This is a genomic window from Salinibacter sp. (genome assembly GCF_042218895.1).
In the GTDB taxonomy this organism is placed as follows: domain Bacteria; phylum Bacteroidota; class Rhodothermia; order Rhodothermales; family Salinibacteraceae; genus Salinibacter.
This window is the reverse complement of record NZ_JBDGQQ010000001.1, coordinates 1-46602: the sequence shown is the minus strand read 5'-3', so window position 1 is coordinate 46602 and position 46602 is coordinate 1. Positions and strand designations below refer to the sequence as shown.

Below are 46602 nucleotides of genomic sequence, written 5' to 3'. Positions count from 1 at the left end.
GCCCGACCAGCCCTCCCTCCGGCGGCACCTGCTTCGTCGTCGAAAAGCCGCCCGGCCGCAGGGTCAGCCCCACAGACGTGATCAAGGCCAGGACGGCAAATCCGATCAGCCCCGTGCCGACGGTCCCGAACCAGCGACACGTCTCCGGTTCGAAGGAGAAGAGCTTGCCCAAGACCAGTCCCAAGATGCCCGCCGGCACCACGAGGAAAAGGGGGACGACGAGCACCTCCAGGACCGAAAAGACTCCGTCGAGTGCCAGCCCCGCAAGCAGAAGAGGTACGCCTACGATGAACGGGCCCAAAAAGAGGCACCCGCACCCGTACTTCGCACATCCTTCTCCCATGCTGTCCAAGGCTATACCTGCCGTAGCATTCGATTGCGAGGAGGCGAGAGGAGCACATCCTCCCGTTCAGCGTCCCTGCTCGGAAGCGTTCCCTGGGCTGCACGCGTCACTTTCCACCCCGAGGACCGCCCCCGCGCCCTCCAGTGCCCCGGACCGTACGGGACGGATAGTAGCCACTGGGTCCCCCCATGTATATGAACGACGGACCGCTGGTGTACCCGTCGTGGCCGAGGTATCCGTACCCTCGGAAGCTACAGGAGAAGAGGAAAAGGTACACCAGGACGAGAGCACCTCCCACGAGAATGACACTCCGGTATTCCTGCCACATGACGCGTCTAGGCGTTGATTATGATATAGCATGCTGTGCGCGGCGAGCCATCGCTTTTCGTCTCTTCCCAAGTTGTCCTCCGCCCCGAACTCGACGGTCTACTTCTATACTTCCTCGGTCGACCGAGCCTTCCCCCTCACCCAGAGAAACGCCCCGAGGATGAGTCCCAGAATGCCCGCAACGTAGTGGGGAAGCGAACTGCCCAAGTCTCCCGCCATCTCAACCTTGATCTGCGAAAGCTCACTCGGCTGCACGTCCGACTCCTGTTTGAACCGGAAATAGTAGGTGCCGGCGTCCGGAAGGGTCATCTTCGCGTTGAAGGAATGCTTGCTCTCGCGCCAGTACTCGCTATTGTATCCAGCCTCGTGCCAGAGCTCGCCCCCGAACCCCGTCAGGTACTGCTTCTCCTTGTTGAGAACCTCCGTAGTGATAAAGCTCCACCGTTTGAAGGTACTGCCCCCCTGATCGATGGTCTGCCGGATGGTGAAGTGCAGTACCGTGTTGGGCTCTTCCACCTGCACGGGGCCGATGGTTCCCCCCGTGGCCGGCAGCGTTTCATTAACCTCCAGCCCGGTGTTCATGTCCATCACGCAGGACGTCAGGTAGCAGACCACCCCGAAGAGCATCAGCACCTTGCCCACGCTTACCAAGGTACTGCGGGTCGACTCTTTCATGGCACCAATCGGACGCGTTCGAAGAACAGGGATCCGCTGGGAAGAACGGCCTCCGGATTACAGCACGAAGAACAGCACCCCCGAGAAGCCCACGGACACGGCGAACTCGAGGAGACCGGCCCCTACGTTCCGGTCCCGCACGATCTCCACGTTCAGGTCGGATTCCGGGATCATCATCTTGTCGAAGAAGAACCGGACGCCGACGAGGTATACGAAGATGACGAGCAGGTTGAGCCCGAGGATGCGCAGGTTCCCCACCCACCCGATGAAGTCGCCCGAGACGGCGCGCATGATGATGAGGCCGATGGCCACGAGCGCCCCGCTAAACCCGATGCCCGCCGCGAAGTTGTCCTGCTCAATTTGGTCCTGCAGCGAGTAGGGCGTCATGAAATCGTACAGCCACAAGAACAGGAGGAGGGCCACCTGGCCGAGGGCGTAGAACGCCAGGGCGGTGTGCGGCCCCCCGCCTTCTCCGTGCACGGCCCCGGCCACGATGAGCGCCGAGGCGACGTAGCTCCCGAAGCGCACCACCCCGGTCCCTGGATTTCGATCTTCCAGGATCTCCTTGTCGGCCGAAAAGCCGGTCAGGATGAGCTTGTCGTTGAGGTAGCGCGAGAGGAGGAGCAAGAGGATGCCGCCCAGCGCGTAGCCCCCCACGAGCAGCAGGTCGGTCTGCAGGCCGTGCGACGGTCCCAGCAGGGCCCCCACGTAGATGATCACGATCCCCAGGTAGTAGCCGGCGAGGCTGACGGCCAGGGCGGGATTGTCCTCCTCGGTGAGCACCTCCTCAATGTCGTAGGACGTGATCATGCGGTTGGCCCACCGCCCAATCATGAAGACAACGGCGAACAGGATCACAAAGCAGGTGCCGGAGACGAGGGCCTGCACAGTCGCTTCGCTGACGGTGGGCAGATTCATGGCGATGACCGGCGGTTGAGAGAAAAGCGCTGAGGGTCTGTCCGGCAGGCTAGAGCCTGGTCCCGGCCGATCTGTCAGCAGCGGCCGCCCCCCCCCGATGCGACGATCTGCCGTTACAGTATAGAAAGGGACGGCAGGGACTTCAAGAGAGATTCAGGGCCTGATTTTCGATGTAGAGCTGTCGATCAGGTCCAAGGCCCGGCTGTGGTGGATTGGTTTCGTTACCCTCGGCAAGCGAGAATGGCAACGTGGTGTCCGACATGGACTTCCTCCCCAGGGTGACGTGGATGAGGACGGCTCACACCCTCACGCTACGGCACTTCGGGGGGGTCTCTACCTCCTCGGACTCCGGGCTGGAGCACCGACCCGGCAGCCCAGTGCTCTTTCTGTCTCCTCACACTCGCCGCTACCTATCAGAGCGTGGAGCCGGCAGGAAACGACCGAGGACCATTCCGCCGAGGCCCGCACGGTCGCCGCTCAGACCGCGTCCGCCACGTCGTGTTTCTTTAACAATGACTCCACCGCCGGGCGGGCCGTGTCGACCATTTCCTCCGCCGTGAGGTCGGGATCGGCGTGCTCAACCAGTGTCTCGGCCGCCTCGTTGAGGGCCCCCCGCAGGCCATGCTTCACGATGGAGAAGCTCGTGCAGCGCCACCGGTCCTCGCCGGGCCAGTGGGCGGTAATGTAGGGCCGCTTCGCGTCGGTGGCCCGGCTGTAGGTCGTCATCGTGAACCCGATCCCTTTCACGCCGGTGCGGGTGACGGCCTCCCAGCGGCGCTCGTGCACCTCATCGGTGTGAAGCGGGCCCTCATCGGGCAGATCGGGAAGCTCCTCGAGCATCTCGTTGCGGTGCGCCAACGCCTTCTCGTAGGCCGACTCCTTGCCGCCGTACTTTTTGTCCGAGAAGAGTTTGGTGTGCCGCTCGCCGTTGCGGATGATGCGAACCTGCCAGCCGTGCGTGCGGCCGGTATCAATGCGGAAAAGGTTCTTCTTTTTCTCCATGGCGGACAGGAGGAAGTCCTGGCGGGAGATGCAGATCCGGGGTCTGGGGTCCTCAGCAAAGGTGTTTGTACGGGCCGGATCTCCGGCACGGTGCCCGGTGACGGTGGGGAGATCAGGGGAGAGAGATGAGGCCCCTGGAGGACCGGCTACGACCGACGGGTTCCCACCTTGCCCATCGCTACGCGCAGACGATTGCGGGCTCGCTCGCGGGCCGCTTCGTGCTTTTCGCGCTCTTCTCCCTTCACCCCCTCTTCGAGACGACGAAGGGCTCGCTCTTCAGCGTTCTCGGCCCGTTCCACGTCAATCTCCGACGCTGGCTCTACGGTTTCCGCCAGCACCGTCACGTTGTTGTTTAAGATCTCCAGAAAGCCCCCGCTCGTGGCAAAGACGATGCGGTCATCGTGCATGTCGGCGTACTCGTGGGCGGCCGTCGTCTTCACAATCAGGGGGCCGATGCCGAAGGCGGCGACCATGGGGGCGTGATCCTTGCGCACCTCGAAGGCCCCCTCTGTGCCCGGTGCGCGCACACCAGTGGCCGGGCCCTGGAAGGTGTGCTTATCCGGAGTCACGATGTCAACATTCAACTCATCGGGCATGGATCAACGTCGGGTTGCGGGTTGCGAGTACCAAATGGGAGAGGGGCAGCGCCGTGCAGAGCCAAGCGACGAACGAACCGGTTCACGTTCCACACTGACGTTATTCCTCCTCACGCATCTTCTCTCCCTCCTCAATGACTTCGTCGATCGTGCCCTTCAGCAGGAAGGCCCGCTCGGGCAGATGATCGAGCTCACCGTCGAGGATCATGCGGAAGCCCCGGATGGTCTCCTCAATGGGGACGTACTTGCCGGGCTGGCCGGTGAACTGCTCGGCCACGAAGAACGGCTGGCTGAGGAAGCGCTGGACACGACGGGCACGGTTTACGGCCTGCTTGTCCTCGTCGCTCAACTCATCCATTCCGAGGATGGCGATGATGTCCTGCAGCTCCTCGTACCGCTGCAGGATCTCCTTCACCGCCTGGGCGGTCTCGTAATGCTCCGTGCTGAGGGCCCGCTCGTTGAGCATCTGGCTCGTGGAGTCGAGCGGGTCGATGGCCGGATAGATGCCCTGCGTGGCCAACTGGCGCGAGAGCACCGTCGTGCAGTCGAGGTGGGCAAAGGTGGTGGCCGGGGCCGGGTCCGTCAGGTCGTCGGCCGGCACGTAAACGGCCTGGAAGGAGGTAATGGAGCCCTCCTGCGTGGAGGTAATACGTTCCTGCAGGTCGCCCATCTCGCTACTGAGGGTCGGCTGGTACCCCACAGCGCTCGGCATGCGGCCCATGAGCGCCGACATCTCCTGCCCCGCCTGCACAAAGCGGAAAATATTGTCGAGGAAGAAGAGCACGTCGCGCCCGCCGAGGTCGCGGAAGTACTCCGCAATGGTGAGGCCCGTCAGGCCCACGCGAGCCCGAGCGCCCGGCGGCTCATTCATCTGGCCGAAGACGAGTGAGATATTACTCTCCTCCTGCATCACGTCGAAGTCGACCTTGTCGAGGTCCCAGCCCCCTGCCTCCATCGACTCTCGGAACTCCTCCCCGTACGTCATCACGCCGGCCTCAATCATCTCGCGGAGCAGGTCGTTGCCCTCGCGGGTGCGCTCACCGACGCCCGAGAAGACCGAGAGGCCCTCGTGCGCCTTGGCAATGTTGTTAATGAGCTCCATGATGAGCACCGTTTTTCCGACCCCAGCCCCGCCGAAGAGCCCAACCTTCCCGCCTTTCGGGACCGGTTGAATCAGGTCCATCACCTTGATCCCCGTCTCCAGAACCTCCTGCGAGCCGGCGAGTTCGTCGAACTCGGGCGGATCCTGATGAATGGGGCGGTACTCGTCAACGTCCGGTTCGGGCAGGCCGTCAATCGGCTCCCCGACTACGTTGAAGAGACGCCCGCGGATTTCCTCACCGATCGGTACAGCGATCGGCTGACCCGTGGCGATAATTTCCTGGTCGCGCTGCAGGCCACCGGTTGAGTCCATGGCGATGGCACGGACGCGCCGCTCCCCAAGGTGCTGCTGCACCTCCAGGGTCAGCGTGTCTCCGTCCTCGCGCTCAACGCGAAGAGCATCTAGAATGTCGGGAACGCCATCGGCGGGAAACTCGGCGTCGACGACCGGACCGACGACCTCGACAATTTCGCCCTTGACTTCATTGGCTCCTACTTCCATGGAGAGCGGTCGGTTGTTCGATGAGGATAGAGGAATCGGGTGTGGCTCCCCCCGCAGGCCGGTGTAGCTGGCAAGAGGATGCGCAACACCTCAACGTACCAAGCACTGGAGGCAAATGCGCACGCAGCGGGTGAGAATTCCACAGTCGCACCGCAAAGAATCCGGGAATTCTAAACCGCGGGGAACGCTCGCTTTTTTGGTACAGGATTTCGTAAATTCAGCTATCGCGTGCGTTCCCGCACGACGTTCGAATCTGCTGTTTGGAAGAAGTCCCCTTCCCGTTATGATGTGTCCCCACGTTCGGACCGGCCTCCTCATCGTGCTGCTTGCACTTGGTCTCGCCGGAGGAGCGCGGGCCCAATCTCAGGATGCGGAAGCGGACCCGCTGCCCAGCATCGCCGAGAAGACCGAGGGGATGAAGAAGATTGACGGCTACTTCCCGGTCTACTGGGACTCGAAGACCGGCAAACTGTGGCTGGAGATCCCTCGGCTCGACACGGAGGTTCTCTACCTTACGTCCCTGCCCACCGGGCTCGGCTCGAACCCCGTGGGCCTCGACCGCGGCCAGCTCGGTACGCAGCGGGTCGTCCGCTTCGAACGGACCGGCCCGAAGGTGCTCCTCGTCGAGCCGAACCTCGACTACCGCGCCTCTACGGACAATCCGGAGGAGCGCGAAGCCGTGCGGGAGGCCTTCGCGCCGGGCGTCGTGTGGGGCTTCGAGGTTGCGGCGGAGGGAGAGAACGGGCACGTGCTGGTTGACGCCACGGACTTTGTCGTGCGCGATGCCCACGGGGTGGCTCGCCGCCTCAAGGAAACCGACCAGGGCTCGTATTCGCTTGAAAAGAGTCGTAGCGCACCGTACCTCAAAAACGTGAAGGCCTTTCCGAAGAACACCGAGCTGGAGGCGCGACTCACCTTCACGACGGACGGCGATCCGGGCGAGTACGTGGAGCAGACGGCCGCCGACCCCCGTTCGGTGACGCTCCACGTGCGCCACTCGCTCATCGAGTTGCCCGACACGTCGGGCTACTCGCCGCGCCCCTTTGATCCGCGATCGGGGCTTTTCTACAACAAGTACAAGGATTACGCGACGCCCATCGGGGAATCGATGGCCCAGCGCGTCATACATCGGCACCGGCTCCACTGCGCGGCGCCTCCCGCGGACGACGGCCTTTGTCCGCCGGAGGAGCCGATCGTCTACTACCTCGATCCCGGCACGCCCGAGCCGGTCCGCAGTGCCCTGCTCGACGGGGCGCGGTGGTGGGCCGAGGCGTTCCGGGCGGCCGGCTACGAGGACGCCTTCCGCGTCAAGATGCTCCCGGACACCGCCGACGCGATGGACGTGCGCTACAACGTGATCCAGTGGGTCCACCGGCGCACGCGGGGCTGGAGCTACGGGGACTCCGTCACGGACCCCCGGACCGGCGAGATCCTGAAGGGGCACGTCACCCTTGGCTCACAGCGTGTGCGACAGGACTATCTGCTGGCCGAGGGCATGCTGGCTCCGTATCAGGGCGCCCACGCCGACGGGTTCCCGAACCAGGAGGACCCGATGCTGAAGATGGCCCTAGCCCGGATCCGTCAGCTGTCGGCGCACGAGGTCGGCCACACGCTCGGCCTCGCACACAACTTCGCGGCGTCGGTCAACAATCGGGCTTCTGTGATGGACTATCCGGCGCCCCTCGCCCGCGTGGAGGGGGACTCGATCTCGCTCGATCAAGCCTACGACACCGGCGTGGAGCGGTGGGACAAGATGGCGATCCGCTACGCCTACGCCCGGCCGGGGCCCAATCAGACCGAGGCCGAGCTGCTCGACAGCATCATCCGGGACGCCGAACGCAAGGGCCTTCGCTACATCACCGACGCGGACGCACGGCCGGCCGGTGCCGCCCATCCGAAGTCGAATTTGTGGGACAACGGGAGCAACATGGTGCAGGCGCTCGACCGGGAGATGAACGTGCGCGACGTGGCGCTCGACCGTTTCGGAGAGACCGTCGTGAAGAGCAGCGAGCCCCTCGCGCGCATGGAGGAGGTGCTTGTGCCGCTTTACCTGCGGCACCGCTACCAGGTCGAGGCGACCGCGAAGCTCGTGGGCGGTGAGACGTACGAGTATGCCGTACGGGGGGAGAAGGACCCGGCGTTGTCAAGGCCTGTGCCGGCGGATCGGCAAACAGCGGCGCTCGACGCCCTCCTCTCGACGATCACCCCCTCGGCCCTGGCCCTGCCGGAGGCCGCCCGGGAGCACATTCCGCCGCGGCCCCCCGGTCATCCGTCCAACCGGGAGCTCTTCGAGGGGCGCACCGGCCCGACGTTTGACCCCTACGCCCCCGCGGAGGTAGCAGCTACGATGGTGCTCGACGCCCTCACGGTGCCGGAGCGGGCCATGCGACTCGTCGAGCAGCACGACGCCAACGCCGAGCTCCCGGGGCTTCGAGCCACGCTCACCCGGATCACGGACGCCGTGTGGAAGGCGGAGACGCCGGACGACGCCTATCGCGCTGAACTGCAGCGGACGGTGCAACAGGCGTGGGCCGACGTCCTGCTCGACCGGGCCGACACCGCCGAGATCGCCCCGGCCGTGCGTGCCCGGATGACACAGCACCTGCGTGCCCTGCGGGACTGGCTCAACGCCCATCCGGGATCGACGTCGGAAGCACAGGCGCACCGAACGTCGGTTCGAATGGCCATCGAGCGGTTCCTGAACCGCTCCCGCGACACGACAACGCGCCCCGCGGCCCTCGACGCCCCACCGGGCTCCCCAATCGGACACGCGCCAGGCTATCATCAGCGCCACGTTCAGCGACAGGTCTGGCTCGACCGTTGGGGGCCCAGCCCAGACGCCTGTTCCCAGCAGCGTCCGTGACGAGCCCGAGGCTCGCAGTGGGGACCCGCCTCCATTAGAATGGCGCCCAAAATATCAGGCCGAAGGACGGGCCTGATCCATTTCTTGCATGCTTCTTGCGTGTAGAGAGCAGGGGAAACAATAAGATACGATACGGAGTCTGGCTCCTACTGTCTGAACCCTAGGCGTAGGATTTTGAGCCAAGTCTGGCGTGAGACGTTTTGCGACTCGGATTCCGTATAACTTGGCGTCCCCTCGACTCCCAGCCGACAGATGGAATCCTTCATGGCCACGCCTCCCGTTGATCGCAACGCACTCGTCGAGCTTCTGGACGGAGATCCCGACCTCGTCGTGACGATTATCAACTCGTTCCTCGACGACTGTCCGAGCTACATGGGGGCCATCCGGGAGGCGGTGGAGGACGAGGACGCGGAGACGTTAAAACGGGAGGCACACGGGCTGAAGGGCGCCACCGGAAGCCTCCGGGCCCAGCCCGCATGCGAGGCAGCGACCGTGCTGGAGGAGATGGGGCGCTCGGCCGATTTTACGGAGGCAGAGTCTGCCCTGGAGACGCTCGATCACGAGATCGAACGCCTCAAGGAGGAGCTCAACGCACTCAAAGCGGAGTGCCAGGAGGCGTCCGGCTCGTAGGAGCGTCCGCTCGACGACCGAACTACTGCTGAGGAGGCGAGTCGTCGAAGTGCTCGAAGCCGTCCGGCTGTAGCGGGACATTCTCACCGTGGGCTCGCTGGAGGAGAACAGGATCGTCCGGATCGTCGGGCGTTACGACTTCCCCCACCACGTTGTAGGTTTGCGGGTCGAGAGCATCGAGATCGTCCTCCGGCATCGTGAAGACGAGTTCGTAGTCCTCCCCCCCAAAGAGGGCGTAGACGCTCACGTCTTCGCCGAAGTCGGTAGCCACATTTCGGGTTTCCGGGTCGATGGGCAGGGCGGGCTCGTAGAGCTGGGCCCCCACGCCACTGGCCTCACAGATGTGGTGAACCTCAGCGGCAAGCCCGTCCGAAATGTCGATGAGCGCGTGTGGCTGGGCCCCAGCGTCGGCCCACTCGCGGATTGCTTTAAGCTGGGCGGGCGGAGCAAGGTGGCGACGGATGACGTACGAGTACGAATCGAGCTTGGGGTCAAAATCCTCTCCCTCCTCCTCGAGGCGCTCGCGGTTGCGCAGGAGCACCTTCAGGCCCGCGAAGGAGGCCCCGATGTCTCCCGTGACGCACACCTTGTCGCCCACCTGAGCCCCCTCGCGGTAAATGACATCGCTCTCCGCCGCCGCCCCGACGACCGACACGGAGAGCGTCAGTCCGTGGGCCGCAACTGTATCGCCCCCCACGATGGTCACGTCGTAGGCGCCGCAGGCCTGATCGAGGCCTTCGTAGATCGTCTCTACCATCTCGACGGACGTGTTCTGCGGAATGCCGACCGACACCGTGGCGTAGCGCGGGGCTGCGTTCATCGCCACGATGTCGCTTACGTTCACCGACAGGGCCTTGAACCCGAGGTGCTCCAACGGCATAAATGCGCGGTCGAAGTGGATGCCCTCCACGAGCATGTCCGTGGTGAGGAGATGCACCTGCCCGTCATCGACGCGGTACACGGCCGCGTCGTCGGCGACGCCCGAGACGACCGAGTCGGCCTCCGGCTCACCGAGCGTGTCGCGCATGTGGGCGATGAGGCCGAACTCGCCAATCTCGGAGATGGCGGTTTGCTGCGGATGCTCGTGGGCTTCCATGGGAAGAAGGCGTTGAGTCGAGAGGAGGAAGAGGCGCCAAAGTACGCATATCCCAGGCGCGAAGGCGTGTTTGCGGAACGACGCGGGGAGGAAGGTCCTTTCGTCGGCTTTTTGATTGGGACGCCGGGCCGCCGCGGAAAGAAAGCGGCAAGGCGGCCTGCAACTCCCTGCCTCCCCCGAGGTGTTGGACGGGGGCAGCCGACGAAGAGTCGGCGTGGGCTCACGGCCCCGGCACGCTGATCGACCCCAGAAGCGTGCGTCTCGACGCGCCGGTCACCGACGGCAGATTGGTGGGCACGCCGTTGACGGTTTCATGAGCGAGGACGGCGAAGCAGAGGGCCTCCTTCGCGTCGGCGTCCACCCCGTAGTCGGCGGCAGTGCGAACGGGGATTGGCGCAAAGGCGTCGCGTAGCATCCGCATGAGCGCATCGTTGTGTGTGCCCCCACCGCTGGCGATGAGGACATCGATGGACTGGTCGGGGCGCACGTACTGCGCGTAGGCCTGATAGACGGAGGCGGCGGTGAGGAGGGTGGCCGTGGCCATCGTGTCCTCGGCGCTCAGGCCCCGGGACTGCGCAGCACCGAGCAGGTGGTCCACGTAGTCCGCCCCAAAGTCAGCACGGCCGGTAGATTTGGGCGGCTCCCGCCGGTAGAAATCGCCCTCCAGCAGGTCGGCCAGGAAGTCATGGTCGGGCGTACCGGCGTCGGCGTGCTGGCCGTCGGGATCGTAGGGAGCGTCGAAAAGGCGCTCGGCGAGGGCGTCGATCACCATGTTGGCCGGGCCGGTGTCGAAGGCGCGCACGTCATCCGGCGTTCCTCCAGCGGGCAGCACCGTGAGGTTGGCGATGCCGCCGAGATTGAGCAGCCCGCGGTCTTCCTCCGGATCGGTGAAGGTGACGTGGTCGAAGTACGGGACGAGCGGGGCACCCTGCCCCCCGAGCGCCATGTCGGACGGACGAAAGTTGCCCACCACGGGCACGCCCAGCTCGGTGGCCAGGGTCGACGGCTCGCCGATCTGCAGGGTCGCGCGGACCTCCTCGCCTGCACAGTTGGCAGGATCGGGGAGGTGCTGCACGGTCTGGCCGTGGGAGCCCACGAGGTCGAGCGCCTCGCGACTGCGCCCGGCGTCCGCCAACACGCTGTCCACAGCCTCGGCGTACACGCCGGCTAGACGAACGTCGAGCCGCGCAAGGTCGCGGACGGACGAGGACTCCGGTGCCGCATTGCGGCGCAGGAGGGTTCGCAGCGCTTTCGGATAGGGCACATGGACGAATCCGTCGGAGTCGACAGTGAGGTCCGTGCCGCTGCCGGAGAGGCGGGCGAGCGCGGCGTCGACCCCATCGAGCGAGGTGCCGGACATGAGCCCGACGACTACACGGGGCGACCGGCGGCGGAGTTGGAGGAGGGCGTCCATCGAGAAGGCATCATCCAGAACGGGAACACACGGCGGCAGAAATTACTCCCCCTCGTCGGTCGTGTCGGCCAGCTCACGCATCTCGGCGGCCTTCTGCCGGAACTCGTCGGCCCGGTCCGGTTCCTGCGACGCGAGCTCGCCGTAGATGCGGGCCGCTTCCTGGTAGTTCGCCTGGCTTTCGTGGATTTGCGCCAGGGTCTCCGAGACCATGTCCTGCGTGTCGTCCTCGGGCTCAGGCGGAGGAGCGTCCCCGGCGTCCGGGTCCGGGTCAACCCGCGCCGACTCAAGGTCCTCGATGAGACCTTCTAGATCCGCGTCCGAGCTCTCCTCTTCGAACTTTTCGATCTGCTCTTCAGGCGTGGAGGGCGGCTCATCGGACGACGAAGGTCCGCTCGGGGACGGCTTGTCGGGGAGGTCCGGGCGGGCCCCTCCCTGCCGGGCTTCCTTTTCGGCCCACCGACGCAACTGGGCGAGGTCGTCACTCTCCCCTGTCGTCGCTGAGCCCTCCTCGGAGGTCGCCTCCGTGTCGGGGTCCTCGTCCTGCTCCAGGGAAGACTCGCCTGATGCGAGCCGGGCCTCCAGTCCGGCGACAATTGCCGAGCGGTCCGAGCTTTCCTCCGCGTCGTCCATGCGCCGGAGCACACGCTTCTTGCCCTGCTCCACGATCGGACTGTTCGGCAGCAGCACGTACGCGTTCCCCCACGACCGCAGGGCCTGATCCCACCGCTCCTGAGCCTCGTAGGCACGGGCGAGCAGCACGTGGGCCGTAAGGTGGGCGGGGAGCCTGCGCACCTTCTGCTCAAGGACCTCGATCGCGGCGTCGATCTCCTTCTGCTCAAGCAGCTTGAGTGGCTCCTCAAGGGCAGGCAGGGACATGGGGAGAGGCCACTGGGAAGGAGAGAAGGCGAAGAGGGAAGCCCCGCAGTACACGGGCGGCGCCGAGCAGGGCGCGGGGGCTCAGAAGCACCCCGAGAGCATCTGTGTAACGGAATGACGGGGCGGATCGGTTTCAAGACACAGGCGAGGAGGCAGGAGCCGAGACTGTGCGATCCTGTCGCACCGCGAACACCTGTCGCAGGCTCGACACGGTGATCAGAATAAACCCCGCGGCGAACAGGGCCTGGAACGGCACCGCCGCCCACTCGCCGAGGGCGACCGTGACGACGAGCCCAGCCGTCGAGTACACGGCGAGGCCCAGCTCCCCCCACACCACGCGGGGCAGCTCAGCAATGGCGTACCGACTCTGCCACCAGCTGTCGTCGGCCCCGACCCCGTACTTGGGCGTGCGAATGAAGGCCGTGTCCGTTCCGCGGAGGGCCTGCCAGAAGGCGTTCGTGTTGCTGAGGGACAGGCCCATCGTGCCGGCCATGAAGACCGGAAAGAGCTGCAGGCGGGACTGCCAGTCGGGATGGAGCGCCCGCTGGGCAAAGAGCTGTGCCAGGAAAAACCCGACGAAGCCGAACAGTCCAAAGCCCATGAGGGCGAAATAGATCTCCCCCGGACCGTGGCCCAGCCCCTTCAGAAGCAGAAGAGGCGCGTGGGTAAGGGCGGCGAGCAGGATGAAGGGGAAGGCGAAGTGGGCCGTGAGGTGGAACGTGCCCTCCAGCTTCACCCGCCACGGCTGGGCCGACCGCCAGAGGCGCCCCACCAGCTTCAGGGCCGTCTCCACGCCTCCCTTCGCCCAGCGAAATTGCTGGGAGCGGAGGGCGTTCATGTCGGGGGGCAACTCGGCCGGGGCCTCCACGGCCGGTACGTACTCGAAGCGCCATCCCTGGAGCTGCGCGCGGTAGCTGAGGTCGAGGTCTTCCGTGAGCGTGTCGTGCTCCCAGCCCCCCGCCTCCTCGATACAGGCGCGGCGCCAGACGCCCGCGGTCCCGTTGAAGTTCATGAAGCAGTCGGATTGCTCCCGCACGCGCTGCTCGATGGCAAAGTGGGCATCGAGGCCGAACGCCTGCACCTTCGTCAGCAGCGAGTCGTCCCGGTTGAGGTGTCCCCAGCGAGCCTGCACCATGCCGAGGTCGTCGTCCCCAAAAAAACGTGGGATCATGCGGCGCAAGAAGTCGGGGTGGGGCACAAAGTCGGCGTCGAAAATTGCGACGAGCTCGCCGCGAGCGAGGCGCAGTCCGTTGGCGAGGGCCCCGGCCTTGTATCCGGTCCGGTCGTCGCGGTGCACGTGGGTGATGTCGACCCCCTGGTCCTGCCAGTGCGCGACCCGCCGCGCCACTCGTTCCACCGTTTCGTCGGTTGAGTCGTCGAGCACCTGAATTTCGAGCTTGCTGCGCGGATAGTCGAGGTTCACGCAGGCGTCGATGAGACGGTGGGCCACCTCGGCTTCGTTGTAGAGAGGCAGCTGCACCGTTACCGTGGGCCAGGACTCGTCGGGAGTGGGGAGGGCGTCCGGATCCGGTACGGGGCCTTCGCGGAGCGTTTCATTGTTCGCGTGAAAGAGGGACAGCCACAGGAGATTGCCTCCGTAGGCGGTGAGCACTACGATGGCAATCGCGTAGAGCACCGGGACGGCCACCTCAAGAACAGCGAGTATCAAGGTTGAAGGTGGAAAAGTTGAAGATTAGAGGCCGAAAAGCGGGAAGGTCGATAGGCGGGAAGGTTGGCAAATTGAAGATTGGAAAATTAAGGGGCGTTGACTTTCGCCCCCTCATACATCCGGACTCCCACACGCAGTCACGCTCATACGCAGTCACCGGTTGCGCCCATACGTCTCGTGGCTAGAGACCCAGTCGGACGACGAGATGGCCGCCCCGAGGGAGAGCTCTCCGGCAAGCGTCGCCGCGGCCACGATTTCGGCAAACCGATGCACCTTCCCCTGCCCGTAGCAGTCCATCACCTTGAGGCATTCGCGCTGGGTTGGGAGCCCGGTGCCGCCGCCGTACGTGGCCACGATGAGCGACGGAATGGTCAGCGAAATGTGCAGGTCCCCGTCGCCGGTCAGGTCTGTGTACAAGACGCCGGCCGACGACTCGGAGACGTTGGCCACGTCCTGTCCCGTGGCGATGAAGAGGGCCGTGATGGCGTTGGGGGAATGTCCCCCGTTGTTGTTAGCGCCGGACAGAAAGGCCCCCACGGTCGACACGTTCCAGTGATGATGGAGGCTCTCGGGCTCCACGCGCATGTGCTGAACCAGGGCTTCCCGGTCGATCGTCGCTTCGGCCGTCACGCGCTTGCCGCGGGTCTGCATCACGTTCACCTGCGAGGCCTTCTTGTCCGTCGCAAAGTTCGATTCTAGATAGAAGTTTTCGACCGAGCCCGGATACTGATCCACAATCCAGCCGCAGGCGGCAAAGGTGGCGCGGCCCACCATGTTCTGCCCCGCCGCGTCGCCGGTGCGGTAGTTGAAGCGCAGGTACGCGAAGTGGTTGGACAGATAGTAGTTGATGTGGAGCAGCTCGGCTACGCTGGACGTCGACTCCGCTTCCTCGCGCACGTCATCCATGTGGTCGTCCACCCAGTGGGTAAAGTCCCGGGCCTCGCGGGCGGTGTCGAAGACAAAAACCGGCGCCCGCTGCATGCAATCGCCGGACACGGTGGCCTCCACGCCGCCGCTCAGGTTGCACACCTTCATGCCCCGGTTGTAGGAGGCCACGAGCGTGCCCTCCGAGGTGGCCAGGGGAATCAGAAAATCGTCCTGCGCATGCTCGCCCTGCACCGTGAGTGGCCCGGCAAAGCCGATGGGGATCTGGGCGACACCGGTGAAGTTCTCGACATTGCCGTCCGCATCGTGCGGATCGAACGAGTAGTGGGGGATGTGCTCGAGCGACGTGTCGCTGTAGTCCTCGATGAACTGCTGCCGCTCGTCGATGATCTTCTGACTGTAGTTGTCGTCCTCGTCCCGAGGAATGCGCTTGACAGCCCCGTCCTGCTCCGAAACCGAGTCTTCAACCGTGAAGCTGAGCCTACCGAACGGCTGGGCCTGAAAGACGAGCTCAATCTCGTGCTTGCCGGTGTCCAGGAACAGCCCGTTGGCCCGCATGTGGAGGGTCCGGCGCAGCGGAAAGTCGATCGCACTGTCGTCCGAGATTTCGTCGGCCGAGTAGGTTTCCCCCTCTCCCATGAAGAGATGCACCTTGTCGAGTGGAATTGAATCCCCGTTGATCTTGACGTCGTGGAGCCCCGTCAGCGTTGCGTCCTTTAGACGGTTCTTGAGGGCAAACTCGACGCCGCGATCCGTATTTTCGAGACTGCCGAAGGTGTAGAGCCGCTTCAGAAGTGCGCCGGGAACGAACATGAGCGAAGGAGGGCTCAGTCGGGCGAGGTGACGAGATTAACACAGTTAGCTTCCCAACGAGAAAGACCCCGGCGGGTTCATCGCATTTCCGCTCCCGGTCACTCCTGCTGCTGGGCGTCTGGCTCGAAGCGAACGCGCAGCCGGTCGTCCTCCAGGGAGGCTGCCGTCAACGCGTAGTAGCGGAGGAAGTTAGGCAGGATGTGGTTGGACCGCTGGTTGCCCACCTGCACGACCAGCTGATCGCCGAGCTGGCGCACGTCGACTTCCTCCTCCTCGACAAACGGGAGGGGAAACACGAGAACGTACGCGTCGCCCTCCGCCTCGACCTCGAGGGTGCCCCCCTCATGAAGCACGGCCATCGGGGACCGGTCCGTGTACAAGGCCCCGCCGATTCGGGCCAGACGACCGGGCCCGAACACCTCTTCGCCAAGATGGGGCACGGTGAGGATGGGGAGGGGACGGAAGCTCTGCTCGATTTCCTCCAAATACTCCTCCTGGGAGGTCAAGTATCCCTCGAAGAATGAGTTGTCCGGCACCTTGTCCGCCGGGAGCACGCGGTTGACGATGACGCTGTCCACGCCGTAGCCGTAGAGTTGCAGATACGTATACGCCCGCCGGGCCTCCTCGATCACCATCTTCTCAGGGTTCGTGACGAGGCGGATGGACGTCGTCGAGGGGGTCACGAGCACCTTCTGCACGCGCTCCAGCTTCTCGAAGATGACCTCCAGTTCCTCGTAGCCCTTGTCCAGCGGGATCCCGGTGGTCTTGCGGACGCCAAAGCCCAGCGACTTGACCGCGGTCTTTTGGAACGGAAAGGCCTTCGCGAGCCACCACTGCGTGACCTGCGGAAGCGTAAGAAGGGTGAGCGTCTCGCCGGTGGGCGCGCTGTCTACGACGATGAGGTCGTAGTCTTTCTCGCGGAGTGCCTCCTCGAGCCACAGCAGCACCGACCCCTCGTTCATGCCCGGGAGGGCGGCAAGCTCCTCGGCGGCAATCTGATCGACCCCCTGCCACCGGAACACCGTGAGCATCAGCTCGCGCATGTTGCCCCAGTGCTTTTTCATTGAGTAGTAGAGGTCCACCTCCTGCGCAAACAGGTTGTCGGCCACCTCCCGGGCCTCCGGGCCAAGCTCCTGGTCGAGCGCGTCGGCGAGGCTGTGGGCGGGGTCCGAGGAGAGGACGAGCGTCTTCTGTCCCTGCCGGGCGGCGCGCAAGGCCGTGGCGGCCGCGCAGGTGGTCTTGCCCGTGCCTCCTTTGCCCGTGAAGAGCAGGACGCGGGGCGTGTCGTCAAAGGGGGACGTGTCGTCGCCAGACGAAAAAAGCATTGCGGCGTGCGGCAAGAGGTCGGTCGTGTACTACTCTGTTCCCGGATGGGAACGACGCGCAGGGAAAGTCGATCGCCGTTCCGGGCCCGTGGGGGGTCCTCAGATGTTTAAATTCTGGGAATGCGGATTAGAGGCAGAACTGATCACGGCGTTGGCGATGACGGGGTTCCCCGAAATAGTGCGGCCCTTCCTCGACGCACCGGAGGCCGGAGCGGACGGGCTCCATCGGGAAAGGCTTGAGGCCCCAAGCTCGACTAGGAGCATGTCTCCTCCGTCGCCCCAAGGGACTTCTGCATGCACGTGGCGCTGGCCGGGCAGAGCCGGGCGGCCTCCTCGGTCTGCTGGATCGCCGTGGGCAGGGCGCTCCGCTCCATCGTCGCGTAACCGTGGCGGCGGAAAAAGGACGCCGCAGAGGTCGTCAAGAGGTACAGCGTCTCTACGTCCCCGTGCTGTGCCTGCGTCTCCATTGCCCCGAGGAGACGCGTTCCGACTCCCTCGCCCTGATGCGTCGGACGCACGGCCAGCGAGCGCAGCAGCGCTCCGTCGCCGGTGGGCTCTATTCCCACAGCGCCAACGAGTCTCTGTCCGTCGCGCCCGACGAGGAAGTGGGCCAGGTGCTCGGGCGTGAGATCCTCGGCCGGCAGGTCGACTGCCCGGAGCAGATCCTGAATATCGCGGAGGTCTTCAGGGGGGGCGGACTGGATGTCCATCGGTCGGGCGTGATTGATTGCAGAACCGTCGCTCGGCGCCTCCTCCTGCAACACGGCGAATCCGACGCTGTGGTTCAATGGCGACGGCGGGCGCGGTCGTCCCTACGGTTCTGCGTCGGTCCTGTCCACGGGGAGCGACGACCAGACCCACGGCCGATCGAGCCCCGCACACAGTGGCTCCTCGCTAAGGACTGTGAGGACACGGGCGACGTGCACCAGGGGGCTCTGCCGCTTGGTCCCAACGTACAACTCCGAGCCGACCGGCGGTGGGGGGTCGTCGAGGCTGCATTTAGGAGCCGAAGAGACCGTTCCGTCACACCCTTTTCGTTTGCGATTTGCGGGTGCAATTCCTCCCTTCTCAACTAAATTGTGAAAAAGCAAACCATGCCGCGCTTCCGTGTGGCATTCTCTGGTAAGCTCGTAAATTCGAGGTCGACGATCTATTCTCATGCCGGCTGTACAACGCCTCCTCGCGGTTCTGTTCGCACTTCTGACGGTGGTCGGGGGGCGACCGGTACTCGGCCAGACCATCGACCTCAGCGGGCGGGCCTTCGGGGACTATTTCTACGCGGCGTCGGCTCCGGATTCCGTACGGGGCGTGCTTCCGTATCCCCTCTCCGTTCCGGACTCGGCCCGGGAGGGGCTCCACGGCTTGACATACCGGCGCCTGTACCTGACCCTCGACTTTCAATTGTCGCGTCGTCTCAAGGGACGTGCGCGCCTGGAGGCGAATGACGGGACCACGGGCCCTAGTGGTCCGATTCCCTTCGTGAAGGACCTGTGGGTGGAATGGCAGTACTGGGGCGGCCATAGCGCCACGGTGGGAGTGACCGAGCCACCGGCCTTCGAAATTTCGAGCAACGTGTGGGGCTACCGGAGCCTGGAAAGAACGATTCTGAACCGGCGTGGCGTCGTCGATTCTCGGGATTTTGGCCTTCGGCTCGACGGCCCCCTGCTCGCCGACGGCACCGTCCGGTACGCATTTATGTACGGCAACAATAGTGCCGCCCGACCGGAGCAGAACCAGAACAAGCGCGTCTACGGCCGCCTCTCGGCGAGCCCTTCTGGGCGAATTGTGCTCGCGGCCGGGGGCGATTACGCGACACACGGCGACCACCGGGACCGCAGCCTGCGCCTCTCGGCCTTCGCGGGCTACGAGGGAGAAGACGTTCGAGTGGGGCTGAAGGGCTACCGAGCGGCTACTACACGGACCGACACGACGTCGGTTCGGGAGTATGGGGCCAGTCTCTTCGGACACCTCCACGTGACGCAGAACTGGGGCGTGGTGGCCCGGGCCGACTGGACCCTCCGGTTGCCTCCCGCGACGGATCCGCTCGACGTCGATCCCGTCGAGTCGCTCCTCCTGGCCGGCGTCACGTACCGGCCTCACCCCAGCGTCGAGGTGGTGCCGAACGTCTGGATCCGCAACTCGAATCGACACAACCGGTCCGACGTGCTTCTCCGACTCACGCTCGACCTCACGTTTTGACGGCTATCCCAGGTCGTGAAGCTCGTCTGGGAGGGCCTCCACCAGCTTGTGCGAGCCAATGAGGAGCAGGACGTCCTCGGGGGCGGCCGTGCGCCGGAAGGCGTCGAGGGCGTCGGCGAGCGGTTGCGGTTCGTGGACGGTGACGCCCTGCGCCCGCAGCCGCTCAGCGATCTCGCCGGGCGGGATGGCGCGGTCGGTGTGGATGGGGATGGGGATGACGTGGGCGTCGTGGTCGGCCAGTAGGCGGGCGGTCTCGTCGAGACCCTTCCCCCGCACCGCGTTGAGACACACATGCAACGTGCCGCCGCGGTCGGTCACCGCAGGGGCGATGGTGTCGAGGCTCGCGGCAATGGCGGGGGGATTGTGTCCCACGTCGACCACGACGGAGGGCTGCTGCTGAATCACATCGAGACGCCCCCGAAAGCCTGTGTATTCCCGCACGTCGCCGAGGCCGTCCCGCGCTGCTGCGTCCGCCGTGTCGTCGTTGGTGTCCGCCAGGAATGTTAACTCGGCGGCTCGCATGGCCAGCGCGGCGTTTCGCTGTTGGTGGCGGCCCGGAAGCGATAGCGAGAGGCGGTCGTAGTGGCGGGCGGGCGTGTCGAGGCTGACGATGCTGCCAGTGAGGTCGGCTCGGTGGGACTGCCAGGTCGCCTCGTCGTCGAGCCGGTGGAGCGGCGCGTTCTTCTGGGCGGCGACCTCCGTGATGGCGGCCTGTGCCTCCGGCTGCGTCACGGCGCTGAGGGCGGGCGTCCCGGGCTTGATGATGCCCGCCTTCTCGCGGGCGATGGCGTCGAGCGTGTCGCCCAGCATCTCGGTGTGGTCGAGATCGACGTGGGTGATGACCGAGAGGGCCGGGTGGAGCACGTTCGTCGAATCGAGCCGTCCACCCAACCCCACCTCGACCACCGCGAGGTCCACTGCCTGCTCGGCGAAGTAGCGGAAGGTGAGGGCAACGGTGAGCTCGAAGAAGCTGGGCTGGAGTCGCTCGACGAGGGCGCGGTACTCGTCGAGCGTGTGGGTGAGCCAGTCGGTAGGGGCGGGCGTGCCGTTCACCCGCATCCGCTGGGTGACGTGTGTGAGGTGGGGAGAGGTGTGGAGGCCCGTCTTCAGGCCCGCTGCGGTGGCGATGGCCGCGGTCATGGCGGCTACTGAGCCCTTCCCGTTCGTGCCGGCCACGTGCACGGCCCGCAGCGATTCGTGGGGGTTCCCCAGCGCGTCGACCAGCGCGTCCATCCGGTCCAATCCTGGCGCGTACGCGTCATCGGCGACGTTTGCGTACTGGGGAAGATCCAGGAGAAGGTCGAGGGCGTCGGACATCTGCGTCGAGGGTTGAGCGGTTTGCGGTGACGATTGGGCGTTCGGCGGTCATCGCCGGGGGAGCATCCGCGCCGAGGAGGCGTTTCGCCGGAGCGCCTTTTCGCTGAGGGACGGCCGCCCACGGTTACGAGTCGTCGCGGATGGAGGCCTCCGGGGCGCTGGGCGTGATTCGTCGTTTCGACGGAGCGACGTGGTGAAACTGAAGGGGGACCGTATCGGGCGGAAGCAGACCGGAGACCCGGTCCGCCCACTCGATGCACGTGAGCCCGTCGCCGCGCACGTACTCCCCGAAGCCCAACTCCACGAACTCGTCGGGGTTCTGCACACGATAGGCGTCGAAGTGGTAGAGCGGCCGCTCCCCCGCTTCGTAGACCGAGAGGATCGTGAAGGTCGGACTCCGCACCCGGGTGGGCGGGATGCCAAGCCCCTGAGCAACGCCCTTCACGAAATGGGTCTTCCCCGTCCCAAGGTCCCCGTAGAGGGCAAGGACGGCCCCGGAGTCGAGCGCCGCCGCGACGTGGGCTCCCAGGTCCAGCGTCTCGTCGACCGACGCCGTGGTGCAGGGCAACAGATCCTTAATCGTGTCGATCTCCGTGGGGGACATGCTGAAGAGTGAATACGTGAGGTGTGATGCGTGAGGAGTAAACCGCCTCGTTTGCCCGTCCCGGTTCACGCATCACGCATCATTGGGCATGCAGTCCGTCGCGGGCAGAGCGAATCTCTTCAGCGCTACGCCTTCGGCCGAAGGGTGGCCACCGGCAGAATCATTTCCTCCATCGACGCTCCCCCGTGCTGCAGCGTATCCCGGTAGAGATTCTCGTAGTGGTGGAAGTCGGTGGGATACACGAAGTAGTAATCCTCCTTCGCGATGAGGTAGTTCGTGTTGATCCCGTAGCTGGGGAGTCCGAACCTCTCCGGCTCCCGCACGAGGATGGCGTCATCCTCGTCGCACTTTAGGTTGCTTCCGTACTTGTAGCGCAGCGCCGTAGAGGTCTCCCGATCGCCAATCACCTTCGTCGACTGCAGGCTACGAACGGCGCCGTGATCGGTAGTGATGACGACCGTACACTCCGTGTCGGCGAGGGTGCGGAGCATGTCGTACAGCCACGAGTGCTCGAACCAGGTGCGCGTGAGGGCCCGGTACGCCTCCTCATCGGGGGCCAGCTCCTTGAGCACGTCCGATTCGGACCGGCTGTGGGCCAGAATGTCGATGAAGTTGACGACGACGGCACTGAGATCGTGCTGGGTGAGGTTGGTCGCGTCCTGCGTGAGCGTCTGGCCGTCTTCGCTCGTAATGAGCTTGTCATAGCGGACGCTCAGGTCGCCATGGTGGTGCTGGTCGAGCTGGTGGTGGAGGAGGGCCTCTTCGTACTGGTTGCGGCTGTGTTCATTCTCTTCGTTCGTCTGCCACGCCTTCGGGAACCGATCCACGAGGTCAACGGGCAGCATGCCGCTAAAGATGGCGTTCCGGGAGTACGGGGTGGCCGTGGGCAGAATGCCCATGTAAAAGTCCGTGTCGACGTTGTAGTGGGGACGCAGTAGCTCGGCCAGCTCAAGCCACTGGTCGTACCGCAGGCAATCGATCACGAAGAACACGACGGGCGCATCACCCACCTCCGGGAGCACAAACTCAGGCACCACCTCGTGGGAGAGCACCGGACGGTTCTGGCCCGGGGGGGCGTCGATCTGGTCGATCCACGCTGGATAGCGGGACTCCACGAACGTCCCGAATGTGCGGTCGGCTTCCTCGTACTGATCCTGGAAGATCTGGCGGGCACCCTCGTCGTCCGTCAGTTCAAGATCGTACTGCACGAGCCGCTGGTAGAGGTCGATCCACTCGTCGGGCGAGAGCGATTCCTGAAGCGCCGCTGAGATTTCGTTGAAGGACTGCAGGTAGCGCTGGGAGAGCGTCTCTCGCCGCAGCTTGGACTGCTCGAGCAGCCGCTTGCAGGTGAGCAGAACCTGGCTCGGATTGACTGGCTTGGTCAAGTAGTCGCTGATCTGACTGCCGAGGGCGGCCTCCATGAGGTCCTCCTCCTCACTCTTCGTCACCAGCACCACCGGCATCTCGGGCCGCTCCTCCTTGATGGCATCGAGCACCTCCAGCCCCTGCATGCCGGGCATCTGCTCGTCGAGGAGCACGACATCGAAGGGATCCTCGCGCACCATGTCGACCGCGTCGGCCCCGTTCGCGACGGTCGACACGTCGTAATCCCGGTCCTCCAGAAACATGACGTGGGAACGAAGCAGGTCGATTTCGTCGTCGACCCACAGAACATCAGGGTTGCTCATCAGCGGGAGGAGTGTGTGGACAATCAGTGTGCGAGGGTGTCGTGTGCCCGGAGCTGGAGACAACGGGTCGGTCCCACTGATTCGTATCGGGCACCAACCTCACGCCCGGGCTCCGGATGATCTCCGCCGCCTGGGCTCCCAGGCCCGCAGCGGCAGATTTGCAAGTCTCTCTCGTCTGTCCCGCTTCGCGAGGGAAAGCTCCGCGGGGCCCGGCAAGGAAGTGCAGCGTGATAACAGAAAGGACTACATCCTGTACCCGCCGTCCTGTGAATCGTTCGGGGGCGGCGCGAGAACGCGCTTGTCGCCGACGCCCAGCGCTGCGGTGACGGAGGCAGACCCCCGGCGGAGGGACACACCGTTGCGTCCTCCCCGTATGCCCGCCCACCGGCGCTCACAAGAGCACCAGTCCCACGATCCTATGTCCAACAAGTCTATCGGCCTCTCGGACGAGCTACACGACTACCTCCTGTCCGTGTCGCTGCGGGAGCCGGAGATCATGCGACGCCTCCGAGAGGAAACCGCCGAGCATCCGAAGTCCAAAATGCAAATCGCCCCGGAGCAGGGCCAATTCCTCCAGTTTCTGGTACGCCTGATTGGGGCCCGGCGCACGCTTGAGATCGGGGTATTTACGGGCTACAGCGCACTTGCCGTCGCCAACGTGCTCCCGTCTACCGGCACACTGGTGGCCTGCGACATCAGTGAGGAGTACACCCGGACGGCTCGCCGCTACTGGCGGGAAGCAGGCGTGGACGACCGAATTGACCTCCGCCTCGCACCCGCCGACGAGACCCTCGACGCCCTCCTCGACGATGGGCAGGCCGGAACGTTCGACTTCTCCTTCATCGACGCGGACAAGGAGCGCTACGACACCTACTACGAACAGTCGCTGCAGCTCCTTCGGCCCGGAGGCGTCATCGCACTGGACAACGTCTTCCGCGGGGGACGGGTGACCGACCCCGACATCGACGACGAGAGCGTACGGGCCGTCCAGCGGCTCAACGAGAAGATCCGTGACGACGACCGGGTGGCCCTGAGCATGCTCCCGCTGGCCGACGGCGTGACCCTGGCGATGAAACGATAGCGGCGCTGACGCGCGGCAGCGGGCCAACGAGTTCCGCTAGGAGCCGTCCTGTGGAACGTCCGGGAGGTGGTCCGAAAGCCGGTCGGAGAGGCCGATCAGGTTGAAGGCATGCATGTAGCGGAGAATTGCCGACTTTATCCGCCACTGTACGTAGGCCTCGGCGTCGCGGTACGGAGCCACATTTTCGTACAGCTGGGCGCGTGCCCTCTTCACGTCGGCGCGTGACCACACGTAGCGGCTCCCTGTGTTGACGAGCCACTGCTTGCGATCGTCGGGAAGGGCCTCGAACGGCTCACCCCGCTCCGTTGAGTGCAACCACTTCTTCCAGCGCCCGCTCTCCACGACAGCCGTACGCAGGACCTCGACGGCGTCAGAGGCTCCTCCCAGCGCCTCCTCCAGCGCCGCGAGGTTCCGTACCGCGCGGGCCTCGACGGCCGAGAGGCCGGGCCCGACGTTGGCGCCCCCCATGCCGCTCAGGGGATAGTCGGAGGGAGTCGCTACGTCATCGGTGTAGTGCCCCTTCACGAGCGCCCCCATCTCGGCATCCGCGGCGTCCGCGAACCGCTCGGCCCGTTCTGCGTCAAAGCGATCAGCGTCGAGCGTGGTGCCGACGTCCCCGACCACGAAGGACGGACGGGGAAGGTCGTGGTGCTCGAGCGCGTCTCGAAGGCGCCGAAGAAAAGTGCGCATTCGGTCTTCGGTCTGCAGTCCCCCCCGCGTTTCGTCGGTCCCCACCTCGTAGGCAATCGGCCCACGGCCGCGGGCCTGCCGCACAGACTCCGCGTGGCGCATAAGTTCCACGGTCCGGTCGACGAGCGTGTCGACCGGCAGGGGCGGATCTGCGTCCGGGGGACCCGCCGCAGGATCGAGGTGGAGGAGGTCGTACCCTGCACTCACACACGCCTTGAGGGAGCGCTTCGTCTCGGCCATCGCCGTGGCGCAGTCAAGCCCCTGAGTGACATGGTCGTCTTTCCCCCACGGGCCGCCGTGGTCGAGGCCGAGAAAGATGGGAACGTCGAGGTCCCGGCGGTCCGCTTCCTCCGCTACGAAGGACGCGAAGGCGGCGGGCGTCCATCCAGTGTAGCCTCCATCGCGGTCCACCTGGTTCAGGGTGGCGGCGTAGAGGAGCGGCGTCCGGGCCTCCTGGGCGGCATGAAGGGCCGCCCGGATTACAGCTTTCGAGTTGGGGCACACTGCCAGTAGGGTATGCCGAGGCCCGAGGTGGTCGGGGAGGGCCAGGGGACCGAGTAAGAGCCGAGTTAGAACCCCTACGGGCGCCGTATTGGCAGCCCGGGCAGCGGTGCGAATCTGGGCAGCCGAGGGGGAAGGAGCGACCATGGAGACTACGGGGCGGGTCGGCAAGAGAGAACAGTCGACCGGAAAACCCGGACGCAAGGGCTTTCGTTTTCCAGTTTCACTCTTTCAGGATAGGACCGGTCCCACACTCTACGGCAATCGCGTGTTCAGTTCAGTCTGGAGCGAAGAAGGGGCCACCCCAGGCTCGTGGCGTAGGCCTGCGGAGAGAGGGCATACGTGGGCACCCTGGAAGCTTTCCTTCGCGCCGCGCAGAGGGCGTGAGAGCCCAATGGCCGCTCAGCGCCTCGGCAGCAGGCGCTGAGTGGAGGGACGACCGCTCTGAGGAGGAAGTCCCCCATAGAAACGGAGTGAGCGAGGAGAGGGGGAACAGAAACAGGGGCCGGAACGCGGGCCCCGCCAGTGCAGTAGCAGCCGGTCCCGCCTCGTGTTGGTCCTCTTGTTGTTCCTCCAGCCTTCACCTCGTGTCGTTCCTAAATCCCGCCGCCCTGTTGGCCCTGGCGGCCGTCTCCATTCCGCTCTTTCTGCACTTGTTCAACCTGCGCCAACCGAAGACGGTCGACTTCAGCTCGCTGGCCTTCGTGAAGGAGCTCCAGAAGTCGGCCGTCCAGCGTGTGCGCATCAAGAAGTGGCTGCTCCTGGCCCTTCGGATGCTGGCCATCGCCTGCCTCGTCCTGGCCTTCGCCCAGCCTACGCTCACTGGAGGCCTTGCAGGCATGGGGGCGTCCGTGCCCACGACGCACGCCATCGTTGTTGACAATTCGCTCTCGATGGCGGCAGACGGCGAGGGAGGATCGTACTTCGAGCAGGCGGTCCAGGACAGTCGGCAAGTGCTGAACACCGTGGAGGAGGGCGACGAGGTGCTCCTCTGGCCGACCGCTCAGGCCGGCCCGAAGCGCCCAGATCCCGTCTCCAACGTAGGCGTAGCCCGGCAGGCGCTCGCAGACCTCGAGCCGCGGGCGGGGGCCACCTCGCTTGCGAAGGCCGTCGTCCGGGCGGCCGACGCGGCCGCGCAATCGGGGACGCCCCGGACGACCGTATATGTGGCAAGCGACCTGCAGGCGAGCACCCTGGGCGACTCGGTTGCTACGAAGGTGCCAGAGGGCGTTCGGGTGCAACTGTTGCCCGTTGAGACGCGGGAGCAGTCCAACGTGGGCATCTCGGACGTGACGGTGACCAGCCGCATCGCGGAGGTCGGCCAGCCGGTCCAACTGGAGGCGACGCTCGAAAACCATGGCTCCGAGACGCTTACCAACTACGTGGCTAGCGTCTACCTGGATGGAGAGCGCGTGGCGCAGACCACGGAAACGCTTAAGCCCGACCTGGAGACCACGGTCTCCTTCACCGTGACGCCCCAGTCGCGAGGATGGCTGGCGGGCGCGGTTGTGACGGGGGGGGATGATTTTCCGGCCGACGACCGACACCACTTCACGCTACACGTGCCCGAGGAACGTCGCATCCTTCTCGTTCAGGGGGAGGGGCAGCGCACCAAGTACGTGGACCTCGCGCTCTCGGCGAAGATGATTAAGGATCGAATCGCGTTTCGCACGACTACGATCCAGGAAACAGCGCTGCCCTCCGCCGAGCTCGGGCAGTACGACACGGTTCTCCTCGTGGGGCCCCAATCGCTGTCGAGTGGAGAGGTGGAGGCACTGGCGCGCTACACGGACCGGGGCGGCGGCCTCTTTCTCTTTCCGAATGCCCAGGCCCGGGCCGAAGACTACAATGCACTATTCGAGGCCCTCGACGCCGGCTCGTTCCGGGGCTTCAGCGGTTCGCTGTCAGGGGACCGAACCGTGACCTCGTTCGAGCGGGTCGACCTGAAGCATCCGCTCTTCGAGGGAATCTTCAGCCAGAGCCGCCAGCGTGAAGAGGCCTCCGTAGAACAGCCGGAGATCTACCACATCATGAACTTCCGGCCGTCGGGACAGGCCGGACAGACGCTCATCGAACTTTCCAATGGCTTTCCGTTCCTGCACGAAGTGCGACACGGAGGCGGCGCGTTGCTCCTGATGGCCGTGGCCCCGACCCAAGCGTGGAGCGATCTGCCGGTTCGGGGCCTCTTCATCCCTCTCCTCTACCGCTCGGTGTACTACCTTTCCGCCAGCACTTCTGTGGCGGGCGAACAAGTAGTCGTGGGGGAGGCGAATGAGGTGCGCGTGACCGGTGTTGCCCCCGACGCATCGCTTCGCCTCCGCGGGCCAGACGGGGCCGAGATCACGCCTGATCAGCGGACCCTCTTCGGAGCGACGCTTCTGCAGGTAGGTCCTGCCCTAACTCAGCCTGGGATCTACGACGTGCAGGCCGGTTCCACCCGCGTTCAGCGCATCGCCGCCAACACAGATCCGGCGGAATCTGACCTTGAGTCGTCCCCCCCTGACGAAGCGGCGAAGTCCTTACAGGACGCCGTGGAGACCCCTGTTCGGGCCGTGGCTACGGCGGGGAGCGATACCCTTACGGAGACACTCCGCACCCGACGGGCCGGGACCGAAATCTGGAACGTCTTCTTGCTCCTGGCGTTAGGGTTCCTCGTCGCAGAGATGGTAGTCGCTAGCCAATGGACGCCCGAAACGGTATCCTCGTAGCGGCGGGCGTTCAGCGTTCGGGCCTGCTGTTTGCACGCCTCGACCAAACAATCTCCCTGCCGGTGTGATACCGCCTGTCAGCGACCTCATCCCGACCCTGCATCGAATCGCCCTGTTCGCCTTCGTCGGGGTGACCTCCATCTCTATGCTCGTGGCCATCGTTGGTCGTCTCCGCCTGCGCCGACCGTTGCTCGTGTGGCGGCGGTCAGGGCCTCTCACCCGCACGCCGCTGGGGCCGTCCCTGTTTCTTCTGCTCGTTGCCGCAGGGATGGGACATGCCTGGCTCGTGGGCCGCCCGGTTCCGCTTCCTGTGCTCATTGGATATCCCGCCGGGGGCATCTTCTGGTTCGTTGCGACTTGGCTGATTCGGTCCGTCGTCATCACTGAGTACGGGATCGTGTACGATGTGAATCGTATCCACCGGGCCGTGGTATGGAGCCAGATCGTCGACTACTTCAGCACCACCCGTGGAGGACAGCCTCACTTTGTGTTTTTCTACCGGGACTCCGACGGGAAACGCCGCCGCCTCGACCTCTCTGTGCCCGAGACGCACGCTGCCCCCCTCCGCGAGATCGTTGAGCGGAAGCTCCAGGCCCGCTTCTCGGTGCCCGGTGAGGACGTCTACGACGAAGAAACACTGGGCCACCTGGATGATCGGATCGACCTCTCGTAGCTGCACGCCCGTCGTCCGCCGGAGAGGAGACCCTGGTCGGGACGATCGCTCAGCACGGGAATGCTCATGCAACAACCCTCCTCTGGACTCGGTAAAACTGTGTGCAGTTTGATTGAACCAGCCGCCGGCCAATCCGGCGTCCCCCCTTCGCGTTCTTCCCGAAAAATGTGCTTCCGTCGCGTTGTTCACATCCGAAAACAAAACTGAAGGCGCAGAATCTGCCATCATCGTCGGGGTTCTCACCCCGCAACGGTCGCGCTGGGAGGTGCGAGAGCACCTCGAGGAACTCGAGCATTTGGCCCGTACGGCCGGAGCCAGCGTCACCGACCGCGTCACCCAATCGCTCAACAGCCCCGATCCCGCCACGTTTGTTGGGTCCGGAAAGGTGGCGGAGATCAAGCGGCTCGTCAAAGAGCGAGGCACCGACCTCGTCATCTTTGACGACGAGCTGGCCCCTGTGCAGGTACGCAACATCGAGAAAGAGATCGACTGCAAGCTGCTCGACCGCACCGGTCTCATTCTCGACATCTTCGCCAGCCGAGCCCAGACCCGAGCCGCAAAAACGCAGGTTGAGCTTGCCCAGCTCGACTACCTGAGCTCCCGCCTCACGCGGCGTTGGACGCACCTCTCGCGTCAGGAAGGCGGGATTGGTACGAAGGGGCCTGGCGAAAAGCAGATTGAGACAGACCGCCGTCTCATCGACAAGCGGATGGCGAAGCTGCGGGAGAAGTTGGACAAGATCGACCAGCAACGCACTACCCAGCGCAAGAGTCGCGAGGCGCGTACCACCGTTTCGCTCGTCGGCTACACGAACGCAGGCAAGTCCACCCTCCTGAACGCACTTGCCGACGAGGACCTCCTCGCGGAGGATCGCCTCTTTGCAACGCTCGACGCGACCACTCGCACCGTTGAGCTCGCCCCGAACAAAGAGGTGCTGATGTCCGACACCGTCGGGTTCATCCGGAAGCTTCCGCACCGGCTCATCGAAAGCTTCAGGAGTACGCTCGACGAGGTGCGGGAGGCCGATGCGCTCGTGCACGTCGTGGATGTGACGCATCCGAACTACGAGGAGCAGATGCGCGTGGTGGCGGAGACCCTCGGGGAACTGGACTCTCGGGACAAGTCCACCCTCGTGGTTTTCAACAAGGTCGATGCTCTAGAAGACCGAACTCTGCTTCGACGGCTCCGGCGCGAGCATCCGGACGCGGTCTTCGCCTCAGCCCTCCGCGGCATCGGCCTCGAGACCCTTAAGGAAGACCTGCTAGACCTCATCGAGCAGGATTACGTGGAGCGTCTGGCGTACATCCCGGTCACCGAGCCGGAGGCGATTGCGGAGGTCCACCGCCTTACCGATGTGATCAGTGAGGAGTACGTGTACGCTGAGAACGGGCACGCCGAAAACGGGGAAGTGACCGATGCGCAGGCAGTGGCCCGCATGCGCTTCCGGGCGGCTCCCCGCAACGATGCCCGACTTCGTGACACCCTGGAGCCGTTTGGAGAGCTCCGGCCAGTCTCAGACAACGGCGTTCCCGCCCAAGAATCCTGAGCGTTCGGCCAAAGTAGGGCATTCCCGTTATTTCAGGCCGATCGCCGCCCGAAAACGTGGCGGGCGCTGTGTCCGGCACGACCCTTGCGCGGTCAGAGTGTCCCGCGGAAGCCATACACTCGCTGCGTGTCTCAACGCTAAGCCTCCGACGCCATGAAGGTACGAGACGCCATCCACCCCACCACTCCGGCCCTACAGACCACCGACACTGTGGAGGACGCACTTGGGCTGCTCATGGAGCACCACGTGCGACACCTTCCAGCCGTCGAGGAAGACGGGCGTCTGGCAGGGGTAATTTCCGAGGATCGCCTGATGGACGCTGAAGGCCCAAAGTCCCCGATCGACTCCCTCCTCATTGGTCGGCCTGTGAGCGTTCCTCCGGAGGTGCACATTTTCGATGCGGCGCGCACCATGGTCAAGCACGACCTCAGTACTGTGCCGGTGGCCGACAGCGACGGCCAGTACCTTGGCCTCCTCCGGCGGCACGATGTCTTCGACAAGTTTGCGCAAATGCTGTCGACCCGGCAGAGTGGTGCCATTCTGGCCCTTGAGGTTGATTCCCGGGACTATTCACTCGCCAAGCTCGTCCATGTCATCGAGCAGAACGACGCGAAGGCCCTCGCAGTCGCCTCCGAGTTCCCCGACGAATCGACAGGGAATGTCCGGGTCACGCTCAAGCTCAACGTGAAAGACACGTCCCGCGTCCGGCACGTGCTCGAGCACAACGGCTATCAGGTGGTGGCGTCTTTCGGAGAGGAAGACGAGGAGCTGGAGGAACTCGTCGAGGAGTTCGTGCGATACCTGGAGGTGTAGACCTCGGGTCGATGCGAGAGAGCAACCCTTGGTCGGGATTGCCCGCAGGTTTGTACTCTGTGGCGCGCGTCGCCCGCCGAATCCGGCGATCAAGCTAGGCCTCACGGGCCGCGATACGAAACGCGCAGTACGCCTCCCCACCGTCTGACGCCCGCCCCCATTCTTCTTCTCCCCTACAGTCCTTTGCTCTATGAGCGAGTCCTCTCCCGACGAGCCGCCCAATTCCGCCGCGGTGCTTGAGTCAATGACGCTGCTGGCCACGTTGTCGACCGCCGCGGAGGTAGGGAAGTCGGTGGCAAGGCGCCGGCTGGGCCGCGACCCCTCGGCGCAAGAACCTCCCGACCGGGCGGCCATCCACCTTCGCAACACGGGACGGACCCTCATGGACCTGCTCATGCAGCTCGCGTTGAGCCGTGTGCCGCTGGACCACCCGGAGGAGCCACTGCCCCACGCGGTGCGCCACTTCGACCTGCTCCTCAAGCTCCGTCGTGCCGAGCGGCTCACGCAGGACATGCACCAGCGCCTGCTCAGCCTCTATCCGGAGGTGTCGAGCGAGCTCGTGGAGGAAGCCCGCCTCCTGCGTAACAAGATTGCTCGCTTTTGGGAGACAGCCCCCTCCGATCCGGACAGTCCTCACCTGTCAGATGTGCTGGAGCAGGGCATAAGCTTCGTCGTATGGACCCGGCACGAGGTACCAGTCGAGTAGGCAGGCGTGCTGTACCCGAGCCACACAGCCTGCCCCCTCTTCCAGAGAGCGCGTTGTGCGGTTGCGCCAAAAACGTGGTCGCGTCTGAACCACTAGAGGGACGCAACGTTGTAATCAAGGTGTCGAGAGCAGGACGAATCCTGCTCCGCGCGCCCGTCACGCATCTCTCTTCTGGCCGAAAGATTCCCTCATGAGCGAACCGACGGATCTTCCTGAACGTGCCATCAGCGCCTATGCGGCGTCGAACATCCAGGTGCTCGAAGGGCTGGAGGCGGTGCGCAAGCGTCCCTCCATGTACATTGGCGACGTGGGCCTCCGCGGCCTGCACCACCTCGTCTACGAGGTGCTCGATAACTCCATCGACGAGGCGATGGCGGGGTACTGCGACGAGATCGAGGTGCAGCTCTATGAAAATGGCTCCGTGTCGATCGAAGACAACGGCCGCGGCATTCCCGTTGACATGCACCCGGTAGAGGACCGCTCGGCCCTGGAGGTGGTGATGACGGTGCTCCACGCCGGGGGCAAGTTCGACAAGGATAGCTATCAGGTGTCTGGTGGGCTGCACGGGGTGGGCGTGTCGGTGGTCAACGCGCTGGCCTCGCGTTTCGAAGTGACCGTCTGGCGCGACGGCTCAGTCTGGAAACAGAGCTACGTGTGCGGGGTGCCCGAAGAATCGGTCCGGAAGGTGCGGCCCATGCGCGACGACGAAGAGACGGGGACCCACATTCGGTTCTGGCCGGACGAGGAGATTTTTAAGACGACGGAGTTTCGCTTCGAGACGCTTTCGGACCGCCTGCGTGAGCTGGCGTTCCTGAACGCAGGCGTGCACATCACCATCGAGGACCACCGTGAGGAGGATGAGGGCCTGGCCCGCGAGGAATACTACTCGGAGGAAGGCATCGCCGGGTTTGTGGACTACCTCGACGAGGCGCGCGACCCGATCCTCGACGAGACCATCTACATCGCCGACGAGGAGGGGGACGTGCCCGTCGAGCTGGCCATGCGCTACAACGACGGGTACAACAAGAACGTCCTCTCCTTCGTCAACAACATCAACACGCACGAGGGGGGGACGCACGTCACCGGCTTCCGCCGCGCCCTCACGCGAACGCTGAAGCGCTACGCCCGGCAGAACGACATGCTCAGCGGGCTCAAGTTCGACCTCACGGGCGACGACTTCCGAGAGGGGCTCACAGCGGTGCTCTCTGTGAAGGTGGCCGAGCCGCAGTTCGAGGGGCAGACGAAGACGAAGCTCGGCAACTCGGAGGTGCAGGGCATCGTGGAATCGCTCATCAACACCGAGCTGGGCCGCTGGCTCGAGGACCACCCCGACCAGGCCGAGCGGATCATCGAGAAGGTCATTCAGGCAGCGGAGGCCCGCGCGGCGGCGCGCAAGGCCCGCGAACTGGTGCAGCGCAAGGACGCCTTCTCGGGGGGCGGTCTGCCCGGCAAGCTGGCCGACTGCTCCACGCGCGACCCCGAGGAGGGGGAGCTCTACCTCGTAGAGGGCGACTCGGCCGGCGGATCGGCCAAGCAGGCGCGCGACCGTCACTTTCAGGCCATCCTGCCGCTTCGGGGCAAGATCCTGAACGTAGAGAAGGCCCGCCTCGACCGTATCCTGGAGCACGATCAAATCCAGAACATTGTCACGGCGCTCGGCACCGGGCTCACGTCGACGGAGGAGGAGTTCGACCTCAGCGAGATGCGCTACCACAAGATCGTGGTGATGACGGACGCCGATGTTGATGGCGCGCATATCCGGTCCCTCCTCCTCACGTTCTTCTACCGCCAGCTGCGCCCCCTCATCGAAAAGGGCAACATCTACATTGCCCTGCCACCGCTCTACCGCATCCAGAATGGCAGCCAGGAGATCTACTGCTGGACCGACGAGGAAATGGAGACCCGCATGCAGGAACTCCGGGCCGACGGCAAGAGCCCGAGCATGCAGCGCTACAAGGGCCTCGGCGAGATGGACCCCGAGCAGCTCTGGACCACCACGATGAACCCGGAGACGCGAAAGATTCAGCAGGTCACCATTCAGGATGCCGCCGCGGCCGACCGGCTCTTCTCGACCCTCATGGGCGACTCGGTGGAGCCCCGGCGCGAGTTCATCGAGCGGAATGCCAAGTACGCGACCATTGACGCCTGATCGACGCCGGCCGACGCCCCCTTCTATCCTTTCAATCTGCCTTTGCCGAACCCTCATGCCCGACACTGTTCAGGCGATCCACGATGAGTCCTTGGCCTGTCGGGTCGTCCGCTCCTCGCCCCTGACCTACGACGATGAGCCGCACCCCGAGGTGACCGATCGGCCGCCGCACGTGCGAGCCGCATCGAGCCTCGTCCTCCTGGTCGACCGCTATGCGATTGTGCAGGACGATGCCAACTTCCTGGCACTCATCGACCCCGACAGCCACGAGGTGCGGAGCCACCCCCTTCCGGCTGGGCCCCAGGGCCTTCGCGTCTTCGACTACGATGAGGGCACCGGCCACCACAAGCTCGACCTGGAGGCATGTGCGGTCGTGCCCGGGACCGAGGAGCGTCTTCTCGTGGCCTTCGGTTCGGGCTCCGCGGAAAATCGAGAGTGGATCGTTACGGTCGACTGGCGTGGGGCCGACGATGAGCCGGACACTGACCTCGCCGAGGCACCGGCCCTCTACCAGCACCTCCGCGAACAAACCGACTTCTCCGGCAGTGGCCTCAACGTGGAGGGCGCTATCTTCGTGGAAAAGGACCGCCTCCGTCTCTTCCAGCGCGGCAACGCTGAGCCGACCGACACGCTTGGTCCCGTCGACGCGACGGGCGACCTGCAGTGGTCGGCCCTCGCGGCCCACCTCAACGATCCGGAGCAGCATCCACCGCCCGAGCTCCAAAACGTGGTTCAGTACGACCTCGGGACGCTCCACGACGTGCGGCTCACCTTCTCCGACGCCATGCGCCACGACGGCGCAGTCCTGTTCTCTGCCTCCGCCGAGGACGAGACCACGGGGGATGTGGTTGGGTCGGTGCTTGGCGTCATCGACGAGGACGGGGCCCGCCTTGCGGAGCTAATCGACGAAGATGGAACGCCGTTCGAGGGCAAGGTGGAGGGCCTAAGCGTGCACCCGGGCTCCCCGAATCGGGCCTCCTTCGTCATCGACGCCGACGCCTCCGACGAGCCGTCGCTGATCTACGAGGCAGAACTCGATGGATCCTGGCACTGACCCCGACGAAGCGAGCGAGGAAGGCCGCCGGGCGTGTCTGAGATTGTCGACTGCGCATCGCTCCTGGACTGAGCCATATCCGGCACCAAAGTAGGAATTTTAGAGGCTCTGGCTCCCCACCAGAGGAGGTGCAGCGCAAGGTGCTGAGCTACGTCGAGTCACTGCGGTCGTGGGGAGGAGCAACCCCCCCGACACACGGGGATCGGAGTTCGGCGACAGTCACAGACTGATTCCTGTTCGTGGAGCAACCCAGCTTTGAACATTCCCCTGCCAACGCCGAGCGGCCGGACGTGTCCATCATCGTGCCGGCCTACGAGGAGGCCGAGTCCCTCCCCGAACTCGCCGACGGGCTCCGGGCGGCGTGCGAGGAGGCGGGCCTGTCGTTTCGGGTGTGGATCGTCGACGACGGATCGCAGGACGAGACCTGGACGGTCGTACAGCAGCTCCACGAGGACGATCCCCGGTTTGCGGGGCTCCGGTTCCGGCGCAACTACGGAAAGTCGGCGGCCCTGGCGCTGGGCTTCGAACGGGCGCGGGGGCGCTACGTGGCGACGATTGATGCGGACCTGCAGGACGATCCGGCCGAGATTCCCCGGCTCCTCGACACCCTGGAGGAGGGATATGACCTGGTGAGCGGGTGGAAAAAGGACCGCAAGGATCCACTGAGCAAGACGATCCCGAGCCGGTTCTTCAACTGGGTCACCGGTCTTCTCTCGGGACTCCCGCTCCACGACTTCAACTGCGGGCTCAAGGTCTACCGGCGCGAGGTGGTGAAGAGCGTTGACGTGTACGGGGAGCTCCACCGCTACATCCCACTGCTGGCCAAGTGGGAAGGGTACCACCGCGTCGCCGAGCAGGAGGTGCAGCATCATCCGCGCAAGTACGGCACCACCAAGTTCGGGACGGAGCGATTTATCCAGGGTTTTCTGGACCTCATCACGGTCGTCTTTCTCACCCGCTACGCCGTGCGGCCCATGCACTTCTTCGGGTCGATTGGGACTGTGGCGTTCGTCGCGGGCTTCGGCATCAACCTGTGGCTGTCGGTGGAAAAGATTGTCTTCGGAGACCCGATTGGTGGCGCGCGCCCCCTACTGCTGCTTGGGCTTCTGCTCATCCTGTTCGGCTCGCAAATGTTTACGACCGGACTGCTCGGCGAGATGGTCATTCGGCCGCGAATGGAGGACACCTCGGCGTATGAGGTGGCAGACGCCGTGGGTCCGGCCGACAGTCCTGCGGGAGAAATGTCCCCCGCCATCGAGGAGTAAGCAGCACAGGCTGGTGGCAGCGGCCTCGCCCAGGTCTCCTGTTCGACCTTCTCTCGAAATGTAGTACGCCACAGCTATGGACGAACGCACGCTCGGAGACCAGGGCCTCACCGTCTCCGCTCTTGGCCTCGGCTGCATGGGCATGTCTGACTTCTACGGGACGCCCGAGGAGAGCCAGGCCATCAAGACGCTTCAGCGGGCCCTCGATCGGGGCCTCACGTTCTTTGATACGGCCGACATCTACGGCCCCTTCACCAACGAAAAGCTCGTGGGCCGCGTCCTGGATCTTCACCGGCACGAGGTCACCATCGCTACGAAGTTTGGCATCGTGCGGGACGAGGACGGCACCACGCACGGCATCAACGGGCGGCCGAGCTACGTGGAGAAGGCCTGCAACGCGTCCCTCCAGCGGCTTGGGGTGGACACCATCGACCTGTACTACCTGCACCGCGTCGATCCGGAGGTGCCCATCGAGGAGACCGTCGGGGCGATGGGGCGGCTCGTGGAGGCAGGCAAAGTGCGATTCCTGGGCCTCTCGGAGGCGGCGCCGGACACGCTCCGCCGGGCCAACGCGGAGCACCCCATCACGGCCCTGCAGACCGAGTATTCGCTATGGAGCCGCTTTCCGGAGGAGGGGATCCTACCGGCGTGCCGCGACCTAGGCATCGGGTTCGTCCCGTACAGCCCGCTGGGCCGCGGCTTTCTCACCGGTCGCTTCCAGTCGCCCGAGGACCTGCCCGAAAACGATTGGCGCCGCCACAACCCGCGCTTCCAGGGCGAGAACTTCCAGAAGAACCTGGATCTCGTGGCGGAGGTGAAGCGCCTCGCCGCGGAGAAGAACGTGACGCCCGCCCAGTTGGCCCTCGCCTGGGTGCTGCATCAAGGCGACGAGATTGTGCCGATCCCGGGGACGACGGATCCGGATCATCTGGACGAAAACATCGACGCGCTCGACGTGTCGCTGTCGGAGGCGGAGCTCGACCACATCGACGAGATTGCGCCGAAGGGCGCCGCCGCGGGCGATCGGTATCCGGACATGAGTTCGGTGAATCGGTAGCGGTACACAAGGAAGGGTTGGACGGAAAACTGGCTGTTGAGAGGACGGCAGAGCGGAAAATGGACAAACGGAAAAATGGGGACATGCGAATTGCCGTCGTGGGGCCGATGCATCCGTACCGGGGCGGGATTGCGCACTTTACGGAGATGACGGTGCAGGGGCTCGATGAGCGAGGACACGAGATGCGACCGGTCAGCTTTGCGCGGCAGTACCCGGAGTTCTTGTTTCCAGGGAAGACGCAGTTCGAGCCGGACGACGAAGCACCGGCGATCGTACGGGGGGCACCGCGACTTCTCGACCCGCTGAATCCCCTCTCGTGGCTCCGTACAGCGTGGCAGCTCCGCGAGCAGCGCCCTGAGGCCGTAATTTTTCAGTACTGGATGCCGTTTTTTGCCCCTGCCTACGGCACCGTCGCCCGGATTCTCCGGTGGGCGGGCATCCCATCGCTCGCCGTGGTCCACAATGCACTGCCCCACGAACGGCATCTGGGCGACGCGTGGTTGAGCCGCTTCTTCCTCGCGGCCTGCGAGGGCCACGTCGTTATGTCCGACGCGGTGGCCAACAATTTACAATCCCTCCGTCGCCCCGACGCCGCGTTTCGTCGCATCGAGCATCCCGTCTACGAGCGGTTCGGGGAGCCCGTCCCTCGGGCAAAGGCCCGCGCCGCCCTCGACCTCCCCGAAGACGCTCCGGTGATGCTTTTCTTCGGCTTCGTCCGCGAATACAAAGGCCTGCACGTGCTCCTGAAGGCCCTGCCCGACGTGCTGGAGGCCCTGCCCGACCCGCACCTCGTCGTCGCTGGGGAGCCGTACGACGATCCGGCGCGCTACCGACGCCTCATCCGTGAGCACGGCCTCGACGCCCACGTTCACTGGTACGATGACTACGTCCCATCCGGCGAGGTGCCCACCTACTTTTGCGCTGCCGACCTCGTGGTGCAGCCCTACGTCTCGGCCACGCAGAGCGGCGTTGCCCAGATTGCCACGCACTTTGAACGGCCCATGGTGGTGACCGACGTGGGCGGGCTCGCAGAGACGATCCCACACGAGGAGGCCGGGTTCGTCGTGCCAGCCGAAGATCCCGAGGCCCTAGCGTCGGCCATCATCCGCTTCTTCCAGGAGGGGTGGGCCGGGCGGCTCGCAGAGGGCGTGCGCGAGCGGAAGCACGCGCAGCAACCGGCGCGCCTCCTCGAAGCGATCGAGGAGCTCCTTCCCGGAAGTACGGAGTGAACTGCACCGGTCTATTCCGTGCAGGAACGTCCGGGCTTCCGCGCCCTCACGGGTCCAGCCCCCAAGGAGTGTGGAGTTTCTGCGATTTAGACCCGGTGAGAAGGCGCAGCCGTGTCATCTCTGCCTCTCCTTCTTTAGAATCGTTCTAAACAAGACTTTTTGGAACCGATCCTGTGGCCTTATGCAGCGACTCCTCAGCTTTAGCCTAATCGCCACCCTCGTCCTCTCGCTCCTCGGGTGTGGAGGGGGCGAGCAGGACGAGCTCGTCATCTACTCGGGCCGAAGCAAACCGCTGGTCGACTCGCTTGTGCAGCTCTACCGGCAGCAAGCCGACATTCCGGTCCGCGTGAAGTACGGGACCGATTCCCAGCTGCTGGCCGCGCTGCAGGAGGAGGGCGACCAGACCCCAGCCGACGTGTTTTGGGCCAACACAACGGGGGCGCTCGGCAACGCCGTCAACAATGATCTCTTGGCGACGCTCCCCGACACCCTCGTCAACCGAGCGGCCCGATTCACTCCCTCCAATCAGCGATGGGTGCCCGTCACGACTCGCTTCCGGGTGTTGGCCTACAACAGCGACGCGGTGAGTCCGGAGGACCTGCCAGACTCGGTGCTCGATCTGCCCGACCACTCGGAGTTGAAAGGCCGCATCGGATGGACCCCGGCCTACTCCAGCTTCCAGGACTTCGTGACGGCCCTCCGGGTGACAGAGGGGCGGAAGACAGCACGCAGGTGGCTAGAGGGGATGCAGGCCCTGAATCCGAAAGCGTGGGCCTCCAACACGCCGATGGTGCGGGCGCTGGAAGCCGGGGAGATCGACGTGGCCCTGACGAACCACTACTACGTGCTCCGCCTCAAGTATGGCGGCGCCGAGGGCGAGTATGAAGATGAGAACGAGGGAGAGGAGGAGCACGAAGAGAATGAAGGCGCCGCACCGCGGGCCTCTGCTCCCGTTGAGATGTACCACTTCGAAAAGGGAGATCTCGGCAACCTCGCCCTCGTGACGGGCGCTGGGACCTTGCAGGCAAGTGATCAGCCCGAGGCGGCCCATCGATTCCTACGGTTCCTGCTGTCGGAGCGGGCGCAGTCGTTCGCTGCGACCCGGGTGAACGAGTATCCCGTCGTGCCGGGTGCACCAGTGCCGGACTACATGATGCCGGTGAAGAAAGCGCTGAAGCTGAGCCCGGAGTTCGAACTGGAACGGCTGCAGGAAATGGATCCCACTCTCGAGCTGCTCCGAAACGTGGGGGCGCTGTAGGACCGACGGCCTGGAGGTGCGGGCGTACAGTGCAGGACGCGTCCACGCGCCTTCATGCCTCCGCACTTTTGCATCACGTGCGATTTTGGCAGCAGAGGGCGGAGAGTTCCTCGTTCAAGGAGGGCGATTCTGAATGAGAGTATCCCGCGCGCTGGACACGATCCGCTCCCGCTGGTACGTGGCGATCCCCGTCGGGGTCGTCGTCGGGGGCGTACTCATCCCTCTGGCATACCTGCTCCTCCGGGCTCTCCAGGCGGATCCTCAGACGCTTTGGAATCTGATTGTACGGTGGCGTACCCTTCACCTGCTGGGCAACACCGTGGGACTCGCCGCCGGCGTGCTCGTGGGAACGAGCCTCCTGGCCGTACCGATGGCCTGGCTTGCCGCCCGCACGGCCCTCCCAGGCCGGCAGGTGCTTACCCTGCTGGGAGTGCTTCCGCTCGCGGTACCGGGGTACGTGATGGCGTACGTGTTGCTGGCCAGCACTGGGACGTACGGCACGCTCGCGCAGATGCTGGGCCTCGTGGTGCCACGGCTCAGCGGCTACACCGGCGCCGTGATTGCACTGAGCCTGTCGACCTTCCCCTATCTCTTTCTGAATCTCCGCACCGCCTTCCTGGGGCTGGATCCGGCCCTGGAGGAATCGGCACAGGCCCTGGGCCACAGCCGCTGGCAGATCTTTTTCCGGATCGTGCTGCCCCAACTGCGCCCGGCGTTCCTGGCGGGGGGACTCCTGATCACGCTTCATGTGCTGGGCGACTTTGGGGTGGTATCGCTCATGCGGTACGAGACGTTCAGCTACGCGCTCTACATTCAGTACGCGGCCTCGTACGACCGAATCTACGCGGCGTGCCTGGCGCTCATGCTTCTGATCCTCACCGGCGCGCTGCTGATGCTGGAGGCGGGACTGCTCCGGGGCTTGTTGTTTCATCGGACTGGCAGCGGTACAGGCCGGCGGCCTACGGTCCACCGGCTGGGGGCGTGGCGCTGGGCCGGGTACGCCTTCGCGCTGGGCGTGGCAGGACTATCGGTGTTTCTCCCCGCCGGAACGGTGGGGTACTGGATGGTCGACGCCGCCGGACGTGGAGGAGACTGGCACAGCCTCGCGGCGTCGCTCTGGGACTCGGTGTCGGCATCGGCCCCGGCCGCCCTCCTCGCCGCTCTGCTAGCCCTGCCAGTAGCCTACCTCGGGGTGCGGCACCCGTCGGCCTGGACCCGGGGCGTCGAACGGATTGCCTACCTGGGGTACGCTACCCCGCCCCTGGCATTTGCGCTGGCGCTCATCGTGTTCTCGCTCGGCGCCGTGCCGTTTGCGTACCAGACGCTGGCGCTACTCGTCGTGGCCTACGCGATTCATTTCATGGCCGAAGCGGTCGGGCCCATCCGAAGCGCGCTCTACCAGACACCGCCGCACCTGGAAGAAGCTGCCCGCTCGCTGGGCCGGTCGCGGATCGGAGCATTTTTTAGCGTCACCGTTCCGCTCGTGCAACGGGGACTACTGGTGAGCGTGGCCCTCGTCTTCCTCTCGGCCATGAAAGAGCTGCCCATCACCTTCCTCCTCGCTCCGATCGGGTTCAAGACCCTTGCCTTCAACACGTGGAGCTTCGCCGAGGAGGCCATGTTCGGACAGGCTGCCCCGTACGCCCTCGCCATCATGTTCGTCTCGGCGTTGTTCGTGGGCGTGCTGCTGTTGCGGGAGCGTGCGACGTCCCGCCAGCCCGCGTCGAAGGCGACGTAGTCCCGCCGCGGTCGGGTCTGGAAGGACGATCGTCGGGAACGAGTTGCCCCGAGCTAGGTGCCATTTCACACCATGGCTGATCCACTCCTCTCCGTCCAGGACTTGACCAAGCGGTTTGGCCCTGAGGCTGCACCCGTCGTCCACGAAGTATCGTTCGACGTGGAGAACGGCGAGATCTTCGGGATCCTGGGACCGAGTGGGTGCGGCAAGACGACGACCCTCCGCTGCATTGCCGGGTTCGAGCGGGTCACCGCCGGGACGGTTTCGCTGCGGGGAAAAACACTCTCAGGACCGGGCGTGCACGTGTCGCCGGAAGAGCGGAAGGTGGGCATCGTCTTCCAGAATTACGCCCTCTTCCCCCACCTCACGGTGCTCGAAAACGTCGCGTTTGGGCTCGACGGAGTCTCCGCCGCCGAGTCGGAGGCCCGCGCGCGGGAAACCCTAGAGATGGTAGGGCTTGAGGGCTTCGAAGACCGGCAGCCCCAGCACCTCTCGGGCGGGCAGCAGCAGCGTGTAGCCCTTGCGCGGACCTTGGCCCCGGAGCCGGACCTCATCCTGCTCGACGAGCCGTTTTCGAATCTCGACGCCCTGCTCCGGCAGGAGACCCGCCAGGAGGTGCGCGAGTTGTTGAAGAGCAAGGGCATGAGTGCCGTCCTGGTCACGCACAATCAGGAGGAGGCGCTCTCGTTTGCCGATCGGCTGGCGGTGATGCGGGGCGGACAGATCGACCAGATCGGCCCGCCGGAGAATGTGTACTACCAGCCCCGTACCCTCTTCGTCGCGCAGTTTCTGGGCCGCACCAATCTGCTGCTCTCGCAGGCCACCGGCACCGAGGCCGACACGCCGCTGGGCCGCGTGGCCCTCAACCGCGAGGCGGAGGGCACCGTGCTCGTGTCGATGCGGCCGGAGCATCTCGCGCTGGAGGCGCCGGAAACCTCGAACGGCACGATGGCGACCGTCGTGGGCCGGGCGTTCAAGGGCCACGACATCACCTACCGGGTGTGTTGCCACGGGAACGAGTACCTCGTCCACACCGACAACCGGCAGCTCTACGAGCCGGGAGACGCTGTAGCGGTCCGCTCCCTCGAACCAGCCGTCGTGCTGGAGAGCCGGTCGACCCCCGCGGAGGTGCCGAGCGGGGCCACGCCGGAGCCAGACTCCGCTCGTTCCTCCTCGTAGCCCCAAACTCCTCCTTCCGATGCCTGCGACGCTCCGGTTCTCACTCGTCGCCGCGTGTGCGATGCTGGTTTTGATAGGGACGGGATGCGATCTCTTCGGGGGAACGGATTCTCCGGAGTCCATCGCAGGGTCGTGGCGGGGCACGACGGAGGTGAGGGGGACGAATTACACCCTGACGCTCAACTTAAAGCGGGGCCCGAGCGCAACCCCGAACCAGAGCGCAGTGTCGGGCGATGGACGCCTCGTGACTAGCGAGCAGACGTGGACGCTCGAGGTTAGTGGAACGGTCACGAAGCCGGACCTCTCGCTGTCCCTCCAGTTCGCCGGTGGGCGTCCAGGCCAACTTCGAGGAACGGTCGACGACCCTCTGGAAACCATCGAGGCTGAGCTCCTCGGTGGCCCTCCGAGCTTCGACGCAACTCCCATTACGCTTGAGCGGCGGTGAAGGACTGCCGCTCTCCACTGGCGGCGAGGCGAAACAGGGACCGCCGGCATGCTGCATCAAGCGCCCGTTTCTCTTCCCAGCGCCTCGGGGCCGCCGAGACCTCAGGCCTCAGCGGAATGGTCTTCGGTTGGTTCCTACCGGCTCCGCGCCCCGATAGATGGGGCGCGTGGGAGGAGGCAGGTGCGGCGCTGGACGGCCGGGTCGGTGCCCCGGCCCGGATCCGAGCTAGGGAATGCTCCCCGAAGTGCCGTAGCTTAAGGACGTGAGCCGTCCTCATCCGCGTCACCCAGGGGGGAAGCCCATGTCGGAGACCACGTTGCCCTTCTCGCTTGCCAAGAGCAACGAAAAATTGACCGACCGGGGGTTTATGCGCTGATTGACATGGACCGGCTGATTGACACAGGTCGGATGCCCGGCCCCGACGCGGTGGAGAATTGGCGCCGGCATCCGGGTCGACGTTCTACGGGCTGATCGCTACCTTCGGAAGTGTCCGCCATTCCCGCCGTTCCCCCGCCCGATGCACGCTCGTCTCCTCCTTGGTCTCGTTCTCGTGTGGGTCGCCCCGGTCGCCGCGGCCCAGCCGATGCCCGATCGCCCCTCCGACGATCTGCTGACGCGCCCGGCCCTGCAGGCTCTCATTGAGGCGCAGGTAGAACGCGACGGGGCGGCACTGCGAGAGAAGCTCGATGCCCGCACGTCGGGTGTGCGGGCGCGAGCCGCCTTCGCCCTCGCCTCGGTGCGGGACACGGCTGCCATTCCAGACCTGCTCGACCGGCTCCGGGACGGCGTGCCGGTCGTTCGGTCCGACGCGGCCTTCGCTCTGGCTCAGATGCCTGCGGACCAGGTGCCGACCACCCCCCTCCTGCAGACGCTACGCTTCGAGCGGGACGCGACGACACGACGATTCCTCATCCATGCACTCGGGCACACGGGCGACGCGGCCTCGCTGCGCACCCTCCTCGACCTGGGCCTTCCCGACCAGCGCGGCGGAGACCTCGCCCTCGCCCTGGCCCGGTACGGCATGCGCGGAGTTGTCGATTCGGTGGGCACCGCATGGCTCGTAGAGCACCTGACAGCTGAGAATTCGTGGGCGCGCCGGAACGCGGCCTACGCCTTCGGACGGGTGGAGGCGCTGGCGAGGGGACGCGCCGACACGATCCGGCAGGCCCTCGATACGTATGCGCTCGACGACCCGGCGGCCATGCATCTCATTCGGGCACTCGGGCAGGTGGGGGACACGGCCGACACCGACCGCCTCATGGACTGGCTCCAGACAGCTCCGGACTGGCGCGTCCGGGTCGACGCGGCCCAGGCCCTGTCCGGCCTCACCGAGGTGCCTGCCGTCCGCACGACACTTGTGGGCGCTCTTGACGACGATCATCCGCTCGTGGCCCGTACAGCCGCCGAGACGCTGGGCGGGGCCGACTGGTCATCCGCAAACGTGGAGGCCGTGACGGCCTGGATCGACGCGCACCCCGACCGCTGGCGCGTCCGGGCACCGCTGCTGCGCGGCCTGGCCCGGAATGGACGGGGGCCTCGTGTGCTCCGGACCGTAGAGCGGTGGCGAACGGAGCGGGACTCGATCGTCTACGCCGCCGCGGTGCCTGCCCTGGCGCCGCTCGACACGGCCCGGGCCGACACACTGCTTGCGACCGCTCTGCGGGCCGAAGACGTACGTGTGGCCACCGCGGCCGTCGACGCCGTGGTGGCCCGCTGGGAACAGATCCGCCCAGACGGGGTCCGGTCCACGTTCCGCCGTCTGTCTGCCGCTGCCCGCCGGGGAGATCCGGCCCTCCTGTACGCCGCAGCGCCCGCCCTGGCCGACTCTGCCTTTGTCTCCCGGGGCGCCGCCGACACCCTCGCGGCCGCCTATCGGACGCTTGCCACGCCCGAGGGCCTGGAGGGCATGACGGCGATCCTGGAGGCCCTTGGCACGGTGGGCGGCCCCACAGCTGAGGCCGTGCTCCGCGACGCGCTCGACCATCCCCATCACGCCATCCGCAAGGCCGCCGCCCAGGGCCTCTCTGCGGCCACCGACACGACCGTCACGGCGGCCCCGCGGCCCTTGCCGGACACCCCAACGATCGACTGGTCCCGCCTTGAGACGTTGGGCCCGCACCCGCGCCTCGTTCTGGAGACGAACCGGGGCGCAATCACGATCGAACTCGATGCCGAGCAGGCGCCCCAGACCACGCAGGCGATCACGCGGTTCGCCCAGAACGGTCGGTACGACGGTGTACCCTTCCACCGCGTCGTGCCCAATTTCGTCGTGCAGGGGGGCGACTTTGCTCGTCAGGACGGCTTCGGCGGCCCCGAATTCTTTCTTCGCACCGAGATTACGCGCATTGGCCACCGCCGCGGGACAGTGGGGATGGCCAGCGCCGGCCGCGATACAGAGGGCTGCCAGTTCTTTATCCCCCACAGCATGCAGCCACACCTGGACAGCGGGTACACAGCCTTCGGGCGGGTCACGGCCGGGATGGACGTCGTGGATCGCCTCCGTGCGTACGACCGAATTGAGACGGCTCGGGTGGAGACGACAGAACAGGACTCCCAGTAGCGGAAGCGCTCACTTAGATGCCTGCTCCCGAAACGCCTTGAAGCTCTGCGTTTCGTACGCCCCCGACCCGACGTATCGAATCAGAGGAAGAAAGATGTCCCGCTCAATGAAGCCGGGCTGGCGGGCAATCGGCGTGCCGTCGGCTTTCATGAAGACCGTGGTGGGCACGCCCCGAGCCCCGAGTGCCAGTCCCAACTGCTTCGACGTGAGCGTACGGCCCCTAAATTGATGGCTGCCCGCCGTCGTGTCCCGGTTCAGGCGGGCGTACGTAAACTCACGGTCCAAATACGATCGTACCGTTGTGTCGGCATACACCTCCTCTTGCATGCGCTGGCAGTACGGGCACCAGGGGGCATAAATCTCCAACAGGATCGGCGTTCCTCGTGCCTCGGCCTGCTCGATCACCTCCCCGAGCGAACGGGGCGGCATCTCCATCTGGGCGTGGGCCGTCTCCATCCCGACCGCGAGGACGAGAGCTGTCGCAAAAAGGGCCGACCAGACAGAACCGAGCGGGCGCATTGGCGTCAAGGCAACGATGGGCATGCGAGTGGCTCTTTCAGATGCCCCCCCAACCGAAAGGTTCCCTTTCTTCAACACGGCTGCCCGGCCTGCCAGACTGACGCCTCCGAGGTTCCAGTCCTACGCCGAGTAAGAGGGGGGGGTCATGAGAGGATGCTCTCTTTTTCTTTCAGATTGCCAGGGCGCCGTCTAAAACTACTTCTTCCCTCACTCCCGTTCGGTCAGGGCGCAGGTAGCGGGCGTGGTCCTCCTCTTCCCCCGGCCGCCGCTCGGTGTTGAGATTCACCAGTCGCTGCAAGATCGTTTCCTCAGGCCCCCCGCCTCGCAGCCGTACGTGTCGGCCACGGCGGCGTCCAGGTCGTCGTGGGCGTCGAGTTGCGCCCCGAGGTCACGGATCGTGGCCTTTCGTGGCTCTTTCGCTGCCGGGAAGGACGCGAAGCACCGTGTTTCTTGGGAAGCCCACCGGGCGTCCGCGCCCGTTCCACTGCCTCACGCGGCCTTCGTGGCCCGGGCGACCTCTCCGTCCTCGGCCAGGCGCACCTGATCGGGGCGCAGGTCGACCACCGCACGGGTCTCGCCGGTCAGAAA

38 protein-coding genes are annotated in these 46602 nt (G+C 65.2%); 19 read left to right on the top strand and 19 right to left on the bottom strand.

From position 1 onward, the window contains the following. From ABEL04_RS00190 to atpD, 7 genes are all read right to left on the bottom strand, one after another. A partial coding sequence (locus ABEL04_RS00190) for a hypothetical protein (RefSeq protein WP_375800351.1) occupies nucleotides 1-343 on the bottom strand: 343 nt, incomplete at its 3' end. A gap of 106 nt (nucleotides 344-449) precedes the next feature. After that, nucleotides 450-671, bottom strand: coding sequence for a hypothetical protein (locus tag ABEL04_RS00185; RefSeq protein ID WP_375800350.1), 222 nt, complete (start codon nucleotides 669-671; stop codon nucleotides 450-452). Nucleotides 672-775: 104 nt separating this feature from the next. After that, nucleotides 776-1345 carry a hypothetical protein gene (locus ABEL04_RS00180; protein ID WP_375800349.1) on the bottom strand — a complete coding sequence of 190 codons (570 nt, stop codon included), beginning with the start codon at nucleotides 1343-1345 and terminating at the stop codon, nucleotides 776-778. Between the two features lie 57 nt (nucleotides 1346-1402). Further along, nucleotides 1403-2263, bottom strand: coding sequence for a DUF350 domain-containing protein (locus ABEL04_RS00175; RefSeq protein WP_375800348.1), 861 nt, complete (start codon nucleotides 2261-2263; stop codon nucleotides 1403-1405). A 477-nt stretch (nucleotides 2264-2740) separates the two neighbouring features. Next, the gene (locus tag ABEL04_RS00170; protein WP_375800347.1) at nucleotides 2741-3265 is read right to left on the bottom strand and encodes an AP2 domain-containing protein; all 525 of its coding nucleotides are present in this window, start codon (nucleotides 3263-3265) and stop codon (nucleotides 2741-2743) included. A gap of 146 nt (nucleotides 3266-3411) precedes the next feature. Beyond that, nucleotides 3412-3861, bottom strand: coding sequence for an ATP synthase F1 subunit epsilon (atpC, locus tag ABEL04_RS00165; RefSeq protein ID WP_375800346.1), 450 nt, complete (start codon nucleotides 3859-3861; stop codon nucleotides 3412-3414). Nucleotides 3862-3961: 100 nt separating this feature from the next. Beyond that, nucleotides 3962-5464: a F0F1 ATP synthase subunit beta gene (gene atpD / locus ABEL04_RS00160; RefSeq protein ID WP_375800345.1), complete on the bottom strand. Its 1503-nt coding sequence runs from the start codon at nucleotides 5462-5464 to the stop codon at nucleotides 3962-3964. A 283-nt stretch (nucleotides 5465-5747) separates the two neighbouring features. Here atpD and ABEL04_RS00155 point away from each other — a divergent pair, with 283 nt between their 5' ends. Both ABEL04_RS00155 and ABEL04_RS00150 read left to right on the top strand, forming a co-directional pair. Beyond that, on the top strand, nucleotides 5748-8327 hold the full coding sequence (locus tag ABEL04_RS00155) for a zinc-dependent metalloprotease (RefSeq protein WP_375800344.1): 2580 nt from the start codon (nucleotides 5748-5750) through the stop codon (nucleotides 8325-8327). A gap of 264 nt (nucleotides 8328-8591) precedes the next feature. Continuing rightward, complete coding sequence (locus ABEL04_RS00150) at nucleotides 8592-8957, top strand: Hpt domain-containing protein (RefSeq protein ID WP_375800343.1); 366 nt, start codon at nucleotides 8592-8594, stop codon at nucleotides 8955-8957. A 22-nt stretch (nucleotides 8958-8979) separates the two neighbouring features. Here ABEL04_RS00150 and thiL read toward each other — a convergent pair whose 3' ends face one another. The 7 genes from thiL to arsN2 all read right to left on the bottom strand — a co-directional run bounded on the left by thiL (nucleotide 8980) and on the right by arsN2 (nucleotide 17745). Beyond that, complete coding sequence (thiL, locus tag ABEL04_RS00145) at nucleotides 8980-10053, bottom strand: thiamine-phosphate kinase (RefSeq protein ID WP_375800342.1); 1074 nt, start codon at nucleotides 10051-10053, stop codon at nucleotides 8980-8982. A gap of 220 nt (nucleotides 10054-10273) precedes the next feature. After that, on the bottom strand, nucleotides 10274-11467 hold the full coding sequence (locus ABEL04_RS00140) for an anhydro-N-acetylmuramic acid kinase (protein WP_375800341.1): 1194 nt from the start codon (nucleotides 11465-11467) through the stop codon (nucleotides 10274-10276). 42 nt (nucleotides 11468-11509) lie between these two features. Beyond that, nucleotides 11510-12343 (bottom strand): tetratricopeptide repeat protein, encoded by an 834-nt coding sequence (locus ABEL04_RS00135; protein ID WP_375800340.1) that lies wholly within the window; start codon nucleotides 12341-12343, stop codon nucleotides 11510-11512. Nucleotides 12344-12476: 133 nt separating this feature from the next. Then, nucleotides 12477-14012, bottom strand: a complete 1536-nt coding sequence (locus ABEL04_RS00130; RefSeq protein ID WP_375800339.1) for a cellulose synthase family protein — start codon at nucleotides 14010-14012, stop codon at nucleotides 12477-12479. Nucleotides 14013-14165: 153 nt separating this feature from the next. Then, nucleotides 14166-15710, bottom strand: coding sequence for a hydroxymethylglutaryl-CoA reductase (locus ABEL04_RS00125; protein WP_375800338.1), 1545 nt, complete (start codon nucleotides 15708-15710; stop codon nucleotides 14166-14168). Between the two features lie 98 nt (nucleotides 15711-15808). Then, nucleotides 15809-17035, bottom strand: a complete 1227-nt coding sequence (locus ABEL04_RS00120; protein ID WP_375800337.1) for an ArsA family ATPase — start codon at nucleotides 17033-17035, stop codon at nucleotides 15809-15811. 254 nt (nucleotides 17036-17289) lie between these two features. Further along, nucleotides 17290-17745 (bottom strand): arsenic resistance N-acetyltransferase ArsN2, encoded by a 456-nt coding sequence (gene arsN2 / locus ABEL04_RS00115; protein WP_375800336.1) that lies wholly within the window; start codon nucleotides 17743-17745, stop codon nucleotides 17290-17292. A 448-nt stretch (nucleotides 17746-18193) separates the two neighbouring features. Between arsN2 and ABEL04_RS00110 the strand changes: the two genes are divergently transcribed. Then, a complete protein-coding gene (locus tag ABEL04_RS00110; RefSeq protein ID WP_375800335.1) occupies nucleotides 18194-19234 on the top strand; it encodes a hypothetical protein in 1041 nt (346 codons plus the stop codon). Nucleotides 19235-19237: 3 nt separating this feature from the next. On the opposite strand, the gene ABEL04_RS00105 is transcribed toward ABEL04_RS00110, so the two are convergent. From ABEL04_RS00105 to ABEL04_RS00095, 3 genes are all read right to left on the bottom strand, one after another. After that, nucleotides 19238-20551 carry a bifunctional folylpolyglutamate synthase/dihydrofolate synthase gene (locus tag ABEL04_RS00105; protein ID WP_375800334.1) on the bottom strand — a complete coding sequence of 438 codons (1314 nt, stop codon included), beginning with the start codon at nucleotides 20549-20551 and terminating at the stop codon, nucleotides 19238-19240. A 124-nt stretch (nucleotides 20552-20675) separates the two neighbouring features. Then, nucleotides 20676-21155: a tRNA (adenosine(37)-N6)-threonylcarbamoyltransferase complex ATPase subunit type 1 TsaE gene (tsaE, locus tag ABEL04_RS00100; RefSeq protein WP_375800333.1), complete on the bottom strand. Its 480-nt coding sequence runs from the start codon at nucleotides 21153-21155 to the stop codon at nucleotides 20676-20678. 125 nt (nucleotides 21156-21280) lie between these two features. After that, nucleotides 21281-22843 (bottom strand): response regulator, encoded by a 1563-nt coding sequence (locus tag ABEL04_RS00095; protein ID WP_375800332.1) that lies wholly within the window; start codon nucleotides 22841-22843, stop codon nucleotides 21281-21283. A 418-nt stretch (nucleotides 22844-23261) separates the two neighbouring features. Here ABEL04_RS00095 and ABEL04_RS00090 point away from each other — a divergent pair, with 418 nt between their 5' ends. Continuing rightward, the gene (locus ABEL04_RS00090; protein WP_375800331.1) at nucleotides 23262-23924 is read left to right on the top strand and encodes a class I SAM-dependent methyltransferase; all 663 of its coding nucleotides are present in this window, start codon (nucleotides 23262-23264) and stop codon (nucleotides 23922-23924) included. Between the two features lie 36 nt (nucleotides 23925-23960). On the opposite strand, the gene ABEL04_RS00085 is transcribed toward ABEL04_RS00090, so the two are convergent. Beyond that, the gene (locus ABEL04_RS00085) at nucleotides 23961-25262 is read right to left on the bottom strand and encodes a class II D-tagatose-bisphosphate aldolase non-catalytic subunit (protein WP_375800330.1); all 1302 of its coding nucleotides are present in this window, start codon (nucleotides 25260-25262) and stop codon (nucleotides 23961-23963) included. A 440-nt stretch (nucleotides 25263-25702) separates the two neighbouring features. Here ABEL04_RS00085 and ABEL04_RS00080 point away from each other — a divergent pair, with 440 nt between their 5' ends. From ABEL04_RS00080 to ABEL04_RS00010, 15 genes are all read left to right on the top strand, one after another. Next, on the top strand, nucleotides 25703-27823 hold the full coding sequence (locus ABEL04_RS00080; RefSeq protein WP_375800329.1) for a BatA domain-containing protein: 2121 nt from the start codon (nucleotides 25703-25705) through the stop codon (nucleotides 27821-27823). A 64-nt stretch (nucleotides 27824-27887) separates the two neighbouring features. After that, on the top strand, nucleotides 27888-28496 hold the full coding sequence (locus tag ABEL04_RS00075) for a hypothetical protein (protein WP_375800328.1): 609 nt from the start codon (nucleotides 27888-27890) through the stop codon (nucleotides 28494-28496). Between the two features lie 181 nt (nucleotides 28497-28677). Further along, nucleotides 28678-30042 carry a GTPase HflX gene (gene hflX / locus ABEL04_RS00070; RefSeq protein WP_375800327.1) on the top strand — a complete coding sequence of 455 codons (1365 nt, stop codon included), beginning with the start codon at nucleotides 28678-28680 and terminating at the stop codon, nucleotides 30040-30042. A gap of 153 nt (nucleotides 30043-30195) precedes the next feature. Further along, nucleotides 30196-30855: a CBS domain-containing protein gene (locus tag ABEL04_RS00065; protein ID WP_375800326.1), complete on the top strand. Its 660-nt coding sequence runs from the start codon at nucleotides 30196-30198 to the stop codon at nucleotides 30853-30855. Nucleotides 30856-31045: 190 nt separating this feature from the next. Beyond that, nucleotides 31046-31561: a hypothetical protein gene (locus ABEL04_RS00060; protein WP_375800325.1), complete on the top strand. Its 516-nt coding sequence runs from the start codon at nucleotides 31046-31048 to the stop codon at nucleotides 31559-31561. A gap of 190 nt (nucleotides 31562-31751) precedes the next feature. Continuing rightward, complete coding sequence (gene gyrB / locus ABEL04_RS00055; protein WP_375800324.1) at nucleotides 31752-33710, top strand: DNA topoisomerase (ATP-hydrolyzing) subunit B; 1959 nt, start codon at nucleotides 31752-31754, stop codon at nucleotides 33708-33710. A gap of 55 nt (nucleotides 33711-33765) precedes the next feature. After that, a complete protein-coding gene (locus tag ABEL04_RS00050) occupies nucleotides 33766-34764 on the top strand; it encodes a DUF6929 family protein (RefSeq protein ID WP_375800323.1) in 999 nt (332 codons plus the stop codon). A gap of 239 nt (nucleotides 34765-35003) precedes the next feature. Then, the gene (locus ABEL04_RS00045; RefSeq protein WP_375800322.1) at nucleotides 35004-36029 is read left to right on the top strand and encodes a glycosyltransferase family 2 protein; all 1026 of its coding nucleotides are present in this window, start codon (nucleotides 35004-35006) and stop codon (nucleotides 36027-36029) included. Between the two features lie 76 nt (nucleotides 36030-36105). After that, complete coding sequence (locus tag ABEL04_RS00040) at nucleotides 36106-37086, top strand: aldo/keto reductase (RefSeq protein ID WP_375800321.1); 981 nt, start codon at nucleotides 36106-36108, stop codon at nucleotides 37084-37086. A gap of 83 nt (nucleotides 37087-37169) precedes the next feature. Then, the gene (locus ABEL04_RS00035) at nucleotides 37170-38315 is read left to right on the top strand and encodes a glycosyltransferase (protein WP_375800320.1); all 1146 of its coding nucleotides are present in this window, start codon (nucleotides 37170-37172) and stop codon (nucleotides 38313-38315) included. A gap of 181 nt (nucleotides 38316-38496) precedes the next feature. Then, nucleotides 38497-39573, top strand: coding sequence for an iron ABC transporter substrate-binding protein (locus ABEL04_RS00030; RefSeq protein WP_375800319.1), 1077 nt, complete (start codon nucleotides 38497-38499; stop codon nucleotides 39571-39573). 133 nt (nucleotides 39574-39706) lie between these two features. Beyond that, a complete protein-coding gene (locus ABEL04_RS00025) occupies nucleotides 39707-41311 on the top strand; it encodes an ABC transporter permease (RefSeq protein WP_375800318.1) in 1605 nt (534 codons plus the stop codon). A gap of 72 nt (nucleotides 41312-41383) precedes the next feature. Beyond that, nucleotides 41384-42490, top strand: coding sequence for an ABC transporter ATP-binding protein (locus ABEL04_RS00020; RefSeq protein ID WP_375800317.1), 1107 nt, complete (start codon nucleotides 41384-41386; stop codon nucleotides 42488-42490). A gap of 19 nt (nucleotides 42491-42509) precedes the next feature. Then, a complete protein-coding gene (locus ABEL04_RS00015; protein ID WP_375800316.1) occupies nucleotides 42510-42935 on the top strand; it encodes a hypothetical protein in 426 nt (141 codons plus the stop codon). Nucleotides 42936-43452: 517 nt separating this feature from the next. Beyond that, nucleotides 43453-45495 carry a peptidylprolyl isomerase gene (locus ABEL04_RS00010; RefSeq protein ID WP_375800315.1) on the top strand — a complete coding sequence of 681 codons (2043 nt, stop codon included), beginning with the start codon at nucleotides 43453-43455 and terminating at the stop codon, nucleotides 45493-45495. 9 nt (nucleotides 45496-45504) lie between these two features. Here ABEL04_RS00010 and ABEL04_RS00005 read toward each other — a convergent pair whose 3' ends face one another. Next, a complete protein-coding gene (locus ABEL04_RS00005; protein WP_375800314.1) occupies nucleotides 45505-46038 on the bottom strand; it encodes a thioredoxin family protein in 534 nt (177 codons plus the stop codon). Between the last annotated feature and the right edge of the window lie 564 nt (nucleotides 46039-46602).

Coding starts and splice junctions, on each gene's coding strand:
- ABEL04_RS00005 (WP_375800314.1), bottom strand. CDS start 46,038: ATGCCCATCGTTGCCTTGACGCCAATGCGCCCGCTCGGTTCTGTCTGG.
- ABEL04_RS00150 (WP_375800343.1), top strand. CDS start 8,592: ATGGCCACGCCTCCCGTTGATCGCAACGCACTCGTCGAGCTTCTGGAC.
- ABEL04_RS00030 (WP_375800319.1), top strand. CDS start 38,497: ATGCAGCGACTCCTCAGCTTTAGCCTAATCGCCACCCTCGTCCTCTCG.
- ABEL04_RS00155 (WP_375800344.1), top strand. CDS start 5,748: ATGATGTGTCCCCACGTTCGGACCGGCCTCCTCATCGTGCTGCTTGCA.
- ABEL04_RS00020 (WP_375800317.1), top strand. CDS start 41,384: ATGGCTGATCCACTCCTCTCCGTCCAGGACTTGACCAAGCGGTTTGGC.
- ABEL04_RS00135 (WP_375800340.1), bottom strand. CDS start 12,343: ATGTCCCTGCCTGCCCTTGAGGAGCCACTCAAGCTGCTTGAGCAGAAG.
- ABEL04_RS00095 (WP_375800332.1), bottom strand. CDS start 22,843: ATGAGCAACCCTGATGTTCTGTGGGTCGACGACGAAATCGACCTGCTT.
- ABEL04_RS00110 (WP_375800335.1), top strand. CDS start 18,194: ATGCCGGCTGTACAACGCCTCCTCGCGGTTCTGTTCGCACTTCTGACG.
- tsaE (WP_375800333.1), bottom strand. CDS start 21,155: ATGTCCCCCACGGAGATCGACACGATTAAGGATCTGTTGCCCTGCACC.
- ABEL04_RS00025 (WP_375800318.1), top strand. CDS start 39,707: ATGAGAGTATCCCGCGCGCTGGACACGATCCGCTCCCGCTGGTACGTG.
- ABEL04_RS00060 (WP_375800325.1), top strand. CDS start 31,046: ATGAGCGAGTCCTCTCCCGACGAGCCGCCCAATTCCGCCGCGGTGCTT.
- ABEL04_RS00015 (WP_375800316.1), top strand. CDS start 42,510: ATGCCTGCGACGCTCCGGTTCTCACTCGTCGCCGCGTGTGCGATGCTG.
- ABEL04_RS00175 (WP_375800348.1), bottom strand. CDS start 2,263: ATGAATCTGCCCACCGTCAGCGAAGCGACTGTGCAGGCCCTCGTCTCC.
- ABEL04_RS00040 (WP_375800321.1), top strand. CDS start 36,106: ATGGACGAACGCACGCTCGGAGACCAGGGCCTCACCGTCTCCGCTCTT.
- ABEL04_RS00105 (WP_375800334.1), bottom strand. CDS start 20,551: ATGTCCGACGCCCTCGACCTTCTCCTGGATCTTCCCCAGTACGCAAAC.
- ABEL04_RS00035 (WP_375800320.1), top strand. CDS start 37,170: ATGCGAATTGCCGTCGTGGGGCCGATGCATCCGTACCGGGGCGGGATT.
- gyrB (WP_375800324.1), top strand. CDS start 31,752: ATGAGCGAACCGACGGATCTTCCTGAACGTGCCATCAGCGCCTATGCG.
- atpD (WP_375800345.1), bottom strand. CDS start 5,464: ATGGAAGTAGGAGCCAATGAAGTCAAGGGCGAAATTGTCGAGGTCGTC.
- ABEL04_RS00180 (WP_375800349.1), bottom strand. CDS start 1,345: ATGAAAGAGTCGACCCGCAGTACCTTGGTAAGCGTGGGCAAGGTGCTG.
- arsN2 (WP_375800336.1), bottom strand. CDS start 17,745: ATGGACATCCAGTCCGCCCCCCCTGAAGACCTCCGCGATATTCAGGAT.
- ABEL04_RS00050 (WP_375800323.1), top strand. CDS start 33,766: ATGCCCGACACTGTTCAGGCGATCCACGATGAGTCCTTGGCCTGTCGG.
- ABEL04_RS00090 (WP_375800331.1), top strand. CDS start 23,262: ATGTCCAACAAGTCTATCGGCCTCTCGGACGAGCTACACGACTACCTC.
- ABEL04_RS00125 (WP_375800338.1), bottom strand. CDS start 15,710: ATGTTCGTTCCCGGCGCACTTCTGAAGCGGCTCTACACCTTCGGCAGT.
- ABEL04_RS00185 (WP_375800350.1), bottom strand. CDS start 671: ATGTGGCAGGAATACCGGAGTGTCATTCTCGTGGGAGGTGCTCTCGTC.
- ABEL04_RS00085 (WP_375800330.1), bottom strand. CDS start 25,262: ATGGTCGCTCCTTCCCCCTCGGCTGCCCAGATTCGCACCGCTGCCCGG.
- thiL (WP_375800342.1), bottom strand. CDS start 10,053: ATGGAAGCCCACGAGCATCCGCAGCAAACCGCCATCTCCGAGATTGGC.
- ABEL04_RS00170 (WP_375800347.1), bottom strand. CDS start 3,265: ATGGAGAAAAAGAAGAACCTTTTCCGCATTGATACCGGCCGCACGCAC.
- ABEL04_RS00120 (WP_375800337.1), bottom strand. CDS start 17,035: ATGCTTTTTTCGTCTGGCGACGACACGTCCCCCTTTGACGACACGCCC.
- ABEL04_RS00065 (WP_375800326.1), top strand. CDS start 30,196: ATGAAGGTACGAGACGCCATCCACCCCACCACTCCGGCCCTACAGACC.
- atpC (WP_375800346.1), bottom strand. CDS start 3,861: ATGCCCGATGAGTTGAATGTTGACATCGTGACTCCGGATAAGCACACC.
- ABEL04_RS00140 (WP_375800341.1), bottom strand. CDS start 11,467: ATGGACGCCCTCCTCCAACTCCGCCGCCGGTCGCCCCGTGTAGTCGTC.
- ABEL04_RS00010 (WP_375800315.1), top strand. CDS start 43,453: ATGCACGCTCGTCTCCTCCTTGGTCTCGTTCTCGTGTGGGTCGCCCCG.